The following is a 52920-nucleotide window of genomic DNA, read 5'->3' as shown; positions in this document are numbered from 1 at the left end:
GCGTGAACAAGGGCAGCGCCTATGACGCCTGGGCGGCGGCCAATGCGGCGCGCTACGGCTTCACCGTGCAGACCTACGACACGCAGACCGATGCGGTGCAGGCTGTGATCTCCGGCCGCGCCTATGCCAATCTCGGCGGCAACACCGTGGTGCGCTACGCCGCGACCCGCGCGCCGCAATTCGTCGCCGACTTCGTGATGACGGATACCCGCGCGCATTGGTCCGCGCCGCTGCCGATGGCCGCCACGGCGCTGCGCGTGCAGTTGGAGAACGCGCTGGAATGCATGAAGAAGGACGGCACCATCGCCCGCCTGTCGCAGCAGTGGTTCGGCGTGGCCCCGGCGGCGGATGATGCGGAGAACACCGTGTTCCCCGGCACCGGCGTGCCCGGCCTGGCCGGCTACGACGCCACGCCGCGCGAGCCGAGCTGCTGATTTTCCGACCTTGGATGGCTTGAGTCCATGACGGGTTGGGAGGCCTTTGCCTTCAACTTCCTCAACCCCCGGATCGCCGCGGAATACGCGCCGGCGATCATCGCGGGGTTGGGGGTCACCATCCTGCTGGCGGTGCTCATCATCGCCAGCGGACTCGTGCTCGGCCTGGCGCTGGCGGTGCTGCGGGCCTTCGCCATCAGGCCGCTGAACTGGGCCATCATCTTCGTGGTGGATGTGTTCCGGGCGCTGCCGCCGCTGGTCATCATCGTGCTGATCTATTTCGGCCTGCCCGCCGCGGGGCTTTCCATGTCCGGCTTCTGGGCCACCTGGCTGGCGCTCACCCTGGTACTGATGGCCTTCTCCGAGGAGATCTTCTGGGCCGGCATTTCGGCCGTGCCGCAGGGGCAGTGGGAGGCAGGGCGCGCCATGGGGCTGCATTTCCTGCCGACACTGCGGCTGATCGTGTTGCCGCAGGCGGTGCGCATCGCCATCCCGCCGCTGGTCAACCGCACCATCGCCATCACCAAGGGCACGGCGCTGGGCAGCGTCGTCGCGGTTTCCGAAATCCTCGGCGCGGCGCAATCCGGCATGGCCTTCTCCGGCAATCCGACGCCGCTGACGCTCGGGGCACTGGCCTATATCGTGCTGTTCATCCCGGTGGTGATGGCCGGCCGCTGGATCGAGACCCGATTCGCGTGGCGCCGATGAGCGATTTCGTCCAGGCCTTCCTCAACGCCGAGATCGCCCTCGCCTCCTCCCACCTGCTGTGGATCGGGCTGGTGCAGACCATGCTGCTGGCGCTGATGACGGTGCCGCTCGGCATGGTCGCAGGGCTGCTGATGGCGGTGCTGTCGACACGGAAGACTCGCTGGGTGCGCTGGCCGCTGGTCGCCTTCATCGACTTCTTCCGCGCCATCCCGCCGCTGGTGCTGCTGATCTTCCTCTATGCCGCCTTGCCCTTTGGCGGCATCGACCTCGGCGCCTGGGGCTCCGTGGCGCTCGCCTTCCTGCTGAACACGGGCGCCTATTACGCCGAGATCCTGCGCGCGGGGATCGAGAGCGTGCCGAAGGGCCAGCCGGAGGCAGCACGCGCGCTGGGCCTGCGGCCCTGGCAGGTGTGGATTTTCGTGGTGCTGCCGCAGGCGGTGCGCAACGTGCTGCCCGACCTGATCAGCAACACATTGGAGGTGGTGAAGCTGACCTCCATCGCCAGCGTCGTCGCGGTGCCCGAACTGCTGTACCAGGCCCGCCAGGCACAGAGCATCACCTACAATGCCACGCCGATCATGGTCGCGGCGGTGATCTACTTCCTGCTGCTCTGGCCCTGCGTGCGGCTGCTGTCGCGGCTGGAGAACCGGCAGATCGCCGGGCGCCGGTAGCGCCCGCCGGTATCAGTTCAGCGCGGCCAGCCTGCTGCGCAGCCGCGCCACCTCATCAGGCGACAGTTGCGCGCAGAGCCGGCTGACCACCTCCGGCAGGTCCTTCGCCTCCTCCGTCGCCTTGCGCAGCATGACACCCGCGGTCGGGCCGAACATGACGGCCAGTTCCTTCGTCAGCCGCGCGGCGACGGTGACGGGAAGCTGGTAGCCGGGCGCCGGCGCTGCCTGTGGTGCCGCCGCCAGCGGCAGGATACGCGTCGCCTCCTCCTCCGCCTGCAAGGCGAGGCGCAGGGCGGCGGCGAATTCGGTGGCGGAGGCGAAGCGCCGCGCCACATCCTTCTCAAGGCCACGCCGCAGCACCAGGCCCAGGGCGCTGCCTTCCAGCGGACCCAGCTTGGCCGGCTCCGCCCCGCCCAGCCGCACCAGCGTGTCCGTGATGCCCGACCCGCCGAAGGGGGTGCGGCCGAGCAGGATCTGGTAGAGCACGGCGGCGATGGAGAAGAGATCGGTGCGATGGTCCACCGCCTTGCCCAGCGCCTGTTCCGGGGACATGTAGCTGGGTGACCCCACAAGCCCGCCGACCAGGGTCATCGTCGAATCGCCGAGCCGGGCGATGCCGAAATCGGTGATCTTCACCGCGCCGCGCGGCGTGACCATGATATTGCCCGGCTTGATGTCCCGGTGGACCACGCCCACCGCATGCGCCGCGGCCAGGCCTTCCAGCACCTGCAGAAGCAGCCAGGACAGGTCCGGCAAACCCGCCTGCCGTTCGGCCGGCGGCTGACGCATCAGGGTGGACAGGGTGACGCCCGGCACGAACTCCATGACGATGTAGGGAACCTTATCGTCATCGGAGAAATCATAGACGCTGACGATGGCCGGATGCGCGCATTGCGCGGCGGCGCGGACCTCGGTGCGGAAGCGCTCCAGGAACTCCGCGCGCCCATCCGGACCGGCGAGGTCCATGTTGATGACCTTCACCGCCACCATGCGGTCGATCAGCGGGTCCACCGCCAGATAGACCTTGCCCATGGCGCCCGCGCCAAGTTCCTCGATCGGCTGGTAGCGCCCGAAGGCGGTCGGGAGGGGCGGGTCTTGCATGATCGCACTCATGCATCGAGCATCTTCATGGCTTCTTCCAGGCTGCGCCGCATCCTTTGAAAGGCGCGACCCAGCGCCCCGGTTTCATTGCAACCCGCCAATACGAGGTTCTCCTCCACGGGTCGGCCAGGGCCGGCTGCGGTGGCGACGCGGACGATAGGTCCGATCGGATTAAGGATCACGAACCGCGGCAGTAGGTTCAGGACCAGGAACAAGCCAGCAAGCATCGCCAGCAGCTCCGCGAGGACGGAAGCCCGTCGCCGCTTCAAGCGCCACAGCCAGGGCTATCGCGCAGGGACCCGCAGGCGCCGGCTAAATCCGGCGTTCAGGCGGCCTCCGGCAGCCCACCCGCCGCCACGACGATGCGCAGATGGTGGTCGACATCGCCGAACAGCCCGGCGAGCATGGTCAGGCGCTTGAAGTAGTGGCCGGCCTTGTATTCGTCGGTCACGGCGATGCCGCCATGCAGCTGGATGGCGTCCTTGCCGAGCTGGTCGGCATTCTTCGCCACCAGCGCTTTGGCGGCGGAAAGTGCCACGCGGCGGGCGGTGGGGTCGGCTTCCTGCACCATCATCGCCGCATACATTGCCATGCTGCGCGCCTGTTCGGTGGCGACCAGCATGTCCGCGGCGCGGTGCTGCAACGCCTGGAAATTGCCGATCGGCTGGCCGAACTGGCTGCGCTGCTTCAGGTAGTCCACCGTCAGGTCGCGCAGCACGTCCATGGCGCCCAGCGCCTCCGCGCAGATCGCCGCCTGGGCCTCGTCCACCACCTGTTCGATCAGCGGCAGCGCGGCGCCTTCCGGGCCGAGCAGGGCCTCGGCGGGGACGGAGACATTCTCCATCACCACCTCCGCCGCGCGCAGCCCATCCTGCGTCGCATAGCCCCGGCGGGTGACGCCGGGGGTGGTGGGGTCGAGCAGGAACAGGCTGATGCCATCCCGGTCGCGCCGGCCGCCGGCCGTGCGGGCGGAGACGATCAGGCGATCCGCGCTGTCGCCATGCAGCACCACGCCCTTGGCACCGTTCAGCACATAGCCATCGCCGTCGCGGGTCGCGGAGGTGGCGACGTCGAACAGGTCGTGCCGGGCCTGGCGTTCCTGATGCGCGAAGGCGAGCGTGAGGCTGCCCTCGGCGATCGCCGGGATCAGCGCGGCACGCTGTTCGGCGCTGCCGGCGCGCTTCAACAGCCCGCCGCCGAGCACCACCGTGGCGAGATAGGGTTCCACCACCAGCCCGCGGCCGAACTGCTCGCAGACCAGCATGGTCTCCACCGGCCCGCCGCCGAAGCCGCCGTCTTCTTCCGCGAAGGGCAGGCCGAGCAGCCCCATTTCGGCGAATTTCTGCCAATTGGCCTCGTCATAGCCGCGCGGCTCCGCGCGATAGGTCTTGCGCTGCTCGAAGTCGTCATAGGCATCCGCGACAAGGCGGCGGATGCTGTCGGAGAGCATGCGCTGCTCGTCGGTCAGGTCGAAATCCATGCAGCCCTCACACCCATTCCATCTGTCCCGTGGCGCCGCGCCTTCGCGCGGCGAGGCCGCGAATGCGGCCCGCGGCCCCTGCCGCGCTCTTCAAAGGCCGAGAAAGGCCTTGGCAATGATGTTCCGCTGGATCTCGTTGGAACCGCCGTAGATCGAAACCTTGCGGTAGTTGAAGAACAGCGGTGCCGCCGCATCCGCCCAGTCCGGGCCGACGCTCGGCAGGTTCAGCCCCTCCTCGTCGCGATCCGGGCGCGGCATGGCATAGGGGCCGGCGACATCGACCAGCAATTGCGTCGAGGCCTGCTGGATCTCGCTGCCCTTGATCTTGAGGATGGAGGAGGAGGGGTCCGGCTTGTCGCTGGCCTTGCCGCGCTGCGCGGCGACGACGCGCATCTGCGTGATCTCCAGCGCCTTCAGCTCGATCTCGGACCAGGCGAGGCGGCGGCGGAAATCGGGGTCGTCCCAGACCGTCCCCTCCCCCGCCAGCGTCTCCCGCGCCAGGCGCTTCACGCGCGCCAGGCGTTCCTTGGTCATGCCGATGCGGGCGATGCCGATGCGTTCGTTGGAAAGAAGGAACTTCGCGTAGTCCCAGCCCTTGTTCAGCTCGCCGACCAGGTTCTCGGCGGGCACGCGGACCTCGTCGAAAAAGACCTCGTTCACCTCATGCCCGCCATCGATGGTGATGATCGGGCGCAGGGTGATGCCGGGGGTCTTCATGTCGATCAGGATGAAGGAAATGCCGGCCTGCTTCTTCACGCTGCTGTCCGTGCGCACCAGGCAGAAGATCCAGTCGGCATACTGGCCGAGCGTGGTCCAGGTCTTCTGGCCGTTGATGATGAATTCGTCACCCTCCCGCCGCGCCGTCGTCTTCAGCGAGGCGAGGTCGGAGCCAGCGCCCGGTTCGGAAAAACCCTGCGCCCACCAGATGTCGAGATTGGCGGTGGAGGGGAGGAATCGCTGCTTCTGCGCCTCCGACCCGAAGGTGGCGATGACGGGGCCGACCATGTTGACGTTGAAGCCGAGCGGCTGCGGCACGGCGGCGGCCTGCAATTCCTCGACATAGATGTAGCGCTGCACCGGCGTCCAATCCTGGCCGCCCCACTGCACGGGCCAGTTCGGCGTGGCCAGGCCCTTGGCATGCAGGATGCGCTGGCTGGTCACATAGTCCTCGCGGGCCAGGGCGCGGCCCTCGCTGACCTTGCGACGGATAGAGATCGGGATTTCGCTGCGGAAGAATTTGCGCAGCTCATCGCGGAAGGCGATTTCGTCGGGCGTGTAGCGGAGGTCCATGTGCCGATTCCTATCCCCGTGCCGCTTCTTCGTCGCGCAAGGCGCTGGCCAACAACTTGCCCGCCGCGCTGCGCGGCAGGACATCCCGGAATTCCAAAGCCGCGGGCATCTCATGCTTGCCGACGCGGTCGGCCAGAAATGCGCGCAATTCCTCCAACGTGAAGGGGGCCGCGCCCGGCTTCAACGCACAGAACGCCTTGGCCGCCTGGCCGCGATAGGCATCCGGCACGCCGATCACCACGCATTCGGCCACCGCCGGATGTTCGTAGATGGCCTGTTCGATCGCCGCCGGATAGACGTTGAAGCCGCCGGACAGGATCATGTTCTTGCGGCGATCGACCAGGGTGAAATACCCCTGGGCATCCATCCAGCCGGTATCACCCGTCAGGAACCAGCCCTCCGCGAAGGCGGCCGCATTGTCATCGGGGCGGTTCCAGTAGCCGGAGAAGACGTTGGGGCCGCGGATGGTGATCTCGCCGATCTCGCCCACAGGCATTTCCCGGCTGGGATCGTCCAGCGCGACGATGCGCATTTCGATGCCCGGCAGCGGCAGGCCGATGATGCCGGCGCGCACCGGGCCATGCGGCGGAATGCGCGTGCCGGCCGGGCAGGTTTCCGTCATGCCCCAGCCGCCGCCGATCCGCAGCTTCAGGATGCGCTCGACTCGCTGCTGCACCTCCTGCGGCATCGGCGCGCCGCCGCTGCTGCACTGGCGCAGGCTGGAGAGGTCGCGCTGCTCGATCCCCGGAACGCCCGCAATGCCGATCCACATGGTCGGCACGCCGGAGAAGGTGGTGATGCGCAGCCGCTCCACATCCTCCACCCACTGTGCCGCATCGAAGCGCACGCGCAGATGGCACAGCGCGCCCTGCGCCAGTTGGCGCAGCAGCACGGCGGTGAGGGCAAAAATGTGGAACAGCGGCAGCAGCACCAGCACGCGCGCCGTGCCCTCCGGCAGATCGGTGTGGTCGCGCCAGGACTTGTAGATGGCGACGGCGGCGGTCAGGTTGCCATGCGTCAGCATCGCGCCCTTCGGCGTGCCGGTGGTGCCGCCGGTGTATTGCAGCAAGGCGAGGTCGTCGGGAGAAACCGCCGGCCATTCGTCGGGCGGCTCCGCTTCCGGGATGACGGCGAAATCACAGGCCGCGTCCTCCCCGCCCCACCGCGCCTCGGGCGCCAGCAGCACGTCGCGCACCGCGACTTCCGCGCGCAGCCATGCGGCGTTGGCGACCAGCGCCGGAAAGCCCGTGGTGATGAGCAGCTTGGCGCCGGAATCATGCGCCTTGTGCGCCAACTCCCGCTTCGCATCCAGGGCGGAGAAATGCACCACCCGCGCGCCGATGCGCAAAGCGGCGAAGAAGCAGAGGGGATGCCAGGGCGTGTTGGGCAGATACAGCGCGATGCAATCCCCCGGCCGGATGCCGCGCGCCAGCAATCCGGCGGCGATGCGGTCGGACAGCGCGCGCATCTGCCTGTAGCTCAGCACATGGCCGCGATATTCCAGCGCCGGCCTGTCGGTGAAGCGCTCCGCCACCTCGTCGAGCAATCCCGGCAGGGTGCCGCGCCGGATCGGCGCGTCCCAGCGGCATTCCGGCGGGTAGGACGCCTCCCAGGGGTGCATCTCAGTCGGCCTTCAGACTCGCAAAACCACGGCCTTCGGCGGCCAGCCGCCCGAGCAGGTCGGCGGGCAACAGCGTGTCGTCGCCCGTCGCTTCGGCGAAGGCCGCGAGCCGCGCCACCACATGCAGCAGGCCGACGGAATCCGCATAGTGCATCGGGCCGCCGCGCCAGGCGGGCCAGTTGTAGCCATGCAGCCAGACCACATCGATGTCGCCCGGCCGGGCGGCGATGCCTTCCTCCAGGATGCGCGCGCCCTCGTTCACCATCGGCAGCACCAGGCGGTCCAGGATCTCTTCCTGGCCAATCTCGCGCTGCTCGACACCTTCCTGCGCCGCGACGCGCCGGATCAGCGCGGTGACCTCGGGATCGACAACACCCGTCCGGCTGCCTTCGGGATAGAGGTAATAACCCTTGCGGGTCTTCTGGCCGAGGCGCTCCGCCTCCACCAGCGCATCGGCAACAGGCGCGCGCTTGCCCGTCGCGCGGCGGATGCGCCAGCCGATGTCGAGGCCGGCGAGATCGGCCATGGCAAAGGGCCCCATCCGGAAACCGAAATCGGTCAGCGCCTTGTCCACCTGCTCCGGCGTCGCCCCTTCCAGCAGCAGCCGCTCCGCCTGCTGGGTGCGACGGGCCAGCATGCGGTTGCCGACGAAGCCATGGCAGACGCCCACCACCACCGGCACTTTTGCAAGCTTGCGGCCGATCTCCGTGGCGGTGGCCAGGGCCTCGGGCGAGGTGTGCTTCGCGCGCACCACTTCCAGCAGCTTCATGACATTGGCCGGGGAGAAGAAGTGCATCCCCAGCACGTCCTGCGGCCGCGACGTCGCGGCGGCCATCTCGTCGATGTCGAGATAGGAGGTGTTGCTGGCCAGGATCGTCCCCGGCTTCGTCACCCGGTCGAGATGGCCGAAAATCTGCTTCTTGAGGCCCATCTCCTCGAAGACGGCTTCCACCACCAGGTCGGCATCGGCGGTGGCATCCAGCCCCACGGCACCGTCGATCAGCGCCAGCCGCGCGTCGCGCGTCTCCGCGCTCAGGCTGCCGCGCTTCACACTGCTGTCGTAGGTTCCGCGGATGCGCTCCATGCCACGGGCCAGCGCCGCCTCATCCGTCTCGATCACGCGGACGGGGATGCCCGCATTGGCGAAGCACATGGCGATGCCCGCGCCCATGGTGCCGCTGCCGAGCACCGCCGCGCGCGCCACCGGCCGCGGCTGCGTGCCCTTCGGCAGGCCGGCAATCCGGGCCGCCTCCCGTTCCGCGAAGAAGACATGGCGCAGCGCCTTGCTGCGCGGGTCGTCCAGCAGGCGCAGGAAGGCGGCGCGTTCGAAGGCCACCGCCTCCGCGAAGGGTTTCTCAAACGCCGCGCGGACGCAGGCGATGCAGTCGGCGATCTGCGGTTCGGTCGCGGCGCGCTTGGCCAGCGCGGCGGCTTCCTTCTCGAAGGCGTCGCGGTCGCCGAGGCCCTCATCGCGCGCCGAAACCGGCTGCGGCTTCGGCCGTGCCGCAAAGCCCCGCGCCGCCTGCACCAGGTCGCCCAGCACCACCGTATCGGCCAGCCCTGCGGCCACCGCCGCATCGGCGTCCAGCGGCTCCCCCGCCACCATCAGCCGCAACGCCGCAGCAGCCCCCATCAGCCGTGGCGCCCGCTGCGTGCCGCCGGAGCCCGGCAGCAGGCCCAGCTTCACCTCCGGCAGGCCCAGCTTTGCCTTCGGCCCCAGCACCCGCCAGGAGCACGCCATCGCCACTTCCAGCCCGCCGCCCAGCGCCGCCGCATGGATCGCCGCCACCACCGGCTTGGCCGCGCCATCCAGCGCCGCCACCAGCTCCGCCAAAGTGGGGGAGGCCGGCGGCTTGCCGAATTCGGAGATATCGGCCCCGGCGATGAAGGTGCGGCCCTCGGCGGCGATCACCAGGCCGGCGACGGCGGGATCCGCCTCCGCCCGCCGCACCGCGTCGAACAGCCCGGCGCGCAAAGCGGCCGACAGCGCATTGACCGGGGGGTTCGACAGCGTCGCCACCGCGATGCCGTCCACAACCTCATACCGCACCGGTTCCGCCATGCGCCTGCTCCCTCGATTGGCCAATCCTGTCCGCCATCCCCGCACCATGGTCAAGGCTCGGCTCGGGCGGCAGGATGGATGGCCAAAGGGAGACCCGGAATGTCGCTGCCCCCATTGCTGCAAACCCGCCTGCGCCTGCCCGCCATCGGCGCCCCGCTGTTCATCGTCTCGACGCCGGAACTCGTGATCGCGCAGTGCCGGGCCGGGATCGTCGGCAGCATCCCCTCCCTGAACGCCCGGCCGAAGGAAGCGCTGGACCCGATGCTGGCCGGCATCAGCGCGGCGCTGACCGAGGCCGATGCCCCCTTCGCGGTGAACCTGATCGTCCATGCCTCCAACGACCGGGTGGAGCATGACCTGGAGGTCTGCGCGCGGCATCGCGTGCCGATCATCATCACCTCGCTCCGCCCGCCCCAGGCGGTGGTGGACAAGGTGCATGGCTGGGGCGGGCTGGTGTTCCACGACGTCACCAACCTGCGCCATGCCCAGAAGGCGATCGAGGCCGGGGTGGATGGGCTGATCCTGGTGGCCGCCGGCGCCGGCGGCCATGCCGGCACGCTGTCGCCATTTGCCCTGGTGGCGGAGGTCCGACGCATCTTCGGCGGCACGCTGATCCTGTCCGGGTCGATCACCAACGGCGCGCAGATCCTGGCGGCGCAGGCGATGGGGGCGGACCTGGCCTATATGGGCACCCGCTTCATCGCCTCCGCCGAGGCCCAGGCGGCGGAGGGCTACAAGCGGATGATCCTGGAAGGCCAGGCGGCCGACATCCTCTACACGCCCTTCTTCACCGGCATTCCCGGCAACTACCTGAAGCCCAGCATCTCAGCGGCCGGGCTGGACCCGGAGGCACTGCCGGCGGTGGACAAGACCAGCGCCAATTTCGGCACCACCCGGGTCAAGCCCTGGAAGGATGTCTGGGGCGCCGGCCAGGGCATCGGCAGCATCACCGATGCGCCGCCGGCCGCCGAGATCGTGGCGCGGCTGCGCGCGGAATACGAAGCTGCCCGCGCGGCATTGACCCCCTCGGCACCCGGCGCCTAGCCTCCCCGCCTTCGCCGCAAGAGCGACAATGGAGGAGACGATGATGCATCGCCGCAGCCTGTTCCAGGCCGGGGCCGGGATGGCCATGGCCGGCCTCGCCGGACCCGCGATCGCCCAGCCCGCCCGCACCGCCACGCTGCGCTTCGTGCCGCAGGCCAACCTGACCGCGCTGGACCCGATCTGGACCAGCGCGATCGTCACGCAGATGCATGGCTACCACGTCTTCGACACGCTCTACGCCATGGATGCCCGGCTGCGGCCGCAGCCGCAGATGGCGGAGGGGCATGAGGTTTCGGCCGATGGCCGCACCTGGCGCATCAAGCTGCGGGAGGGGCTGAAATTCCACGATGGCTCGCCCGTGCGCGCCGCCGATTGCGCCGCATCGCTGGCCCGCTGGTCGAAGCGCGACCCCTTCGGCCAGATCCTGGCGGCCTCGGTCGACACTTGGCGCGGGGCGGATGACCGCACGCTGGAAATCCGTCTGAAGCGCCCCTTCCCGCTGCTGCTGGAGGCGCTGGCCAAGCCCGACGCCAATGTGCCCTTCATCATGCCGGAACGCCTGGCGACCACCGACGCCAATACACAGGTGTCGGAGGTGATGGGCAGCGGCCCCTATCGCTTCGTCGCCAATGAATTCGTCTCCGGCAGCCGCGTCGTCTATGCGAAGAACGAGGCCTATGTGCCGCGCCAGGAAGCGGCGAGCGGTGCGGCCGGCGGCAAGACCGCCCATTTCCCGCGCGTCGAATGGCATATCCTGCCGGACCCGGCGACGGCCGCCGCCGCCCTGCAGGCCGGCGAGGTGGACTGGCTGGACCAGCCGCTATCCGACCTGATCCCGACGCTCGTGCGCAACCGCAATATCGAGGTCGGCGTGCTGAATGAGGCCGGCATCCTCTCCATCATGCGGCTCAACCACCTGCAGGCACCCTTCAACAATCCGAAGGTGCGACAGGCCGTGGCGCTGGCGGTGAACCAGGAGGACTACATGCGCTCGACGCTCGGCGACGACCGCAGCGTCTGGCGCACCTGCCGCAGCCTGTTCCCCTGCGGCACCCCCTATGGCGTCGAGGATCTGTCGGAGTTGAACGCGCCGCCGCGCAACCTGGATCGCGCGCGCACCGCGCTCCAGGCGAGTGGCTACAATGGGGAGAAGGTGGTCATCATCAGCCCCACCGACTTCCCGCTGATCGGCCCGCATGGCCATGTGACGGCGGATGCGCTGCGGCGGATCGGTTTCAATGTGGAACTGTTGGAGACCGATTGGGGCACCGTGGTGCAGCGCCGCGTGCGGCAGGAACCGGTGGAGCGCGGCGGCTGGAGCATCTTCCACACCTATGGCTCCTCGCTCGCCTATCTCAACCCGGCGGTGTCGTCGCTGGTGAAGGGGCCGGGGGCGAATGGCTGGTTCGGCTGGTATGACAGCGCGAGGGCGCAGGAGCTGGTGCAGAACTGGCTCGATGCGCCGGATGCGGAACGGCAGCAGGCGCTGGCGAATGAGCTGAACAAGCTGGCGCAGGACGATGTGGCGACCATCCCGCTCGGCCAGTTCAACATCCGCAGCGCCTGGCGGAAGACCATCACGGGGCATCTGAAGGGCAGCATGCCTTATCCCTGGGGCGTGCGGCCGGTGTGAGAAAGATCTCACCCGGCTTGTCCTTCAACGGGATTTCCCTCGCGAAGGACGGCGGCTCCCTCTCCCCCCGACGGGGGGTTTGACGCATGCGTCAAAGACGGGGTGAGGGGGGCAACGGAGGCGTGAGGGCCGCATTGCGACGCGCTTTGCTTTATTTGGCTGCCGGAACGGGTCGCGAAGCCCCCCTCACCCAACCTTCGACGCATGCGTCAAACCCCCTGTCAGGGGGAGAGGGCTTTTCGCTGCACTTACGCCGCCGGCATCGCCTGGCTGAGCCGGCCGCCCAGGCGCAGCGGCTCGATGCGCTTGGCCAGGCCCGTCGCGTCGTCCGTTTCCACGAAGACGCCGCAGACCGTCGCCACGCCCTCGGCCGGCGCCAGCTTCTCGCCCGGCACCTTCTTCCAGAAGCGTAGCGCAGCGCCGCCCTTCTGCATGCCGATGACGCTGTCGTAATCGCCGCACATGCCGGCATCGGTCATGTAGCCGGTGCCGCCGACCAGGATCTGGTGGTCGGCGCTCGGCGTGTGGGTATGGGTTCCCACCACCAGCGAGACCTTGCCGTCGAAGCTGTGGCCCATGGCCAGTTTTTCCGAACTCGCCTCGGCATGGAAATCCACCAGGATCGCCTGCACCGTGCCGCCCGCGCCCATGCGATGCGATGCCAGGGCGGCCTGGACGCCGCGGAACGGGTCGTCCAGTGCATCCATGAACAGCCGCCCCATGGCCTGCACCACCAGCGCCTTCCGCCCATCCGGCAGGACGGCGACGAAGGCCCCCTTTCCCGGCGTGCCCGGCGGATAGTTCAACGGCCGGATCAGCCGGGGTTCCGTCTCGATATAGGAGAAGATCTCCTTGCGGTCCCAGGCGTGGTTGCCCAGCGTCAGCACATCGGCGCCGGCGGTGAACAGGGCGCGCGCCATTTCGGGGGCCAGGCCGAAGCCGTGGCTGGCGTTTTCCGCATTCACCACCACCAGGTCCAGCGTCAGGCGCTGGCGCAGTTCGGGGATGGCGGCTCCGGCGGCGTCGCGGCCGCTGCGGCCGACGAGGTCGCCGAGGAACAGGATTCTCAAACCGCGCGGGCTCCGCAGAAGATGACGCCGCCTTCCGTCGCGATGGCGGCCAGGGGAGCGTCGTCCACGCCCACGGGCACTTCGTCAACCTCCTGGCAGGCATAGGCGACGCCCACCGCCGTCGCGCCGGGCAGCGCGGCCAGCGTCCGGTCGTAATAGCCGCCGCCATAGCCGAGCCGGTGGCCGGCACGGTCGAAGGCCAGAAGCGGCACCAGCAGCCAGTCCGGCGTCAGCGGCGGTGCCTCCGGCCCCGGCTGGCTGGTGCCCATCGGCCCGCGCGCCAGGGCCTCGCCGGGCTGCCAGGCGCGGAAATGCAGGGGGTTGCCGCGCCGGGGGGTCACCGGCAGGGCGATGCGGTGGCCCTTCTCATGCAAGGCGTGCAGCAGCGGGCGGATGTCGATCTCGGCGCCCATCGGCCAGAATCCGGCGACGATGGCGCCGGGCGGCGGGGGGGCATCGCGCAGTAGGTGGGCGGCCAGCGCCGCGCCGAGAGTGGGATCGCAGGCGGCACGGCGGGCGAGTGCGGCCTTGCGGGCCTCGGCCTTGAGGCCTGCGAGGAGGTCGGGGCAGAGCATCATGGGGCGGTGGGCGCGCGGAGGGCGAGGCCCCCCTCACCCCGACCCTCTCCCCCCGTTGGGTGGAGAGGGGGAAGCAAGGCGGCCCGCACAAGACACCAGGATGGGGCGCAACCTGCGGCGCGCCTGCGCGCCGAGGCCGTGAATGCGGCCCGCGCCCAGACCGTCCGACGCCCCGAGCGCAACAGCCCACTGCGCGAAGGCAAGCGCGCGGAGCGCGCGCCCGCCGTCTGAGGGCATGAAATAAGCTGCGGAGCCACCATGGCCGTGGGCTTGATAACCCTCCTGAGACCTGCTGGTGCAGGTGGGAACCAGATACCCGGACCACGGTCCGGACAGCGCCAGCCCCCGGAGGATGCTCATTGGCCCCGGGGGTTAAAGTGCCTCACCAACCGGGCAGCCCCGCAGGGCCACACTTAAGGTCGGTCGAGGGTCTGGGCAATGCCCTCGATCCGGTCGGCGATGCGCGCCAGGCGCTCCGCCAGCTTCGGATCGGGCTGCGGGGTCGCCATGTTCTGGCCGGCGCGGGCCTGGGAAAGAGCGACCTTCAGGTCGTGCACCTCATCCGCCAGCAGCAGCGCCCCCAGCAGCAGCAGCCGGCTTTCGCCGAACTGGCCGCCCATCGCCTTGATGGAATTGACCCTTTTATCCACCTCGGCGGCCAGCGAGACGAGATGCGCCTCCTGCCCATCCTCGCAGGATACGGGGTGGCTGTAGCCGCCGACGCGGACAGTGACCTGACCCATCTACTGATCCTCTCCGAGCGCCGCGCGCAGGCGCGCAATCGTCTCGTCCAGCCGGTCCGCGATGGCGGCCACCGCGGCGCGCGGCACCCCTTCGCCAGGCGCCGCCACCACGCGCGGCTGGGCCGCGGCTTCCGCCAGGCGTTCGACCGCCTGCTCCAGCCGCGCAAGGGCATGGCTGGTCGGGTCGCCCGTCTCCACGCGTGTGCCTGACACCCGAAACCCCCAAAGCCGCAAAAGCCATCTTCGCCCAACGGCGGCCACTGCGCCACATGCGCCTTGTCGCCACCGGTTCCGGCATGCTGCAACGCTTTGCATGCACGGCGCGGCGGGTCAACGGTGAGCAAGGAGTCTGCGAGCGGCCTGCCGCGCGCGGTGATCCTCCGCGGCGCGGCGGAGCTGGTGGCGCTGCGGGCGCTGGTTCCCCCGGGCAGCGCGCTACTGCTCTCCGCCCCCGGCGCGGCGGGCTTCCTGGGCCCTCGCCCCTGGCGGGCGATGGTGGCGGCCGCGCCCGGATTCGCCGATGCGCTGTGCTGCGGCGATGCGGCCGGCGACGCATTGGCGGCACTGCGGGCCGGATGCCGGCGACTTGTCCTCGACAATGCATGCCCCGGCTACCACATGGTGGAGGGAGCGGCGGCGGAGATCGGCGCCATTTTGCTGCCCGCCCGCCCCCCGGCCTTGGACCTCGCGGGACTCGACCTGCGGCGCGCCGACGCTTTCGCGAAACTGAACGCCTGGCTGGCAGGCTCCAACACGCCTGCCGCATGACACCGGGCAATCCCTGCGCTAAACGCAGGCATCCATTGCCGCCCGCCGAGAGGACTCGAAAAAATGCGCCTGACGCCAAAGGTCCAGGAAATCCTGTCCTGGTATGAGAGCGACAATCCCGGGACCAAGGCGAACCTCGCCCGCATCCTGATGGCCGGCAAGCTGGGCGGCACCGGCCGCATGGTGATCCTGCCGGTCGACCAGGGTTTCGAGCATGGCCCGGCCCGCAGCTTCGCGCCGAACCCCGCCGCCTACGACCCGCGCTACCTGTTCGAACTGGCGCTGGAGGCCGGGCTGAACGCCTATGCAGCCCCGCTCGGCATGATCGAGGCCGGCGCCGCGCATTATGCCGGCACCATTCCGACCATCCTGAAGATGAACAGCAGCAACAGCTTGTCCACCACCAAGGACCAGGGTGTCACCGCCAGCGTCGGCGATGCGCTGCGCCTCGGCTGCTCGGCCATCGGCTTCACCATCTACCCCGGCTCCGAATACCAGTTCGAGATGATCGAGGAGCTGCGCGAGCTGGCCGAGGAGGCCAAGTCGGTCGGTCTCGCCGTGGTGGTGTGGAGCTATCCGCGCGGCCCGATGCTGGACAAGGTGGGTGAGACGGCGCTCGATATCTGCGCCTATGCCGCGCATATGGCGGCGCTGATCGGCGCGCATATCATCAAGGTGAAGCCGCCGACCTCCGCCATCAGCCTGGATGCCGCGAAGAAGACCTACCAGGCGAGCCCGGTCGAGGACGACGCCACGGCCCGCTTCAAGCACATCGTGAACGCCTGCTTCGGCGGCCGTCGCCTGGTGGTGTTCTCCGGCGGCGAGGCCAAGGGCACGGAGGCGATCCTCGACGAGGTCCGCGCCATCCACGCCGCCGGCGGCAACGGCTCCATCATGGGCCGCAACGCCTTCCAGCGTTCCAAGGAAGACGCGCTGGCCCTGCTGGCCGCGATCATCAACGTCTACAAGCACTGATACCGACGGCCCTGTCGCGTAGCCGCTCCGGGCCGCCCTCATACGCCGGGCGGAAACCTCCGGTTTCCTTGGCTTCGCCGCACTTGCGGCGGCGGCCATTCGGCCGCTCGGACCGGTCAAGAGACCGGTCCGCAGGTATAAGTCCTTGAAGGCGCGGGGCTTCGGCCCCGCAACAGGTGAACAGCCAGGTCCGGAAGGGCCTGGCTGTTTGCGTTTCGGGTAGGTCAGCGCCCCAGGTGTCAGCGCGGGGGCGCCAGGCTCATCATGTAGGTGGCCAGGTTCTCCTGCTCCTCCGCCGACATGGTGAAGGGCGGCATGCTGGCGTGTGGCCGTTGCAGGAAGGCGAGGATGGCCTCCCGGCTCGGGCGGGCCTGCGCCAGCAAGACGAAGCTGGGCGTGGCGCTGCGGCGCGTGGGCTGCGCGGTCTCAGCGACGTCGTGGCAGCCGCCGCAGCGGTTGTCGGCGGTCCAGCGGCCACGGGCCGCTTCCGTATGTCCACCGCGCAGATTGTTGTAGGCGAGGATGCTGATCGCCAGCGCCGCGACGACGAGGCCGGCGATCAGGCCGACGCGCCGCGACCGGCGCTCGGCCGGTGTTGCCGTGGACATGCGAAATCCTCCTGACGCCCGGGCGACCCGCCGCCGCTCGGAACGTTCCCGGAATTTGCGCCACGGCCCCGGCCGCTTCCCTGATCTGCATCAATCCCGCCCCGCCTGTCGGCGGCCACGGGCGGCGCCCCTACCCCACCGCCAGCATCCCATTCGCCTGCGCCGCCGCCAGCGCCGTCATATTGACGATGCCGCGCGCGGTGACGCTCGGCACCAGCACATGGATGGGCTTCGCCATGCCCAGCAGCATCGGGCCGACCTGAAGCCCCTCGCCGGCTGCCTTCAGCAGGTTGAAGCTGATATTCGCGGCATCCAGCGTCGGCATCACCAGCAGGTTGGCGGCGTCCGTCAGCGGGCTGTCGGCCACCGCCCGGTCGCGGATCGCCTGCACCAGCGCGGCATCGGCATGCATCTCGCCATCCACCTCGAAATCCGGCGCCACCTCCCGCAGCAGGCGCAGCGCATCGCGCATCTTGCGGGCGGAGGGCGCGCCGGAGGCGCCGAAGCTGGAATGCGACAGCAGCGCGGCCTTGGGCGTCAGGCCGAAGGCGCGGATCTGCTCGGCCGCCAGCAGCGTCATGTCGACGATCTGCGCCGCCGTCGGGTCCACGGTCAGATGCGTGTCGACGAAGAACAGGTGGCCGTTCGGCACGATCAGGGCGGAAAGTGCATAGACCCGGCCCACCCCCTCCCGCTTGCCGATCACGTCATAGGCGTGGTGCCAGTGGCGGAACCAGTCGCCGGTGCCGCCGCAGAGGCAGGCATCCGCCAGCCCCGCTTCCAGCAGCAGCGCGGCGGCGACGGTGGGACGGTTGCCGACGCGGCGCCCGGCGGCATCGGGCGGAATGCCCTTGCGGCCGACCTTGGCCTTGTAGAGTTCCACCAGCGGCCCGAAGACCTCGGCATCCTGCGCCGGGTCCAGCACCCGCACGGATTGGGAAAAATCCATGCGCAGGCCCATGGCGGCGGATTTGGCGGCGATGACATCGCGACGGCCGATCAGGATCGGCTCCGCCAGCCCGTCATCCAGCACCGTCTGCACGGCGCGCAACACCCGCTCATCCTCCCCATCGGCATAGACGACGCGGGAGGGGCGCTTGCGCGCGGCCTCGAAGACCGGGCGCATCAGGTTGCCGGAGCGGAAGACGAAGCGCTCCAGCTCCTGCCGGTACTTTGGCATGTCGGTGATGGGGCGGCGGGCGACGCCGGATTCCATCGCGGCCTTCGCCACGGCCGGGGCGATTTCCAGGATCAGCCGGGGGTCGAAGGGCTTTGGGATGATGTATTCGGGGCCGAAAGTGGGCGCCGTGCCGCCATAGGCGGCGGCGACCACCTCGCTCGCCTCCATCCGCGCCAAGGCGGCGATGGCATCCGCCGCCGCGACCTTCATTTCCTCGTTGATCGTGGTGGCGCCGACATCCAGCGCGCCCCGGAAGATGAAGGGGAAGCAGAGGACGTTGTTGACCTGGTTTGGATAGTCGGTCCGGCCGGTGGCGACGATGGCATCCGGCCGCACCGCGCGCACGGCCTCCGGCAGGATTTCCGGCTCCGGATTGGCCAAGGCGAAGACCAGCGGCTTCGGCGCCAGCAGCGGCAGCCATTCCGCCTTGAGGATGCGCGGCGCGGACAGGCCGAGGAAGACATCGGCGCCGGCCAGCACCTCCTCCAGCTTCCGGGCGTTCGTATCCTGCGCATAGGCGGCCTTGAAGGGATCCGTATTGGGACGCCCCTGCCAGACGACGCCGTCGATGTCGCAGATGGTGACGTTTTCCCGCCGCAGCCCCATGGCCACCAGCAGGTCGAGGCAGGCGATCGCCGCGGCGCCGCCGCCGGTATTCACCACCCGCACATCCTCCAGCCGCTTGCCTTGCAGCAGCAGGCCGTTGCGGACGGCGGCGGCGACGATGATGGCCGTGCCATGCTGGTCGTCGTGGAAGACCGGGATGTCCATCCGCGCCCGCAATGTCCGCTCGATGGCGAAGCATTCGGGGGCCTTGATGTCCTCCAGGTTGATCGCGCCGAAGCTGGGGCCGAGCGCGGCCACGCATTCGATGAACTTGTCGGGGTCGCGCTGGTCGATCTCCAGGTCGATGGAATCGATGCCGGCGAACTTCTTGAAAAGGACCGCCTTGCCTTCCATCACCGGCTTCGAGGCCAGCGCCCCGATGGCGCCGAGGCCGAGCACGGCCGTGCCATTGGTGATGACCGCCACCATGTTGCCGCGCGCCGTATAGTCCCAGGCCGCGTCGGGGTTCTTGGCGATTTCCTCGCAGGCCGCGGCGACGCCGGGGGAATAGGCCAGGCCGAGGTCGCGCTGCGTCGCCATGCGCTTGGTCGGCTCCACGCTGAGCTTTCCGGGGCGCGGCAGCCGGTGATAGTCCAGGGCTGCCTTGCGAAAATCCTCGTCCATTGCCACCTCCGGCACCTGCTATAGGCGATATCGCGCCGCGCCGCGACCCGTGGCGGTTGCGCTGGCCGCGCGCGGCGGCGCGGTGCTAGGCTTTCTGCGGGACAAGGGTTTCGGGTGATGATGAAGGCCGGCAAGGACGTGCTGTGGAGCCTCGACCTGTTCGGCAAGAGCAGTTCGGCACCGGAGCAGACTATTGCGCCGCTCAGCATCACGGTGGGCAACGCGACGGTCAGGCTACCGACCGCCGAGCAGGAGGGGGCCTATCTGCGCTATGGTCGCCCGGTGCTGCAGATCCTGGCCCAGGAGCAGCGGCAGCAGGCCCGTATGAGCCTGGTTCGGGACGTGCTGGCGGCAGGGGACCCGAACTTCGATTATGACGTGCTGCGCACCGCTTTGGCGGAGCTGGAACGGCGCGGCGCCCTGGAACTGGCGGAGCGTGACACGCGCGGCGGCGACCATCTCTACGGCCTGACCAGGGCCGGCCAGATCCTGGCCGGCTGAGCGGGGCGGATCGACCATGGCCGCCGACCCCCTGTCGCCGGCCACCGCGCGCCGGCTGGACCGGCTGTGCAACGCCCCGGTCTGGTTGGCCATCATCGCGCTGCTGGCGCTGGTCTTCGCCCTGCCCTGGACCCAGGCGCACCTGGAAGCACGTGGCTGGCCGCCCGAGACCATCCTGTGGCGCTACCTGGTGGTGGCAACCATCGGCGGCGTGGTGGGCTTTGCCGAACTCGTCTCCCGCTACCGCGACGAGCCCTGGCTGGTCGCCAAGAGTCCGCCCGGCATGACCTTCATCGGCGCCAATGCCTTGGCCGCCGTGACGGCGTTGTTCCTGCTGGAGAACTACCGGGAAGCACTGTCCGCGCCCACGGATGGCGTGACGCGCACGCTGCTCGCGGGCTTCGGCGCCATGGTGGTGCTGCGCTCCAAGCTGCTGACGCTTCGCCAGCCGGGCGGCACGGATGTGGAGGTGGGGCCGGCCTTCGTGGTGGATTCGCTGCTCGCGGCCGTGAACCGCGATGTGGACCGTCGGCGTGCGGAACGGCGCATCGCCTTGGTCAATGGCCTGGCCCGGCGCTTCGCCCCGCATCCCTTTGCCAAGGCCGCGCCACATCTCAAGGCCGCGCTGCTGGCCTTCCAGACCATGGATGCGGCGGAACGCAAGCGGTTGTCCGATACCATCGAGGCGATGCTGAAGGACCAGACGCTGGTCGCCCTGTCGAACGACGTGAAATACGCGATGATCGGCTACGACTTCCTCACCGCCTTTGGCGAAGAGACGCTCAACTGCACCTTCGACGAGCTGGAGCGCTCCATCCTCGCCCCGCCTCCAGATCCAACCCGACCTGCCGGATAGGAAGAAATATTTTTTCGGCGCGAACCCTCAAAGCCGAACACCGGCACCGCGAAGTAAACTGGGCCGATTTCCCGGGCCCCAGGTCTTTTTCAAGAAATATCACATCTGTCACATGACCCGCCGGCCAGGGCTGATTTGCCTTGGCCAGGGCCGGTGCCATCTATTGTCCACGACAGGGGAGAGCGGCCGGGGCGGTGGAGGGAAATTCCATCCGCGCCAGGACCCTCATCCTCCGCCGACACAGTATAGCAGGATCACATGTCTTCCCTTCGGGCCCGGCAGGCCCTTCGCTACCGCCCGATCTCCAAGGCTGATCTGGAGATCGTCCATGCCATGGACCTGGATGCAGACCAGGTCGACGACTACCTCGGCCCGCTTTCGGACATCCTGACGACGGTTCGCGGCGGCGCGGCGCATTCGCTGATCGGCATCCAGGCCGAGGGCCGCATGATCGGCTTCTACGTCATCCACCCCGATCCGCGCGACGCCACCTGCTGGTGGCTCGGCTGGTTCATCCTGGCCCGGGCGCATCAGGGCCGCGGCCTGGGTCGCGCCATCCTGGCGCGGATCATGGCAGGGCTCGCCAGCATGCCGGCCTGCCGGCGGGTCAGGCTGATCGTGGTGCCGGGGAATGAGGGCGCCCTGGCGCTGTACCGCAAGATGGGCTTCCGGATGGCGGGCACCCTGCCCGCCACGGGCGACCTGGTGATGGAATGCGCGTTGCGGCCCGGCGGCCCGGCGCCGGCGTATTTCACCCTGGACGCCACCTGCCCGATTCCCGGCCGGCGCGGCCGCATGCGGTTGCGGCCCCGGACAGGGCCGCATGCCGCGCGGGTCATCGGTGTGGAACGTGGCCCGCCGGATTGCATCCTGGGCGGGCGCCCCGCCTTGGAGCCTCCGCCCCTGTGCCTTCACTGAAGCTGGAAATGCCGCGCCTTGGCGCTGGCCACCGGGGGCGATGGAGGATGGTGCGGTCGAGAAGATTCGAACTTCCACGGGGTTGCCCCCACCAGCACCTCAAGCTGGCGCGTCTACCATTCCGCCACGACCGCATATCGGGTAGAGCGCGCCTATAGCCGATGACATCGCACCCGACAACGCCCCTTCCCGCTTCCCTTGAATGGTCCATCGCCCCGGGCCGCTTGCCCTATGCGCCGGCGCTGGAGGCGATGGCCGAACGCGTCGCCGCCATCCGCGCCGGCACGGCGGCGGAGGCCGTGTGGCTGGTGGAGCATGAGCCCACCTACACCGCCGGCACCTCCGCCAGGCCGGAGGATCTGCTGGACCATCGCTTCCCGGCGGTGGCCGCCGGGCGCGGCGGGCAATGGACCTATCACGGCCCCGGCCAGCGCACCGGCTATGTGATGCTGGACCTGACCCGCGAACACGGCAGCGTCCGCGCCCGCGACGTGCGGGATTACGTGCGCGGGTTGGAGGAATGGCTGATCCGCACGCTGGACCGCTTCAACATCAAGGGCGAGCGCCGCAATGGCCGAATCGGCATCTGGGTCGCCGACCGCGCCCGCGGCACGGAGGAGAAGATCGGCGCCATCGGCGTGCGCGTGACCCGCTGGGTGTCCTGGCACGGCGTTTCGCTGAACGTCGACCCGGAGCTGAGCCATTTTGCGGGCATCGTCCCCTGCGGCATCGCCGAGCACGGCGTGACCAGCCTGCACCGGCTGGGCGTGCTGGCGACGATGGAGGACGCCGATGCGGCGCTGATGAGTGCCTGGGGCGAGGTGTTCGGGTAGGCAAGCCACATCATCCAAGGATACCCTTCTTACCTGCGAGCACGGCATAGAGAAGCGACAGGCTAAAATAGCCGAGGCAGGGATGGCGGCGCCGATTCGCCTCATGGGCGAGCTGGCCATAAGAAGCGGAGACGAGGAGGTAGACGACGATGTCGAACATCAGGAGGCCCTTTGAAGTGGGCCTCCTTTCTCTGATGGATGCGCCGGAAAATGACAGGCTGCGCCTCGGACAAAGCGGTGCGCCGGCGCATTTCCGAAAGGCATCCTGCTAATGCGACTGCCATCGCCGGCACGCGTTGCCTTCGGCAAGCTTCTCAATGGCCATCTGGAGGCAGGGACGAGGCCGGCATCCGGCGCACGGGAAGCCTTACCCAAATGGTCGATGGACCGTTTCGCCGAACTAACCGGAATCAGCGATGTCCGAGTTCTATACAACTACCGGAAGGGCCAGACCCTTCCTCCATTCGATCTGGTAACCAGCATGGCCCGCGAGCTGTTCGGGCTGGACGAGACGCACAAGGCGGCGAAAAAGGCATTCCTAGCAGCCTGGAAGCACGCAGAGGCCAATGGCGCCGAACAACCGCCTCAGTTCGCCGCCGATTGGCCGCGTGATAATCCGCAACCCTTCACCGAACTGGCCGAACTGGAGTTGCTGACACCGCAGGCGGACAATGCGGGCGGATATTATCTGCGCGCGCGGCTGGTAGTTGGTGCGCGGGCGGATGAGTCGGTCAAGCCCCCTGTTCTTCTGGCCTTACGCGAGGCTTTCCTCTCGGTGGACGTCCCGGCGAATCTAGTCACCGATGGCTCCCTTGTCGGGGTGCGGGAGGCGCATGAGAATTTGCGAGAGGCACCGGGCGGATTGCGAGTAGTTGGGCCGTTGGCGCGGACGCAGAATGGTAACGAAGCTGGTTATCTTGAAGGTGAAGTGCTTGGCGGTCATCACCTCGCCGTACTGACCAGCACTGCTGATGCAACGGAGGCGGAGACGGAGACGGCAGTAACGGTACGCCTAAGCGTGCCGCGCCGCAGCTTCGTGGTAACGCCGCTAGATGCTGAAGGCAACGCTTCAATCCACGCAGTGGATTCGCCGGCCAAGCAAGCTGTGCTGGATGCCTTGATCTTCTCAGCATTGGAACGTGACCAACTGGGGAGGGCGGTGCTACAGAAGGCAAAGCTCCGAATGCGCCCCAGAACATGAGTTTTTCGCGGGGTTTTATGCGCCGGCTGGCCGCGGTGGCGCACGCCGACACCATTAGCTTCAGCAAACTTGTGCGGATTGCCGGACTGAATCCTAGACGTGATTTTCGCGGTGCCGACCTACGGAATGTGGATTTCGGCCATGACGATCTCTCCGAATATGATTTTACGGATGCCGACCTCAGGCATGCGGATTTTCGCAACGCCCGCGGCCTGAAAAAATCGAAGTTCGATAACGCCAACCTAGCAGGCACCAAATTCCGGGATGTGTGCGAATTCGACATGCATCGCATCAGGGATATGATTTTGGCTGGCCGAGCCCCACCTAGAGAATACGTCGATCTTGCCCTTATTCTTAATCTACACGACACTAATTTGAGCGATCTATCACCATTATCGACGCTTACCAAACTGCAGACACTGGCTCTCAACCGCACCAAGGTGATGGACTTGCTGCCTATCTCAGGGTTAATTAATCTGAGAGGACTTCACCTCAATCGCACAAAAATATCAGAATTATCACCACTCTCATCCCTCGCCAAATTGACGGATTTGCGCTTGAATGACACCGAGGTGGCGGACCTTTCCTCAATATCGAAATTAAATAATCTGAAATCTCTCTTCCTTAATCGCACAAAAGTGGCTGACTTATCGCCACTATCAGGTTTAGCCAGACTTCTGAGACTTGAGCTCAGATCGACTGAAGTTACCGATTTGTCGCCGTTATCGCACCTTACCAATTTGGAGTGGCTCGATCTCAACTGGACTAAAGTACGGGAGCTTTCGCCACTAGCTAATCTCAAGAAGCTAGCGCGTCTGCACCTAAATAGTACTGGCGTTATTGATATTACGCCCCTAATGGGGCTAAGCGGCCTGGCGGCGCTCGATCTAAACGGAACAAAAATCGCCGAGTTACCGCCCCTCGCACCATTAGAAAATTTGCAGCACCTTGATCTCAACAGTACCGGAATCGCCGATTTATCGCCCCTAGCGAAAGTCACAAGCCTACGGGGACTTCATCTTCACCGCACGAACGTTACGGACCTATCGCCACTGTCTGGACTCGTCAATTTGCGGGTCCTCGACATCAACGGAACAACGATTTCCGATCTTTCACCGCTAGCCGGATTAATAAAGCTTAGCGTGCATTGGAATAGCAAGGTCTACCGCATTGCGGACGGAATTCCCCCGCCACTGGCCGGTGTCCAGACCACCAATATGCCACCAGAAGAACTCGAACGAATGCGTGCGTATGGAAAGGGAGCAAATTACTCACGCCCCCTCCTACCCCGCTAAGGCCCGTCCTCCTCCACCTCCCACCCCTGCCCCAGAAACCGGGCCAGGACCGTCGCGTGCTGGTCGTCCGGGTAGGACTCCAGCACCTCGTCTTCCTCATCCAGCACTTCGGTTCCCGCTTCGGTGGTGACGATGACCCGTGTGGCCATCTCACCCTTCATCAGCACCGTTTCGCGCATGGCCGAAAACCCTTATCGCCCGCGGGCGGCGCCGTCCCGGAAATCGCCTTCGCGCCAGCTGCGGTCCTTCTGGCCCGCGGCCGCCGCGGCCGGGCGGCGCACCGGCTGGTCGCCGCCACGGGGTGCGCTCGGCGCGGCGCCGCGCGGGGCGCCCTGCGCCTGGCCGCCGCGACCCTGGCCGCCGCCGCCGCCATTGCGCCCACGGGACGGGCTGTTGCGGCCGCGATTGCCGCCGGAAGGCTTCACGGCATCCGGACGCCCGCCGGTGCGGTGCATCGGCACGCTCACATCCTGGCGCTCATCGGTCGCGGGGATGGAGATGCGGATCAGCTTCTCCACCGCCCACAGCTTCTCGCGCTCATCCGGCGCGCACATGGCGATGGCGATGCCGCTGGCGCCGGCGCGCGCGGTGCGGCCGATGCGGTGGACATAGGCTTCGGGGGTGTCCGGCATGTCGTGCTGGATCACATGCGTCACGCCATCCACATCGATGCCGCGGGCGGCGATGTCGGTGGCGACCAGCACCGGGGCGCGGTTCGACTTGAAGTCGGACAGCGCGCGTTCCCGCTGGCCCTGGCTCTTGTTGCCATGGATGGCGTTGGCGGCGATGCCGTCGGCTTCCAGGTTCTTCACCACGCGGTCGGCGCCGTGCTTGGTGCGGGTGAAGACCAGCACGCGGCCCACGCCCTCGCCCTTCAGCAGCTCGGCCAGCTTGCCGCGCTTGCGGCCCTGCTCGATGACGATCAGCTTCTGGGCCACGCGCTCGGCCGTCGTCGCCACCGGCGCCACCTCGATCCGCACCGGATCGCGCAGGATCTCGGCGGACAGCTTGGCGACCTCGGCCGGCATGGTGGCGGAGAAGAACATGGTGTGCCGCTTGGCCGGCAGCTTCGGCAGGATTCTCCGAATTGCGGGCCAGAAGCCCTTGTCCAGCATCTGGTCGGCCTCATCCAGCACCAGGGCGTTCACCATGTCGAGGCGCGCGGAGCCCTCATCCAGGTGGTCCTGAAGCCGGCCCGGCGTCGCCACCAGGATGTCGATGCCATTCGCCAGCGCCCGCCGCTGCGCGCCATGCGGCACGCCGCCGAAGATCACGGAGACGGTCAGGCCGAGGTGGCGGCCGTAGATCTTGAGGTTGTCGGCAATCTGGCTGGCCAGTTCGCGGGTCGGGGAAAGGATCAGCGCGCGGCAGCCACCGCGCGGCGGGCGGCCCTTGGATTCGGCGAGGAGATGCAGCAGCGGCAGGCCGAAGGCGGCCGTCTTGCCGGTGCCGGTCTGGGCGATGCCCAGGATGTCGCGGCCGGCCATGGCATGCGGAATCGCATCGCGCTGGATCGGGGTGGGGGTGGTGTAGCCTTCCTGTTCCAGCGCCTGAAGGATGCGCGGGTCGAGGCCGAGTTCACTGAAGCTCATGAAACTATTCGAGTCCGGTCATGCCGCCCGGCGATATATCGCGGGCGGTGGGTGGCGGTGGGCCAACCCGCGTGCCGGGGCCGGTCCGATGTTGTCCGCAAAGCCGCGCCCTGTTCGGGCGAAGGCAGCGCCCCGGTCCGGGCCTCCAGGCGCCCGGTCCCCCTTTCGGAGTGACGGCGCCGGGCCCGCTCACGCGGCCGGGGCGCGGCGGGCAAACACCCGCCGACCCGCGCCTCTTAGGACAGAATCGCTAACCCGACAAGAATTTTTGGCGGTGCAGCATGAAACACCGGCTCAGCCATCCGCGAGGCGCTCGAAATCCAGCGTCTCGGGCGCGGCGCCGGGCGTTTCCGTCACCCGCGCCACCCGCGCCAGCAGCGGCCCGCGATGGCAGGCGGCGATCAGACGGCGCACGGAGTCGGTGGGGCCGGCCACCAGGGCCTGCACGCTGCCATCCGGCCGGTTGCGCACCCAGCCCGCCACACCGAATCGGCGGGCCTGCCGCCGCATCCAGTCCCGGTAGCCCACGCCCTGCACCCGGCCCTCGATGGCCAGCAGCAGCGCCAAGGTCATGCCAGGGCCAGCAGCCTGGCGGCCAGCGCCACATCGGCCGCCGCCGATTCGCGCCGCGCGGCGGCTTCCGCATCCTGGCCCCAGCGCCCCTCCTGGAAACATTCCTCCAGGGTGGAAAGGCGATGCGCCTCCGCCGGGGTCACCAGCCCCGCCGCCATGGCCAGGCCGAGCACCAGGCTGCCCAGCGCCGGCACCGCGACGCCAAGGGCCGACAATTCGATCAGGCCCTTGGCCGCCACCGCGCGGCGCAGCGCCGAAAGGGCCTGCGGCGGCTGGGTGATGGGCATGATTCCGGCGGTGACGCGCAGCGCCGCGTCCAGGTCCCGCGCCGCCCAGGCGAGCCAGGGGTCCCAGCCGGCCGCCTGCAATTCGGCGAGGCGACCATGTTCGGCGCGGTAGCACAGAAGCTCGGTCTCGCCGTAGCGAGCGATGGCGTCGACCGTGCCCTCCCGGGCCAGGGCGATACGCTCCATGGCCGTGCCGACGATGCGGGTCAGCGGCACGTCGTCCGGCCGCATCTCGCCATCCTTGGCGCCACCCGCGCGCTGCCATTCCTCCGCCAGCGCCTCCGCCAGGGGGCGGGAAGCGACGCGGATGGGGCCGCCGCCGGGCAGGCGCATCGGGCGGCCGTCGAGCAGGATGGCGAAGCCATCCTCCCCTTCCGCCACCCGCGCTTCGTTCCAGAAGCGCTTCACGGCGCGACCGTGCTCAGCGGTTGCGGGACACCGCGGCGGAGCGGGTGTTGGCGGCCGGGCGGCGGCGGGCCGGCGTGGTGGCGGCGGGCGCGGCACGCTCCGGGCAGGCGGTGACGCTGACCGGGTTCAGCACGTTCCGCTCCATCGAGATCTCGGCGAGCGTGCTGGCATTGCTCTGCGCCATCGCGGCCTGGAACAGGGGCGTGATGTTCTGGCAGAAGCGCGAGCCCTGGCGGATGCCGTCCTGCGACTGCTCATTGGCCAGGGTCGTGATGTAGCCATCCAGAGCGCGCTGGCCCTGGGCGCCGGCGGTGCGGCGATAATGGGCGCGGATGGTGTTGTAGGCACCGCCGAGCTCGCCCCGGAACTTGGTGACGAAGGCGTTGTAGTCGCCATCGCGCTGGCAGGTGATGGCGGCGACCATCAACTGGCTCTGCAGGGCGCGCAATTCGAAGGCGGTGCGCTCGCTCGGCTGGGCGCAAGCCTGGGCGAGGGCTGGTCCGCCGATGGCAACGGCGGCACCGGCGAGGAGGAGGCGGACGGTCAGGTTGCGGCGCATGGCGTGGGAGTCTCCCCTGGGGACGCCTTCCCTGCCGCATCAGCCCGGGCCGCGCAAACACTGTTGCGTCAGCCGATCCTGCGGCGGAGCCCCCCGGCCCCCTTGGCATCCCATGGATGCATGCCTTTACAGCATCCCTGGGCAAATGCCAGCACCATTACGCGCGGTGCATCTTCACAAGATTCCAATCAGGTAGAGGATGATGATGATCGGGATTGGTAACCCGACCAGCCACAACAGAATGCCCTTCATATGCCCCTCGCTCCTTCAAGGTGTCCGGGGCATGAACGCGATGTCAGGCGGTTCGTTTCCTTTGTTGAAAGCGCGCCAGCCCGGCCAGGCGCCGGTCCAGGAAGGCGATGGTGGCCGGGTGGCCTTCCTCCTCGTCCTGCATCCAGAAGGCCAGGGTCGCGCCATACACCCCCGCCAGCGTTGCCCGCCGCGTGTACCAGGAGAAGTCGGCGGAGGTGTCGCCCGCCGCGCCCCAGATCGAATCGGCGGTGCGCGCGACCGTCCGCAGGGCGCTGCCGAGGTTCCAGGGCAGCGACTGCTGGGCCAAAGCGCGCCGCACCGCCTCCCGATGCGGGGCGGCCTGTTCCAGGCGGATCAGGATCAGCCGGCGAATACGGGCCGGAATCTTCCGGGACAGCAGGTCTTCCTCGGCAGCCCGCGCTTCCATCTCGCGATCCGCGAGGTCGAGCCAGGCCTCGATCGCCTCGGCCGGCCCACGCGGGAACAGCCAGTCCTGCTCCAGCGGGTCCCGGCCGAGATCCGCCAGGCCGGCGGAGAGGGCCGCGCGGGTCCAGCCGAGCGCGGGCACATGCGGCAGGGTGGCGCGGATCGCCTGGTCCCGTTCCTCGCTGCGTTCGATCATGCGGTGGCCTCCTCGGCACGGCGCTCGGCCTGGGCGGCCCCAGCCTGGGCAGCGCGGTGCAGTTCCTCGTTGAAGCCGAAGCGGGACAGGTCGGTCATCCGCATCGGATAGAGCACGCCGTTCAGATGGTCCGTCTCGTGCTGAATGACACGGGCGGGCAGGCCGGCGGCCTCGCCCTCCACCAGCCGTCCCTCCACATCCAGGCCGCGGAAGCGGATGCGGGCAGCGCGCGGCACCTCCCCACGCAGGCCGGGGATGGAAAGGCAGCCCTCCCAGCCCTCCTCCACCTCCTCCCCCACCGCTTCGATCTCGGGGTTGATGAGGGCGAGGATATTGCCGGCGCCGCCGCGCCAGACGAACAGCCGCAGCCCGACATGCACCTGCGGCGCCGCCAGGCCGAGGCCGGAGGCATCCTCCATCGTCTCCGCCATGTCGGCGATCAGTCGCCGGATTTCGGGCGCGGTCGGGTCCTCCACCTGCAAGGCGGGCCGGGTCAGGACGGGGTGGCCCATGCGGGCGATCTTCAGAATGGCCATGTCGCGGGGAATCCGATGCGTCACCCACAAGGTAATGCGTGCGTGGCGGTGCGGGAGGGTCTTTCGCTCAAGGCGAATCGCGTGCTAAGAGAGCCATCTCGCGTCGGAGGTTCGGGGCCTTGTCCTTCGGGACTGCCCCTGGACCCGCCGACGCGCATCCGCGTTTCGCTTATCCTACCATTCCGAACCAGGAGGTTCCATCGCGTGCAGGTCGTCGTCCGCGACAATAACATCGACCAGGCCCTGAAGGCGCTGAAGAAGAAACTTCAGCGTGAGGGTGTGTTCCGTGAAATGAAGCTCCGCCGCCATTACGAAAAGCCGTCCGAACGCCGCGCGCGTGAGGCTGCGGAGGCTGTCCGCCGCGCCCGCAAGGTGGAGCGCAAGCGGCTTGAGCGGGAAGGCTTCTAAAGCCTCTCCCGATTGCCCGCCCCTCCCCGGCGGGATGCTGCGATCAGCGAGCCGAAATACCGCGGTGCGGGGCCAAGCCCCGTAGCCCGCGGTTTCGTGCGTCTTCACCTTTCCGCGCCAAGCGCGTCTACTGCGCACTCCTGACAGGGGATTGGGCGATGGATGGGGTGATGGACCGGGAACAGGCGCTTATGGCGCGCGCCCGGCGGGTGCTGCCGGCGGGTGGCTTCGGCAATTTTCCGGCGGATGTGATCCTGGAACGCGGCTCTGGCGGCCGGGTCTGGGATGTCGCCGGGCGCGAATATGTGGATTTCCTGCTCGGCTCCGGCCCGATGTTCATCGGCCACTGCCACCCGGAAGTGACCGAGGCGGTGCAGGAGCAACTCGGCCGCGGCACCACCTTCTTCGCCAATAACGAGCATGGCATCGCCCTGGCCGAGGCGATCGTCGAGGCCGTGCCCTGCGCCGAACAACTGCGATTCGTCGGCTCCGGCACCGAGGCCGACCTCTATGCCATGCGCCTCGCCCGCGCCTTCCGCCGCCGTGACAAGATCCTGAAGTTCGAGGGCGGCTATCACGGCATGTCCGATTACGGGCTGATGAGCCTGGCGCCGCAGCACCTGGCGAATTTCCCCCAGCCGGTGCCCGATTCCGCCGGCATCCCGAAATCCGTCGCCGATGACGTGCTGGTCGCCCCCTTCAACGATCTGGCGGCGGTGACGCGGCTGGTGGAGGCGCAGGGCGAGAGCATCGCCGGCATCATTGTGGAGCCGCTGCAGCGCCTGATCCCGCCCGCCCCGGGCTTTCTCGAAGGGCTGCGCGCGCTCTGCACCAAGCACGGGCTGGTGCTGATCTTCGACGAGGTCGTCACCGGCTTCCGCTTCGCCTATGGCGGCGCCCAGGAACTCTACGGCGTGACGCCGGACCTCTGCACGCTGGGCAAGACCATCGGCGGTGGGTTCCCGCTGGCGGCGGTGGCGGGGCGGGCCGAGATCATGGCGCATTTCGACAAGGCGCTGGTCGGTGATGACGGCTTCCTGATGCAGGTCGGCACGCTGTCCGGCAATCCGGTGGCTGCCGTCGCCGGGCTGAAGACGCTGGAAATCCTGCGCCGGCCCGGCACCTATGAGGCCGTCTTCGCCACCGGCCGCGCGATCATGGCGGGGCTTTCGGCGCAGATCGCCAAGGCCGGCATCCCGGCCCAGATCGTCGGCGAGCCGACCCTGTTCGACGTGGTCTATACCGATGGCGCCGTGCGGGACTACCGCGCCACGCTGCGCGCCGACCGGGCCATGCAGGCACATGCGAACCGCACCCTGCGGGCCGGCGGCATCCTGAAGGGCGACAGCAAGTACTACGTCTCGACGGCGCATGAGGCGCGGGACGTGGAGCAGACGCTGGAGGCTTTTGCGCGCGCCATGGCGACGCTGCCCAGCTAGATCAAAACCAGCCGAGCGCGGCGGCCAGGCTGCGCAGCGACAGCAGCATGATGACGCCGCCGACCAGCAGCATCAGCGCCCTGGCAGGCAGGTGGCGGGCGATGAGGGCGGCGAAGGGGGCGGCCAGCACGCCGCCCACGACCAGCCCGAGGATCGCCTGCCAAAGTTCCAGCCCGATGGCCGCGAAGAAGGTGACGGTCACCGCGAAGGTCACGAAGAACTCGGCGGCGTTGGTGGAGCCGATCGCCATGCGCGGCACATCGCCGCGCCCGATCAGGGTGGAGGTGACCAGCGGCCCCCAGCCGCCGCCGCCGGCCGCATCCAGGAAGCCTCCGGTCAGCCCGAGCAGCGTCACGCGCCCGCCCGGCTGCGCCTCCCGCGGCCGGAGCGCCCGCCACAGGATCAGCCCGCCCATCAGCAGCAGATAGGCGCTGACCAGCGGCCGGATGATGTGCATCGGCAGGAAGGAGGCGACCAGCGCGCCGGCGATGCCGCCCGCCATGCCCGGCAGCGCCAGCCGCGCCACCAGCCGGGGCTGCACATTGCCCAGTCGCCAATGGGCGAGGCCGGAGACGCCCGTGGTGAAGACCTCCGCCGCATGGATGCTGGCGCTGGCCACGGCCGGATGCGTGCCGAAGGAGATCAGAACGCTGGTCGCCGTCAGGCCATAGGCCATGCCGATGGCGCCATCGATCATCTGGGCGGCGAAGCCAACCGCGACGAAGACCAGGAACTCGTCCATGCAGAACCCCCTTGGCCCTCCCGTGGAGTCCGGCAGGGCGACGGGCGCTTCCCCCAGCGACCCGGCCGTGATCCGGCCGGGTATACGATGCGGAGGCTAGACTACTTCTGCAGGCTCTGCACGATCTGCTGCGTCACCTTCTTGGCGTCGCCGAACAGCATCATGGTGTTGGGGCGGAAGAACAACTCGTTCTCCACGCCGGCATAGCCGCTCGCCATGCCGCGCTTGACGAAGAACACGGTCTTGGCGCGTTCCACATCCAGGATCGGCATGCCGTAGATGGCGGAGCTCTTGTCGGTCTTCGCCGCCGGGTTGGTCACGTCGTTGGCGCCGATGACATAGGCCACGTCGGCATCGGCGAATTCGGCGTTGATTTCTTCCAGCTCATGCACCTCGTCATAGGGCACGTTCGCCTCGGCCAGCAGCACGTTCATATGGCCGGGCATGCGGCCCGCGACGGGGTGGATGGCGTAGGAGATCTCGGCGCCTTCCTTCTTCAGCAGGTCGGCCATCTCGCGCACCACCTGCTGCGCCTGCGCCACCGCCATGCCGTAGCCCGGCACGATGATGATCTTCTGGGCATTCTTCATGATGTAGGCGGCGTCTTCCGGGCTGCCGGCCTTCACCGGCGCACGGTCCGCATTGCCCGCACCCGGGCCGGCCGCGGCGCCCGAATCACTGCCAAAGCCGCCCAGCAGCACGTTGATGATGCTGCGGTTCATGCCCTTGCACATGATGTAGGACAGGATCGCGCCCGAGGCACCAACCAGCGCGCCGGTGACGATCAGCAGCAGGTTGCCGATGGTGAAGCCGATGCCCGCCGCCGCCCAGCCGGAATAGCTGTTCAGCATGGACACCACGACCGGCATGTCCGCCCCGCCGATCGGGATGATGAGAAGAAAGCCGAGCGCGAAGGACAGCAGCGCAATCAGCCAGAACAGGATCGGCGATCCGGTCGCGACGAAGGCGATCACCAGCACCAGCAGCAGCGCGCCCAGCGCCGCGTTCAGCATGTGCTGGCCCTTGAAGATGATCGGCGCGCCGGACATGCGCCCATCGAGCTTCGCGAAGGCGATCACGGACCCGCTGAAGGTGATGGCGCCAATGGCGAGGCCCAGCGACATCTCGACCAGGGACGCGGCCTTGATGTTGCCCGCATAGCCGATGCCGAAGCTTTCCGGCGAGTAGAAGGCCGCCGCCGCCACGAAGACCGCCGCCATGCCCACCAGGCTATGGAAGGCCGCGACCAGCTGCGGCAGGGACGTCATCTGGATGCGCTGCGCCAGCAGCGTGCCGATGGTGCCGCCGATGGCGAGCCCCGCCAGCACCAGCACGATGCCGCCCGCGCCCATGCCCGGCCGCAGCAGGGTCGCGATGATCGCGATGCCCATGCCGATCATGCCGTACAGGTTGCCCTGGCGGCTGGTCTCGGGGTTGGAGAGGCCGCGCAGCGCCATGATGAACAGGACGGAGGCGACGAGATAGGCCAGGGTCGAGAGGGTCTGTCCCATGGCTCAGCTGCCCTTCTTCTTGAACATGGACAGCATCCGGCGCGTCACCAGGAACCCGCCAAAGATGTTCACGGAGGCCAGCGTCACGCCGATGAAGCCGAAGATCTGCGCGGCCAGGCTCTCGGCCAGGCCGGTGGCGAGGATGGCGCCCACCACGATGACGGAGGAGATGGCGTTCGTCACACCCATCAGCGGTGAATGCAGCGCCGGAGTCACGTTCCACACCACGTAGTAGCCGACGAAGCAGGCCATCAAAAAGATGGTCAGCATCAGCAGGAAGGGCTCGGCCGCGGCGGCGAGGGGGGCGGCGGTTTCCGCCAACTGGCGCGCATGCTCGGCGAGCAGCGCGGCGCGGTCGGAGAGGGAGGCCGCCTCATTGGCGATCTGTTGCGGGTTCATGGCGCGATCTCCTCAGGCTGCCGGGAGCGAGGCGTGAACCACGGCACCGCCGCGGGTCAGCTGCACGCCCTTCACGATGTCATCGTCCTCCGCCAGCACCGGCTTCTTCGCTTCCTTGTCCCAGAAGGTGGTCAGGAAGGTCAGCAGGTTGCGCGCATAGAGCGCAGAGGAGGCGCCGGAAATCCGGCCCGGCCAGTTGCGGTAGCCCAGAATCTTCACCCCGTTGCTGGTCACGCTCATCTCGCCCGGGACCGTCGCGGCGCAGTTGCCACCGGCCTCGGCGGCGAGGTCGACGATGATGCTGCCCGGCTTCATGGAGGCGACCATCGCCTCATTCACCAGGATCGGCGCCTTGCGGCCCTGCACCAGCGCCGTGCAGACAACGATGTCCTGCTTGGCGATATGGGTGGCCACCACCTCGGCCTGCTTGGCGTAGAATTCGGCGGAGAGCTGCTTGGCATAGCCGCCCGCGGTCTGGGCCGCCTTGCTCTCCTCATCCTCGTAGCCGACGAAGGTGGCGCCGAGGGACTTGATCTCCTCCTTCGCCGCCGGCCGCACATCGGTGGCGGAAACCCGCCCGCCGAGGCGGCGCGCGGTGGCGATGGCCTGCAGGCCGGCGACGCCCGCGCCCATGACGAAGACATTGGCGGCGGGGATGGTGCCGGCGGCCGTCATCAGCATGGGGAAGCCGCGATCGAAGGCGGTCGCCGCCTCCACCACCGCACGATAGCCGGCGAGATTGGCCTGGGAGGAGAGCACATCCATCGACTGCGCGCGGGTGATGCGCGGCAACAGTTCCATGGAACAGGCCTCGATGCCGAGCTGGGCGTAGGTGTCCGCCATGGCGCGCGTCGCGCCCAGCGTGCCGATCAGAATGGCGCCGCGCGGGATCATGGCGAGTTCATCGACCTCACCTTCCCCGGTGCCGAGCGGGGCACGGACCTTCAGCACCAGCCCGGCATTGGCCAGGGCGCTGGCCACATCAGGAGCGATCTCCGCCCCGGATTCGGCATAGAGGCTGTCCGGAAAGCCGGAGGTGAGACCAGCGCCGGTCTCGACGGCGACCGTACAGCCCAGGGCGATCAGCTTCTTCGCCGTCTCCGGCGTCGCGGCCACCCGAGTCTCCGCCCCACGCCGTTCGCGCAATACCGCAACGCGCATCAAAACGATCCCCCCGTTCCGCACCGACCATATTCAGCCAAAGACGTCGCCATATGAAGGTGTGTTGCAAGTCTTGCAAGGATGCCATTCCGCGTCGGGGTCGATCGTCCGGCCTTTCCCCCGAGCTTCGACAGGGCCATGTTGCTTCCATGCTCCTGCGCGACCTGCCCGATGGCTCCCTGCTGGCGATCAGCCAGCCCATGCATGCCCTGGTCTCGGGCCAGATCGCCCGCGCCTGGGGCGCGCCCGGCTTCGCCGCGCTCGACCCCTTCGAGGACGTGGCCACCGCCTGCGCCCAGCACGACGTGGCCTGGATGGGGTGGGAGGCGGCGCCGACGCTGGACCCGGAAACCGGCCTGCCGCATGTCTTCCGCGCCGTCGGCGCCCGCAGCCACGCGCCGATGTGGGCGGAGGGTGTCGCCCGCGCGCTGGTGGCCTGGGGGCCCTGGGTGGCCCTGCTGGTCAGCCGCCATGGCAGCCTGATCTATGGCAGCTATGCCGACCGCCATCAGCTCGACCAGGCCGATGCCGATGCGGCCGAGACCTATCTGCGCGAACAGGCCGTGGTGCAGCAGGACCTCGCGCATCACCTGGGCGCGACGCCGGCCCAGGTGGAGACCGCCGGGGCGCTGGTCGCGGTGACGGATGCGCTGAGCCTCGCGGTCTGTGGCGGGGTGGAGACCGTGGGCGGGGTCGGCAGTGCGCCGATGGCCGATGGCAGCCGGGTGAAGCTCACGCTGACCGAGCAGGCCGGCGTGCTGGCCATCGCCCCCTGGCCCTTCCGCCTGGCCGAGGTGACCCTGGAATGGCGCGCCCGCCGCCTTCCGGCCGGCGCCCGCTGGACGGATGAGGCGGCGATGCGCGCCGACCTGGCCGCAGCCTCGGTGCAGGCGGTCTCGGCGCGGCTGGTGCCGGGCTGAGGCAGCGCCCCGCCGGGGTCTAGATCTGCAGGATCTTGTCCCCCAGCACCTGCCAGCCCGCCGGCTCCCGAATCATCCCCAGCGGATCGTAATGGCCGTAGAAGCGGCCCAGGCCGCGGCGCTTCAGCACCTCGACGAAGATGCGCGTTGCCGGCCCCTCGGCCTTGCCGCCGCCCCCCAGGCTGGCGCCGATGACCTGTTCCCGGTAGGCGCGCCAGTGGATCGCCATCGCCGTCATCAGGCAGGTGTTCGTCGCCGACATCTTGATGCCGGCCTTCATCGCCGCCGCCGCGACGCCGACCGGCAGCGAGGCCCCCGGCACGAAGGCGAAGGCCGCCTGCCCGCCGCGGATGGTGAGTTTCAGCGTCTTCATGGCAACAACCACCTTCAGCCAGTCGGAGATGGTCACCGTCTGCCTGTAGCTGTGCGCCATGAGGCCGAGATGCTTCAGATGCCAGAGCGTGGAGTAGGAGGCGTTGCCATGCATCGCCACGTCCACGACATTCACCCCGCCGGTCCCGACGGAGGCCCCCATGCCGATCAGGCTCAGCGCCGTGGCTCCCATCCCCTTCCAGGCCCGGTCGCCGAGGTAAAGCTCGGTCAGCGCGCTCCAGACAGGCTCGTCATGCCCGTTGGCGATGAACATCGGATTGGGGATGGCGGGGGTGCAGCCGGGCGTGATGAGGCCGGCGAAGATGTTGAGGCCGCCGGCAATCCCGGTCCCGGCGCTGATCCCGAACTTGCCGTCGATGATCGAGCCGATCATGTCGGCAATCAGCAGCGCGTATCCCGTGCCGTCGGTGCCCCCTATGGCGCCGATCTCGGTCGCCTTGGATCGGTAGAACGCCTTGACCCCGGCGGCTGCCGCCTCGCTGTTTGATTTCGACATCGCCGCGCGCCCTGCAAAGGGGTCGCATAGAATGGCGAAACAGGGTCTGCAACAAGGCCGCCTACAGCCTCTCACCCGATTGTCAGGCCTGCCGGCAGACGAGTTCCGCATTGACCGCACCCCGCCTGCCGGGCTGAGTGCGCGCCTGAACACGTGGAGTCTCCCCCTTGCCCCTGCCATTCCCAACCCGTCGCCAGCTTCTGGGCGCCGCCGCGGCGCTTCCCCTCGTGCCCCTGGCCACGCCCGCCCTGGCCCAGGGCAATTGGCCGCAGCGGCCGGTTCGAATCGTCGTCCCCTTCGCGCCCGGCGGCGCCGTGGACATCACGGCACGCCTGCTGGCGGAGCGGCTTCAGCCGATCCTCGGCCAGACCATCACGGTGGACAATCGCGGTGGCGCCGGCGGCAATATCGGCGGCGACGTCGTCGCGAAGGCGCCGAAGGATGGCTATACCGTGCTGCTCGGCACCGCGACGATCCTGGCGGCCAACAAGTTCCTGTTCCGCCGCTCCATGCCCTTCGATCCGATCCGCGACCTGACGCCGGTGACGCGCGTGACCACGGGCACAGTGCTGCTGGTGGTGAATGCGGAGCGGCCCTGGCGCAGCTTCGCGGATCTGGTCGCCGCGGCGAAGCGCGAACGCGGGGCCGTCACCATGGGCTCCTCCGGCGCCGGCACGGTCAGCCACCTGACGCTCGCGCGGATCAACGCGGCGGCGGGCATGGAGATCACCCATGTGCCCTATCGTGGCGGCGGCCCCGCCATCGCCGACCTGCTGGCCGGCAACATCGACATGATGTTCGACGTGATCCCGGCGCTGATGCCGCATGTGCGGGAAGGCCGCTTCCGGGCGCTCGCCGTGGGCTCCGCCGACCGCGTGACCTATGTGCCGGAGCTGCGCGAGATCCCGAGCATGAAGGAGCTGTTCCCGAACCAGGGCATCGACATGCAAAGCTGGTACGCGGTGAACGCGCCGGCCGGCACGCCGGAGCCCGTGGTCGCCCGCCTGCATGAGGCGTTGGTGCAGATCGCGCGGTCCGACGACTTCAAGGCGCGGATGGAGCCGCTGGGCTTCACGCCCGTCTGGGACGAAAGCCCGGCAGCCTACGGCACCTATCTGCGGGCGCAGGAGGAGTTCTGGAAGGGGCTGGTCGAGGCGTCGGGCGCGACGCTGGACTGAAGCTGCCTGATCCCTCTCCCCCGTTCGGGGGAGAGGGACTGCATCAATGCACCAGCATCGGCTCCATGTCGTGCTGGCGGATCGCCGCGGCGGCAAGGTCGGCATTGGGCGCGGCGCCGATCGGCGTGCCATCCGCGGCATGGATCGAGAAAGCCAGCGCTCCGTTCATCACCACCGGGCGCAGATAGGCCACGGCATCCGCGCCGAGCCGCGCGAAATCCAGGTTGGACAGGCTGCGCAGCGTCATCGGGCTCAACACCACCGGGCCGGCCTCGGCGCCACCATCGAAATCGGACATCGTCTTCTCCTTCCGGCACCGCCTGTTCCAGGCCGGTGCCTGACCTAACGCGTGAAAGCCGTCAGCTTTCCTTCAGTCTTCCTTCGGCCGCCTGCCCCACCACGGGGCGCTGCGGGCCGTTGCCACGGGTGGCGATCTGGATTGTCTTCACCCGCACCTCGGGCAGCGGACGTTGCAGGTCGACATGCAGCAGGCCGTTATCCAGCCAGGCGCCTTCCACCTCGATGCCTTCCGCAAGCACGAAGGCCCGCTGGAATTGCCGCGCGGCGATGCCGCGATGCAGGAAGATGCGGCCCTCGGAATCATCGCGCTGCCGCCCGCGGATCACCAACTGGTTGTCTTCCTGCGTGATCTGCAGGTCGTCCATGGAAAAGCCGGCGACCGCCAGGGTGATGCGCAGCCGCGTCTCGGCGGTCTGCTCGATATTATAGGGCGGGTAGCCATCGGCACTTTTCTGCACCCGGTCGAGCATCTGTTCGAGATGGTCGAAGCCGAGGAACAAAGGCGAGCCGAACAGGGATGGTCGTGACATTCGATCAGTTGCCTCCTCGCTCAGGAGCGAAGCCTTGGTGTCGCGGGGCCCAAAGGCACCCCGCCTTCCCAATTTTGGCGCCATGGGCGGCCGTTGCAAGGGGGGCAAGGCGGGGCTACCTCTGCCGGCCCTGCCCGCCCCTGACAGCCCGCCATGCGTGGGCAAGCGATCGAGATGACCTCCGCACCCGAACTTCTGCCCATCCTCTTCGTCCCCGATCCCCGGCTGCGCGCCAAGGCCAGGCCGGTGGCGGCGGGGGATGCGCGCATCCCGGACCTCTCGGCCCGCATGCTGGCCACCATGTACAAGGCCCCCGGCATCGGCCTGGCGGCGCCGCAGGTGGGGGAGATGCTGCGCCTGGTGGTGCTCGACCTGCACGAGAACGACGTGCCGGCGCCGATGGTGCTGGTGAACCCGGAAATCGTCGCGGAGAGCAACGAGCAGGCGGTGCGGGAGGAAGGCTGCCTCTCCCTGCCCGGCCAATATGCCGATGTCACGCGCCCGGCCCGGGTGAAGGTGCGCTACCTGGACCTGAACGGCGCGAAGAAGGAGATCGAGGGCGATGGCTTGCTGGCCGCCTGCCTTCAGCATGAGATCGACCATCTGGATGGCGTGCTCTTCGTCGACCACATCTCGGCGCTGAAGCGCAACATGCTGCTGCGCAAGCTGGCCAAGGAGTTGAAGCTGAAGGCGCAGGACAAGGAGTGAGCCGCAAGCTCCGCCTTGCCTTCATGGGCAGCCCCGATTTTTCGGTCCCGGCCCTGCGGGCGCTGCATGCGGCGGGGCATGACATCGCCTGCGTCTATGCCCAGCCGCCGAAGCCGGCCGGGCGTGGCCAGAAGGAAACCCCCTGCCCGGTGCATCGCGCAGCGCTGGAACTCGGCCTGCCGGTCCGCACGCCGGCGCGGGTGAAGCGGGATGTGGCGGAACATGCGGCCTTTGCGGCGCTCGACCTCGATGTCGCGGTGGTCGCGGCCTATGGGCTGATCCTGCCGCCGGCGATGCTGGCGGCGCCGAAGCGCGGCTGCCTGAACATCCATGCCTCCCTGCTGCCGCGCTGGCGCGGGGCGGGGCCGATCCAGGCGGCGATCCTGGCCGGGGATGCGGAATCCGGCGTGACCATCATGCAGATGGAGGAAGGGCTGGACACCGGCCCGATGCTGCTGGCCGAGGCCACCCCGATCGGCCCGCGCACCACCACGCCCGAACTGCATGACGCACTGTCGGAAATCGGCGCGCGGCTGGTCCTGCGCGCCCTGGACGAAGACCCGCCGGCAACGCCGCAGCCGGAAGACGGCGTGACCTATGCGCCGAAGCTCGCCAAGGCGGATGGGCGGCTGGACTGGACCCAGCCCGCCGCGGCGCTGGACCGCCGCATCCGCGCCCTCACCCCCTGGCCCGGCTGCTACTTCCAGGTGGGCGAGGAGGTTTTGCGGCTGCATGCGGCGGAGCCGGTGGCCGGCGCAGGCGCCCCCGGCACCTTGCTGGCGCCAGATGTCGTGGCCTGTGGCGAAGGCGCCCTGCGCCTGCTGCGCCTGCAACGCCCCGGCCGCGCGGCGATGCCGGCCGAGGCCATGCTGCGCGGCTACAGCCTGCCCGCCCGACTCGCATAGACATGCCGCGCTACGCGCTGCTGCTGGAATATGACGGCACGCATTTCTGCGGCTGGCAGCGCCAGAACGCCCTGCCCAGCGTGCAGAAACTGCTGGAGGAGGCCGCGGCGCCGCTGAACCATGGCGTGCTGCCCGTCGCCACCGCCTCTGGCCGCACCGATGCCGGCGTGCATGCGGAAGGCGCCGTGGCGGATATCGAGCTGGCGCTGGACCTGCCGCCGGAGCGGGTGCGGGATGCCATCAATTTCCGGACCCAGCCGCATCCCGTCGTGGTGCTGGCGGCCGCCCGCGTGGCGCCGGACTGGTCCGCGCGCTTCGACTGCCTCGGCCGGGGCTATCGCTACCGCATCCTCAACCGCCCGGCGCGGCCGGCGATGGAGGCGGCGAAGCTGTGGCATGTGAAGCGCCGGCTGGATGCCGATGCGATGCACGAGGCAGCCCAGATGCTGCTCGGCCGGCACGATTTCTCAGCCTATCGCGCCGCCGCCTGCCAGGCGAAGTCGCCCGTGCGCACGCTGGACCGGCTGGATGTGGTGCGGCTGGGGGAGGAGGTGCATGTGATCGCGGAAGCCCGCAGCTTCCTGCACCATCAGGTCCGCAACCTGGTCGGCACGCTGTATGAGGTCGGCCAGGGCCGCCGCCCTGTCACCTGGCCGCGCCAGGTGCTGGAGGGTCTGGACCGCGCCAAGGCCGGGCAGACAGCGCCGCCCGACGGGCTGATTTTTCGGTTTGCGCGCTATGACCCGGCGCCGGCCTGGGTCTGAGGCGCGCCGCGGCCGTTGCGGTCCGTGTGAATTGAACTGGAGGAGGGGAAGGGATTCGAACCCTCGATAGGGTTTAACCCCTATAACGGTTTAGCAAACCGTCGCCTTCAGCCACTCGGCCACCCCTCCTCAGGGTGTGAAGTTGCACGACGTATGCCGGGTGTTCATAGCGGGACGGAACCGGGGGGGCAAGCGCGCCCGCCCCGGTTCCTTCATCGTCAGGACAGCGGGATCTCGAAGCCGCGCTGGACGGCCGGGCGCGCCATCATGCGCTCATACCAGGCGGCGACATGGGGCAGGTCGTCGAAGGGGACCTCATGACGCTCATGCCGCCAGGCCCAGCCCAGGATCGCGAAATCGGCGATGCTGGGCTCGCCTTCGGTCGCCACGAAGTCGCGGCCGGCCAGGCGGCGGTCCAGCACGCCGTACAGGCGCTTGGTCTCGTTGTGGTAGCGCGCAAAACCGTAGTCGCGGGCGGGGCCTTCCGGCTGCATCAGGAAGTGGTGCACCTGGCCGGGCATCGGGCCGAAGCCGCCCATTTGCCACATCAGCCATTCCGTCACGGCGACCTTGCCGCGCGTGTCCTTCGGCAGGAATTTCCCAGTCTTTTCCGCCAGGTACAGAAGAATGGCGCCCGATTCGAAGACGCTGATCGGCTGCCCGTCCGGCCCGTCCGGGTCGGTGATCGCCGGAATGCGGTTGTTCGGGGAGATCTTCAGGAAGGCCGGCTCGAACTGCTCGTTCTTCGAGATGTTCACCGTATGGACGGCGTAGGGCAGCCCCATCTCCTCCAGCGCCACGGAGATCTTGCGGCCGTTGGGGGTGTTCCAGGTGTAGAGGTCGATCATGCGATACGTCTCCTTGCTGGAAGGTTTGATCCCACGCCCCGCGGCCGGCGAAAAGCCCGGTCCTGTGACAGCGGTGGCGCTTGACCCGGTGGCGGCTGGTTTGCGAGCCTGACCGCTGTGCAGCACCTGTCCCCCGTCGGCCCGTTACCCTCCGGTGCCCGAGACGACGACACGCTCTGGGCGGTGATCGCCACGGCGGGGCGCAAATCCCGCGTGGCCAATATCTACCGCAACCGGATGGCGGCGCTGGAGGACCGGGCCTGGCGGGCGCAGCAGGTCGCGGCCTATGAGGATTTCCTGCGGCGCTCGAAGCAGCCGGTGCCGCATTACAGCGTGGCGCCGATTCGCCGCACCGACCTGCCCAAGGCCTGGACCCCCCTGCCCGCTCTGGGATTCCTGCGGGGGCAGTTCATCTGACCCGCCGCTGACCGGTATGGTTGCAGGGTCACGAGGCGTTCAGGCGGCTGCAACAGCCGGCAGGGTCATCGGTTGAATCCCCACCGGCGCGCGGCGATGCGCGCGCCCGAATGGGAGACAAGCGACATGACAATCAAGCTGAAGCCCCTGGCCGAGCAGGTCATCGTCATCACCGGCGCCACCTCCGGCATCGGCCTCACCACCGCCTGCAGGGCCGCGGCGCGCGGTGCCGCCGTGGTGCTCGCGGCGCGGAACGAGGCGGCGCTGGCGGAGATCTGCGCCGGCATCCGCGAGGGCGGCGGCCGCTGCGCCACCGTCGTCGCCGATGTGGGGGTGCGGGAGGATGTGGATCGCATCGCGGAGGTTGCGCGGCGTGAATTCGGCGGCTTCGACACCTGGGTGAACAATGCCGGCATCGGCGTCTATGCGACGCTGGAGGAAATGACGCCGGAGGATCACCACCGCATCTTCCAGACCAATTACTGGGGCGTCGTGCATGGCTCCCTGGTGGCCTTGAAGGAACTGAAAGGCCGCGGTGGGGCGCTGATCAATATCGGCTCCATCTCCTCCGACATGCCGTCTCCGCTGCTGGGCGCCTATACCGCCACCAAGCATGCGGTGAAGGGATTCACCGACAGCCTGCGGATGGAGATGCTGCATGAGGATGCGCCGGTCGCCATCACGCTGATCCAACCCTCCGGCATCGACACGCCCTTCGGCGAGCATGCGAAGAACTATATGGACGAGGCCAGCCAGGTGCCGCCGCCGGTCTATGCGCCGGAGGTTGTGGCGCGGGCCGTGCTGCATGCGGCGGAACACCCGACGCGCAACCGCATCGTCGGCGGCTGGGGCCGCGGCATGGTGGCCGCCGCGCGGATGGTGCCGAGCCTGACCGACCGGATCTTCACCTACAGCTACTACAAGACCGCGAAGCAGCCGGGCCGGCCGCCGCGCGATACGCCGGACAACCTGCACAGCGCGGGCGAGGACGGGGATCGCTACGGCGACCAGGGGCACCAGTTCAGCCATAGCCTGTACAACAAGGCGCTGCGGAATCCGGGCACGGCGCTGGGCGTGCTGGCGGCGGGTGTCGCGGCGGTGAGCGTGCTGACGCGGCCGCAGTATTATCGGGGCTGAGACGCCTCGGCCGTTGAAGGCGGAGGAGGATCGGCAGGACCGGCGATCCTCCGCCATTGACCCTGGATGACGGGCTGGGGATGAAGGACTGGCCCGGCGCCACGGATGGACCGCCTTCATGCCTCTCGACTTCGAGACCTGCGATGTCTTCACCACCACCCGCCACGGCGGCAACCCGCTGGCGGTGGTCTACGGCGCGGCGGCGCTGGAGACGCGCGCGATGCAGGCCATCGCGCGCGAATTCAACCTGAGCGAGACGGTCTTCGTGCTCGCCGCCGAGGCTGCCACGGCCCGCGCGCGCATCCGCATCTTCACCACGCTGCGCGAACTGCCCTTCGCCGGCCATCCCAATGTCGGCACCGCCGTGCTGCTGGCCCGCCGCCTCGGCCTGGAAGGCGACCGGCTGGAGATCGACCAGCCCGCCGGCCTGGTCGTCGCACGGCTCGGCCGGAATGCGGCAGGCGAGGTGCGCGCCGCGGAGATCACCGCCCCCGCGCCCTTCACTTTGATCGAGGCGCTGCCCGCCGAGGCCATGGCGGCCTGCGCCGGCCTGCCCGGGCTGGTCGGCATGCCGGTGCTCGCCAGTTGCGGCACGCCCTTCGCCCTGGCGGAGGTGGCGGATGCCGCGCTGCTGGCAGCCGCCGCGCCGGAGGCCGCCGCCTTCCGCGCGCATCTGCCGGCGGAGCGGGCGGTGGGGCTGCTGCTCTACACCCGCCTCGGCCCCGATCGCTGGCGCGCCCGCATGTTCGCACCCCTGTCCGGCGTGGCGGAGGACCCGGCAACCGGCAGCGCGAATGTCGCGCTGGCCGGGCTGCTGTTGCACCGGGACGGCGCGGCGGCGATGGCGATGGAGGTGGAGCAGGGCATCGAGATGGGCCGGCCCAGCCTTCTGAGACTGGCGGCCCAGATCACGCCGCAGCTTGGCATCCGGGTCAGTGTCGGCGGCGATGTGGTTCGGGTCAGTGAGGGGCGTCTCATCCTCTGAGGCGCCAGCACGACGTCATTCGCATGTCGAACTCTCCGGAACGTGATCGGAGACCTATGCAGGGCCTCCACAGGCGTTACGCTGCGCCTGGCCGGGTGGATGCAGCGGATGCTGGGCTTCCCGCTTTCTTCATCATCGCCGCGCCACCCTGCCACACGGCCCCAAAGAAGAACCCGGAGACCGCCCATGCTGCCCCGCCGCCTCGCCGCGATCCTGGCGATGTCCGCCCTGCCCGCGCTCGCTTTCGCGCAGGACTTCAACCGTCCCCCCTCCTTCGGCACCGTCAACCTCAGCGCCAATTTCGCGCCGGACCCGACCACGGTGAACGTCACCGCCGGCGGCACGCTGCCGGCGGAGCGGCTGGGCGGGGCGCAATGCGTCGGCTCCATCGCCAATGCGCCGGATGTGCGGCTGAACTACCGCGCCGGCCAGGGCCTGCCGCTGTACCTCTCGGCCACGTCGCGCAGCGATGTCACCCTGGTGGTGAACCTTCCGGACGGGACATGGGCCTGCAATGACGACTTCCAGGGCACCAATCCCGGCCTGATCTTCCGCCGCCCGCAATCCGGCCAGTACGACATCTGGATCGGCCATTACGACCGCGGGTCGCGCGTGCCGGCGCAGCTTCGGATTTCGGAAGTGCCGCCGAACTGAGGCTGGCTTCCGCGCCACCCACCCCACATGCCGGGCTTCCCCAGGACGAGGCCCGGCACCTTTGGACGAACTGAACTTCCACCGCATCCTGCACCGCGCCGGCACCATCCTGGATGTCGGCGCGCATGACGGGCTGCTGACCCTGCCGCTCTCGCGCCTGCACGGCGCGCGGGTTCTGGCCTTCGAACCCCTTCCCAGCGCCTTTGACCGGCTGGAGGCGGCGGTGCGCGCCGAATACGGCACCATCCCACCCAATATCGCCCTGCACGCCAAGGCGCTGGGCGCGGCGCCCGGCACGCTGACGCTCTCGGTCCCCGTCCTGGACGGCGTGGCGCAGGAACAATGGGCCTCCACCGCCAAGGATTATTCCCATTTTGCCTCCGTCACCGTGACCCGGCATGAGGTGGCGGTGGTGACCATCGACTCCCTCGGTCTGACGGACCTGAACCACATCAAGCTGGATGCCGAGGGCTTCGAGCAGGAGGTGCTGGAAGGCGCCCGCGCCACCCTCACCCGCTGCCGCCCGGTGCTGAGCCTGGAGGTGGAGGAACGCCACCGCCCCGGCAGCACACGGGACGTGCCGGAGCTGCTGGCGGGCCTCGGCTACGAGACCTGGTTCCTGCTGGACGGCGCCTGGCATCCGCATGCGGCGTTCGACGCGGCGACGATGCAGCTCGCCTCCCCGGACCCGGCGGTCTTCGCGGCCAGCGAGCCCTATGTCTTCACCTTCTTCGCCTGGCCGGCGGAACGGTCAGGCGAAATCCGGGCGGCCCTGGCCGGCTGAGGCGCTACTCCGCCGCGATCGCCGGCGCCTCCAGCAGCTTCGGCGGCGCCGCCAAAGCCGGTTGCGGCTGGCGCGGCAAGGCGGGCAGCCAGAGCACATCCTCGATATCGCTCGCCCCGCTGGCCAGCATCGCGAGGCGATCGAAGCCGAGCGCGATGCCGGAGGCCGGCGGCATTCCGGCCTCCAGCGCCGCCAGGAAGTCCTCATCCACGTCCCAGCCCTCCTCGCCCGTCTCGGCGCGGCGCTGGGCGACGTCGCGTTCGAAGCGGGCGCGCTGTTCCACCGGGTCGGTCAGCTCCTCGAAGGCATTGGCCAGTTCCAGGCCGGCCGCGAACAGCTCGAACCGCAGCGCCACCCGGCCATCCCGCGGATCGCGCCGGGCGAGCGCCGCCTGGGGGGCCGGCCAGTGGGTGAGGAAGGTGGCGCGGCCCTGGCCGATGGCGGGCTCGACGTAGCGCATCATCAGGCGGAAGAAGCCGTCCTCCCAGCCATCGCTCTCCGGCACATGCAGCCCGACCTTCGCCGCATGGGCGCGCAGCTTCGCGGCATCCCCCTCCCCGGTCGCGGCATCGACGGTGCCGAGGATATCCATGCCGCGGCAATGGCGGCTGAAGGCCTCGGCCATGGTCAGGCGTTCGAAGGGCAGCGAGAGGTCCGCCATCGCCTCCCCATGTCCCACCGGGCCGGGGCAGATGGAGCGCAGCAGCAGCTCCGTCTCCTCCATCAGCCCGGCAAGGTCGAGGCCGGGGGCATACCATTCCAGCATGGTGAATTCCGGCGCGTGGCGCGGGCTCGCCTCCCCATTGCGCCAGACCCGGGCGAGCTCGAAGACCTTGCCCGCCCCGCCGACCAGCAGCCGCTTCAAGGCCAGCTCCGGCGAGGTGCGCAGCCACAGGGTGCTGTCCTGGCCGATGCCGAGATGCGGGCGGTATTCGGTGGCGAAGCCGCGCAGATGCACCTCCATCCCCGGCGCCGGCACCAGGCAGGGGGTCTCGACCTCCAGATAGCCACGGCTGGTGAAGAAGTGGCGGGTGGCGGCAGTCAGCTCGGCGCGGCGGCGCAGGAAGGGCAGGCGCGCGGCCAGTCTCTCGCGGCTCCAGGCGCGGCGTGGGGATTCGGCGGGCATCGACGCGGGTCTCCCTGCTGGCGGCGCCCCTTGTTGCGGCGCTCGGGTTGGGGTTTAGGACCCCGACAATGCCCGATCCCGCCCCCGCCCGAAACCTTCAAGCGTCCCATCGCACCCTGCGGGATGCCTCCGCTTTGGCCGAGGCGGGGCTGCTGCCGCCGGGCACCGAGCTGGCGGGGCTGGAGGCGGTGGCGGCGCGCTATGCCATCGCGGTGACGCCCGCCATGGCGGCGCTGATCGACCCCGCCGACCCGCGCGACCCCATCGCCGCGCAATACATACCCGACCCGGCGGAGCTGCGCACCGCGCCGCATGAGATCGAGGACCCCACCGCCGATGCGCCCTTCACCCCGGTGCCCGGGGTGGTGCATCGCTACCCCGATCGCGCGCTGCTGAAGCCGCTGCTGGCCTGCCCCGTCTATTGCCGCTTCTGCTTCCGGCGGGAGGTGGTGGGGCCGGATGGCGGGCTGCTTTCGACCGGGCAGTTGGAGGCGGCCCTCGCCTGGTTCGAACGGACTCCGGCGGTGCGGGAGGTGATCCTGACCGGCGGCGACCCGCTGATGCTGAGCCCGCGTCGCCTTTCCTGGCTGCTGGAACGGCTTGCGGCCATTCCCCACGTCGAAATCCTGCGGATTCACAGCCGCGTTCCGGTGGCCGATCCGGGGCGGGTGACGGCGGCGCTGGCGGCGGCGCTGACCTTGGAGAAGCCGCTGTTTCTGTGCGTGCATGCCAATCACGCGCGCGAATTCACGATGGAGGCCATGGCCGCGCTGCAGCGGCTGACCGGGGCGGGCGTGGTGCTGCTGGGGCAGAGCGTGCTGCTGCGGGGGGTGAATGATTCGGCGGAGGCGCTGGAGGGGCTTTTCCGGGCGATGCTGCGGGGGCGGGTGAAACCGTACTACCTGCACCAGTTGGACCCGGCGCCCGGGACGGCGCGTTTTACGGTGCCGGCGGAGGAAGGGCGGGCGCTTCTGGCCGCGCTGCGCTTCCGCGTGACGGGGCTGGCCTGGCCGACCTACGTGCAAGAACGGCCGAATGGCGGGGGGAAGGCGGTGGTGGGGCCGGTGTGGGAGGATGTAGTTTAGCTCTACACGCGATCAATTTTCTTCAACAACTTGGATCGCACCAACAATTTTGCAGACAGCATTGCGATAGCATGGAGAGTTCGCCGGCAAAACTGAAACGATTGGCATACCTTCAGCGGTGGCAACACCCACGGCGTCCCAGTCAGAATTTCCATATGGTTCAAAATGAAGATTACCGCCCAGAGCATCAGCTAATTGAGCAGCCTGTGCAGTATACAAAAGCTTGCGTCTTATTTTAAATTTTACATACTGCTCTATCGCGGCCGCTTCATCCGCATACATATCCTCAAACTCATGCCAGACCGCAATTGGCACTCGGATTTCTCCCCGCTCAAGCATTTTTCCAAGGACCGAAATTGCGCGGTTATTTTTTGTTTCGGCAAAAAACAACAAGAAACGGCTGTCCGCAACAAAATACGATTCAGCAGCGGAGGTCGAGTGGGCGCGCCCGTTACTCTTCTTCGGCATCGTCGTATCGTGCCAAAGAAGCAAAATTAAAATAGGCAGATTGGTACTTAGGCTTAAGTCCGGTTAGGCGATACAGGTCGATCGGAGCAAGCGCCCCATCGCGCAAGGCAGCTCCAAAGACCTTAGCAAAACTGAAGCCGAAGCGCGCGAGCTTTACCTTATGCTGCGGCGTCGGACCACCGCCCCCACCCCCCGTTTCTGTGTCTGGGTCACCGGAAACGTTGATACCTGTCAGCCATCGCCTATGGGTGCCAGCAGACACATACTGAAGTTCTTCAAGCCGAATGACTGAGGCTTGTTGGCTAATCTTCAGCCTCTTTGCAACGCGGGCAATGTCGACACGCGATGGATTTGGATCAAGCCGCAACTCAGTGACAACTCGGGAAACTAGGGATTTTGGCGCCAGCAGCGCCGCTGCAAATTTATTGCAAATAATTTCCGTATCATTTTTTCGTATAAAAGGATCAGACACCCCCGACGCACCGATTGTTACGTGCGCCAACTCATGCGCGAGCGTGAATAGGCGCCGTCCGGCAGTTTGAGCCATCGTGTTGACGCAGATAATAGGAGCAGGAGGATCAGCAAGACAGAAGCCGCTTCCATCAACTGATGGAAAAGACCGATGAAGAATAAAAATGCCATGCCGCTCGATCTCAAAACGACATAAACGATAAAATTCAAGTGCATCTTTACAATCATATTGACGCTGATCGCTCAGTCGAAGAAATCGTCGAAAGCGCGCAGCTGTTTGCTCGAGGGTGCCAGGATCAAGACGCGAGGCCGGTAACGGATTTGAAGAATGACCAAAGGCTACCGCACGACGCTGGATGGCTCGCGCCTGCTCAATTGCTTCGAGTGTTTGGCGCTCGAACACACCAGGAGTAGGATTGGTCGAGCGAAAATCAGGTAGCTGATAAGATAGAGGAAGGGGTGCTCTCATCATAAGGGCGAATGGCGGTACGGACAGCTCGCGCGCCGCCTTCTCCAGAAAGCCAGCGGTTGCCTTTTCGCGGGCCTCGAAGCGATTCAGCAAGGAGGACTCTTTGATGCCTAAGCGACTGGCGAGGTCACTCAGAGTGAGCCTACGCGCCAGTAGCGCGGCCTCGAGCGCTGGCCTACTTAGCTCAACTGCCACCCAATTCCCCCCGGAGTCGACATGACGTTCGGTGATTTTGCCTCACTTGTCCAGTTTGGTGCAGCGCTGCATACAGGCTCAGCCCTGGCGCAAGTCATCACTGACTTAGGTTTGGCACCTGACAAGCAAAGATTAAAAAGAATTGAAGGCTGGGTAGAAAAACACAAAGACGAAGACATCGACATCGGCGACATAAAAGATAGAATAGAGTCCTTGTATTCAAGCATTGATATATTTGAGAAGCAATTTTCTTCAGAATATATTTCCGTTCTTTTAATAAATATCACATTTGCTTGTCTATTAATAATATTTCTGATAACAATAACCTTCTCTTATTCGTCTTCGATTGATATTTTTACAGCATCTGTTTTGACTTTTGTCTCTATTCTTCCTGGTCCCTGTGGCTCGATCTACTTCGCGTGGAGATGTAGAAGCGCCGCCGCCCCGATTCGACACAGAATCAAGTTGCTCGAGGGTCGCTTTCTCAGGCGATGACTAGCGCGCCTTGCCCCGCCCGCCCCGGCGTTGTATCCGCGCCCCCTCAATTCCCCACCGCTCATTCAGGACGACGCAAGCCATGGCGAAGATGCAGGCCAACCAGATGCGCGCCGGCATGGTCATCGAGTTCGAGGGCCAGCGCTACACCATCATCCGCCAGAACATCATGATCCCGGGCAAGGGCAACGCGATCATCCAGGTGGACATGCGGAACATCAAGACCGGCGCCAAGAAGGACCAGCGCTGGCGCACGGCGGACACGGTCGAGCGGCTGATGACCGAGGACAAGGAGTTCACCTTCTCCTACGCCGAGGGCGAGATGATCGTCCTGATGGACCCGGAGAACTACGAGCAGACGCAGGTTCCGAAGGAAATCCTCGGCGACCGCCTGCCCTTCCTGGTCGAGAACATGACCGTCGGCGTCCGCCTGATCGAGGGTGAGCCGGTGGCCATGACCCTGCCGGAACAGGTGACCCTGGAAGTGGTGGAGGCCGATCCCGTCGTGAAGGGCCAGACCGCCACCAGCAGCTACAAGCCCGCCATGCTGTCCAACGGCGTGAAGACCATGGTGCCGCCCTTCATCACGGTCGGCGAGAAGATCGTGGTGAAGACGGAAGACGGCAGCTACTACGAGCGCGCTAAAAGCTGACGCTGCGCGTCAGCTTTTAGCTGTATTCGTTTCCCTCAAGCGCCGGGCGCGCGCTCCGCGCGCTTGGCTCGCCGCATAAGCGGCGGCGCCCATTCGGGCGCTCGGCCGGCAGTGCCGGCCGCCTTTAGCCTCGCCGCCGCTCTTTCAGTTCGGAATCCCGCCCATGGCCGTCTCCCCCCGCCTGTCCGCCTCCATGACGGTCCTCCAGGCCGCCATCCAGAAGGCCGCGCGCCGCCTGCTGCGCGACTTCGCCGATGTCGAATCGCTGCAGGTCACCTCCAAGGGCGCCGGCGATTTCGTCAGCCAGGCGGATATCCGCGCCGAACAGACCCTGCGCGAGGAACTGTCCCGCGCCCGTCCCGGCTGGGGCTTCCTGATGGAGGAATCGGGGACTTCGGGTGCCGATGACTGGGAATGGCGCTGGGTCGTCGATCCGCTGGACGGCACCACCAACTTCCTGCACGGCATCCCGCACTGGGCGATCTCGGTCGGCGTGGAAAAGCGCACGGGCGAGAACACCTCCGAGCTCATGGCCGGCTGCATCTACAACCCCGCCGGGAACGAGATGTTCTGGGCCGAGAAGGGCATGGGCGCCTATCTCAACGACAAGCGCCTGCGCGTCTCCGCCCGCCGCGACATGGGCAGCGCGCTGTTCGCCACCGGCATCCCCTTCGCCAAGATCACGCGCAAGGCGGAATTCAGCGCCACCCTGGCGCGGCTGATGCCGCAGGTTGCCGGCGTGCGGCGCTTCGGCGCGGCGGCTCTCGACCTCGGCTGGGTCGCGGCCGGGCGCTATGACGGCTTCTGGGAACTCGGCCTTCAGAAATGGGACATCGCGGCCGGGCTGGTCATCGTGAAGGAGGCCGGCGGCTTCCTCTCCGACCCCGCCGGCGGCGAAACCCATTACGAGACCGGCGATGTCGTCGCCGGCAACCAGGCGCTGCACCCGAAGCTGCGGGAAGTGGTGGCGGAAGGCATCGCCGCCGCCCAGGCCCACCGGGCCGCCAACGCGGGCTGAGGTGGATATCCCCAAAGGATATCATTGAATCACAAGCATAGCGCCGCGCCGGATGATTTCATCCGCGCGGCGTTTGCTTTAGCGTGCCGGCATCATGACTCGCCGGATTCACCTTGCCACGCTACTGCTGCTGTTCGCCCTGCCCGCGCAGGCCGACCAGACGCTGTCCGCGCGGCCGCAAGGCGGCTGGCGGATCGGCTTTGCCCCCGGCCAGGCCGCCCTGACCGAACCCGGCCGCGCGGCGCTGGCCCGCCTCGCCCCGCAACTCGCCGCGACCCCGCATGGCCGCATCACCGTCGAAGCCCAGGCCAGCGGCCCCGCCGACGACGCCTCCGCCGCCCGCCGCATCGCACTGGCCCGCGCCGGCACGGTGCGCGACGCGCTGGTCGCGGCGGGGCTGGAAGCGACGCGCATCGATATCCGCGCCCTCGGCCTTCTGACCCCGCCGGCGGATGCCGCCGACATCCTGCCCCCCGGCGTCGCGCGATCCGGCACCACGAGGTAGACGCATGACCAACCCGACCGTCTTCCTCTGGCGCATGCTCGCCTTCCTCGCCGCGGTCGCGGTGCTGGTCGGGCTGCTGGCCGGCGAACTCGCCACCGCCTTCGCGGCCAACCCGATGCTGAACGGCG

Annotated in this window: 62 protein-coding genes, 2 tRNA genes and 1 other RNA gene (2 of these 65 cut by a window edge); 31 read left to right on the top strand and 34 right to left on the bottom strand. The window is 68.1% G+C overall.

The window, feature by feature from the left end; translation table 11 throughout:
* The 3 genes in view from JJQ90_RS14605 to JJQ90_RS14595 are tightly spaced (at most 27 nt apart) and all read left to right on the top strand, a layout consistent with a single transcriptional unit that may run on beyond the window.
* Positions 1 to 434, top strand: partial view of a transporter substrate-binding domain-containing protein gene (locus tag JJQ90_RS14605; protein ID WP_230410693.1) — the 3' portion only. 373 nt of this gene lie to the left of the window's left edge; only the last 434 of its 807 coding nucleotides appear in the window; the start codon falls outside the window, past its left edge; it ends in the stop codon at positions 432 to 434.
* A 27-nt stretch (positions 435 to 461) separates the two neighbouring features.
* The gene (locus tag JJQ90_RS14600; RefSeq protein WP_216876625.1) at positions 462 to 1142 is read left to right on the top strand and encodes an amino acid ABC transporter permease; all 681 of its coding nucleotides are present in this window, start codon (positions 462 to 464) and stop codon (positions 1140 to 1142) included.
* Positions 1139 to 1813, top strand: a complete 675-nt coding sequence (locus tag JJQ90_RS14595; RefSeq protein ID WP_216876623.1) for an amino acid ABC transporter permease — start codon at positions 1139 to 1141, stop codon at positions 1811 to 1813. Before JJQ90_RS14600 ends, JJQ90_RS14595 begins: the two co-directional genes overlap by 4 nt.
* 12 nt (positions 1814 to 1825) lie before the next feature.
* Here JJQ90_RS14595 and JJQ90_RS14590 read toward each other — a convergent pair whose 3' ends face one another.
* From JJQ90_RS14590 to JJQ90_RS14565, 6 genes are all read right to left on the bottom strand, one after another.
* Positions 1826 to 2914: a serine/threonine-protein kinase gene (locus JJQ90_RS14590; RefSeq protein WP_216876621.1), complete on the bottom strand. Its 1089-nt coding sequence runs from the start codon at positions 2912 to 2914 to the stop codon at positions 1826 to 1828.
* Positions 2915 to 2922: 8 nt separating this feature from the next.
* Complete coding sequence (locus JJQ90_RS14585; protein WP_216876619.1) at positions 2923 to 3141, bottom strand: hypothetical protein; 219 nt, start codon at positions 3139 to 3141, stop codon at positions 2923 to 2925.
* Between the two features lie 98 nt (positions 3142 to 3239).
* Positions 3240 to 4394: an acyl-CoA dehydrogenase family protein gene (locus JJQ90_RS14580; RefSeq protein WP_216876617.1), complete on the bottom strand. Its 1155-nt coding sequence runs from the start codon at positions 4392 to 4394 to the stop codon at positions 3240 to 3242.
* Positions 4395 to 4484: 90 nt separating this feature from the next.
* Positions 4485 to 5684 (bottom strand): acyl-CoA dehydrogenase family protein, encoded by a 1200-nt coding sequence (locus tag JJQ90_RS14575; RefSeq protein ID WP_216876615.1) that lies wholly within the window; start codon positions 5682 to 5684, stop codon positions 4485 to 4487.
* Between the two features lie 10 nt (positions 5685 to 5694).
* Positions 5695 to 7305, bottom strand: coding sequence for an AMP-binding protein (locus JJQ90_RS14570; RefSeq protein WP_216876613.1), 1611 nt, complete (start codon positions 7303 to 7305; stop codon positions 5695 to 5697).
* Position 7306: 1 nt separating this feature from the next.
* Complete coding sequence (locus JJQ90_RS14565) at positions 7307 to 9367, bottom strand: 3-hydroxyacyl-CoA dehydrogenase NAD-binding domain-containing protein (protein ID WP_216876611.1); 2061 nt, start codon at positions 9365 to 9367, stop codon at positions 7307 to 7309.
* A gap of 99 nt (positions 9368 to 9466) precedes the next feature.
* On the opposite strand from JJQ90_RS14565, the gene JJQ90_RS14560 reads away from it, so the two are divergent.
* Both JJQ90_RS14560 and JJQ90_RS14555 read left to right on the top strand, forming a co-directional pair.
* Positions 9467 to 10411: an NAD(P)H-dependent flavin oxidoreductase gene (locus JJQ90_RS14560; protein WP_216876609.1), complete on the top strand. Its 945-nt coding sequence runs from the start codon at positions 9467 to 9469 to the stop codon at positions 10409 to 10411.
* Positions 10412 to 10454: 43 nt separating this feature from the next.
* The gene (locus JJQ90_RS14555; RefSeq protein ID WP_216876607.1) at positions 10455 to 12044 is read left to right on the top strand and encodes an ABC transporter substrate-binding protein; all 1590 of its coding nucleotides are present in this window, start codon (positions 10455 to 10457) and stop codon (positions 12042 to 12044) included.
* Positions 12045 to 12292: 248 nt separating this feature from the next.
* On the opposite strand, the gene JJQ90_RS14550 is transcribed toward JJQ90_RS14555, so the two are convergent.
* From JJQ90_RS14550 to JJQ90_RS14530, 5 genes are all read right to left on the bottom strand, one after another.
* Complete coding sequence (locus tag JJQ90_RS14550; RefSeq protein ID WP_216876605.1) at positions 12293 to 13114, bottom strand: TIGR00282 family metallophosphoesterase; 822 nt, start codon at positions 13112 to 13114, stop codon at positions 12293 to 12295.
* The gene (locus JJQ90_RS14545; RefSeq protein WP_230410692.1) at positions 13111 to 13692 is read right to left on the bottom strand and encodes a 5-formyltetrahydrofolate cyclo-ligase; all 582 of its coding nucleotides are present in this window, start codon (positions 13690 to 13692) and stop codon (positions 13111 to 13113) included. The genes JJQ90_RS14550 and JJQ90_RS14545 overlap by 4 nt, the downstream gene beginning before the upstream one ends.
* 246 nt (positions 13693 to 13938) lie before the next feature.
* A non-coding RNA gene (ssrS, locus tag JJQ90_RS14540) (6S RNA) lies at positions 13939 to 14095 on the bottom strand.
* A 10-nt stretch (positions 14096 to 14105) separates the two neighbouring features.
* The gene (locus JJQ90_RS14535; RefSeq protein WP_216876603.1) at positions 14106 to 14435 is read right to left on the bottom strand and encodes a cell division protein ZapA; all 330 of its coding nucleotides are present in this window, start codon (positions 14433 to 14435) and stop codon (positions 14106 to 14108) included.
* Positions 14436 to 14648, bottom strand: a complete 213-nt coding sequence (locus tag JJQ90_RS14530) for a hypothetical protein (protein ID WP_216876601.1) — start codon at positions 14646 to 14648, stop codon at positions 14436 to 14438.
* 123 nt (positions 14649 to 14771) lie between these two features.
* Here JJQ90_RS14530 and JJQ90_RS14525 point away from each other — a divergent pair, with 123 nt between their 5' ends.
* Together JJQ90_RS14525 and JJQ90_RS14520 are read left to right on the top strand one after the other, a co-directional pair.
* Positions 14772 to 15203 carry a hypothetical protein gene (locus JJQ90_RS14525; protein WP_216876599.1) on the top strand — a complete coding sequence of 144 codons (432 nt, stop codon included), beginning with the start codon at positions 14772 to 14774 and terminating at the stop codon, positions 15201 to 15203.
* 63 nt (positions 15204 to 15266) lie between these two features.
* Positions 15267 to 16178, top strand: coding sequence for a class I fructose-bisphosphate aldolase (locus JJQ90_RS14520; protein ID WP_216876597.1), 912 nt, complete (start codon positions 15267 to 15269; stop codon positions 16176 to 16178).
* A gap of 239 nt (positions 16179 to 16417) precedes the next feature.
* Here JJQ90_RS14520 and JJQ90_RS14515 read toward each other — a convergent pair whose 3' ends face one another.
* Positions 16418 to 16786, bottom strand: coding sequence for a c-type cytochrome (locus JJQ90_RS14515; RefSeq protein WP_216876595.1), 369 nt, complete (start codon positions 16784 to 16786; stop codon positions 16418 to 16420).
* Between the two features lie 130 nt (positions 16787 to 16916).
* Positions 16917 to 19196, bottom strand: a complete 2280-nt coding sequence (locus tag JJQ90_RS14510; protein WP_216876593.1) for an NADP-dependent malic enzyme — start codon at positions 19194 to 19196, stop codon at positions 16917 to 16919.
* A 117-nt stretch (positions 19197 to 19313) separates the two neighbouring features.
* Here JJQ90_RS14510 and JJQ90_RS14505 point away from each other — a divergent pair, with 117 nt between their 5' ends.
* From JJQ90_RS14505 to JJQ90_RS14495, 3 genes are all read left to right on the top strand, one after another.
* Complete coding sequence (locus JJQ90_RS14505; RefSeq protein ID WP_216876591.1) at positions 19314 to 19697, top strand: hypothetical protein; 384 nt, start codon at positions 19314 to 19316, stop codon at positions 19695 to 19697.
* Between the two features lie 16 nt (positions 19698 to 19713).
* Complete coding sequence (locus JJQ90_RS14500) at positions 19714 to 20553, top strand: hypothetical protein (RefSeq protein ID WP_216876589.1); 840 nt, start codon at positions 19714 to 19716, stop codon at positions 20551 to 20553.
* A gap of 258 nt (positions 20554 to 20811) precedes the next feature.
* A complete protein-coding gene (locus JJQ90_RS14495; protein WP_216876587.1) occupies positions 20812 to 21471 on the top strand; it encodes a GNAT family N-acetyltransferase in 660 nt (219 codons plus the stop codon).
* A 48-nt stretch (positions 21472 to 21519) separates the two neighbouring features.
* Here JJQ90_RS14495 and JJQ90_RS14490 read toward each other — a convergent pair.
* Positions 21520 to 21605, bottom strand: a tRNA-Leu gene (locus JJQ90_RS14490).
* Between the two features lie 27 nt (positions 21606 to 21632).
* Between JJQ90_RS14490 and lipB the strand changes: the two genes are divergently transcribed.
* Complete coding sequence (gene lipB, locus JJQ90_RS14485) at positions 21633 to 22304, top strand: lipoyl(octanoyl) transferase LipB (RefSeq protein ID WP_216876585.1); 672 nt, start codon at positions 21633 to 21635, stop codon at positions 22302 to 22304.
* Positions 22305 to 22314: 10 nt separating this feature from the next.
* On the opposite strand, the gene JJQ90_RS14480 is transcribed toward lipB, so the two are convergent.
* On the bottom strand, positions 22315 to 22464 hold the full coding sequence (locus tag JJQ90_RS14480) for a hypothetical protein (RefSeq protein WP_216876583.1): 150 nt from the start codon (positions 22462 to 22464) through the stop codon (positions 22315 to 22317).
* Positions 22465 to 22686: 222 nt separating this feature from the next.
* On the opposite strand from JJQ90_RS14480, the gene JJQ90_RS14475 reads away from it, so the two are divergent.
* Both JJQ90_RS14475 and JJQ90_RS14470 read left to right on the top strand, forming a co-directional pair.
* Positions 22687 to 23505, top strand: coding sequence for a hypothetical protein (locus tag JJQ90_RS14475; protein WP_216876581.1), 819 nt, complete (start codon positions 22687 to 22689; stop codon positions 23503 to 23505).
* Positions 23502 to 24800, top strand: a complete 1299-nt coding sequence (locus tag JJQ90_RS14470) for a leucine-rich repeat domain-containing protein (RefSeq protein ID WP_216876579.1) — start codon at positions 23502 to 23504, stop codon at positions 24798 to 24800. The genes JJQ90_RS14475 and JJQ90_RS14470 overlap by 4 nt, the downstream gene beginning before the upstream one ends.
* Here the strand turns inward: JJQ90_RS14470 and JJQ90_RS14465 are convergent.
* The 7 genes from JJQ90_RS14465 to def (JJQ90_RS14435) form a co-directional block, all read right to left on the bottom strand.
* Positions 24797 to 24979, bottom strand: a complete 183-nt coding sequence (locus tag JJQ90_RS14465) for a hypothetical protein (protein ID WP_216876577.1) — start codon at positions 24977 to 24979, stop codon at positions 24797 to 24799. The genes JJQ90_RS14470 and JJQ90_RS14465 overlap by 4 nt on opposite strands.
* A gap of 12 nt (positions 24980 to 24991) precedes the next feature.
* Entirely contained in the window at positions 24992 to 26392 is a 1401-nt protein-coding gene (locus JJQ90_RS14460; RefSeq protein ID WP_216876575.1) for a DEAD/DEAH box helicase, read from the bottom strand.
* 294 nt (positions 26393 to 26686) lie between these two features.
* Positions 26687 to 26965: an acylphosphatase gene (locus tag JJQ90_RS14455; protein WP_216876573.1), complete on the bottom strand. Its 279-nt coding sequence runs from the start codon at positions 26963 to 26965 to the stop codon at positions 26687 to 26689.
* Positions 26962 to 27660: an ATP12 family chaperone protein gene (locus JJQ90_RS14450; protein ID WP_216876571.1), complete on the bottom strand. Its 699-nt coding sequence runs from the start codon at positions 27658 to 27660 to the stop codon at positions 26962 to 26964. The genes JJQ90_RS14455 and JJQ90_RS14450 overlap by 4 nt, the downstream gene beginning before the upstream one ends.
* A gap of 13 nt (positions 27661 to 27673) precedes the next feature.
* The gene (locus JJQ90_RS14445; RefSeq protein WP_216876569.1) at positions 27674 to 28219 is read right to left on the bottom strand and encodes a hypothetical protein; all 546 of its coding nucleotides are present in this window, start codon (positions 28217 to 28219) and stop codon (positions 27674 to 27676) included.
* A gap of 295 nt (positions 28220 to 28514) precedes the next feature.
* The gene (locus JJQ90_RS14440; RefSeq protein WP_216876567.1) at positions 28515 to 29093 is read right to left on the bottom strand and encodes a COQ9 family protein; all 579 of its coding nucleotides are present in this window, start codon (positions 29091 to 29093) and stop codon (positions 28515 to 28517) included.
* Positions 29090 to 29629, bottom strand: a complete 540-nt coding sequence (gene def / locus JJQ90_RS14435) for a peptide deformylase (RefSeq protein WP_216876565.1) — start codon at positions 29627 to 29629, stop codon at positions 29090 to 29092. Before def (JJQ90_RS14435) ends, JJQ90_RS14440 begins: the two co-directional genes overlap by 4 nt.
* A 204-nt stretch (positions 29630 to 29833) precedes the next feature.
* Between def (JJQ90_RS14435) and rpsU the strand changes: the two genes are divergently transcribed.
* Positions 29834 to 30037 carry a 30S ribosomal protein S21 gene (gene rpsU, locus JJQ90_RS14430; RefSeq protein ID WP_007006360.1) on the top strand — a complete coding sequence of 68 codons (204 nt, stop codon included), beginning with the start codon at positions 29834 to 29836 and terminating at the stop codon, positions 30035 to 30037.
* Positions 30038 to 30195: 158 nt separating this feature from the next.
* A complete protein-coding gene (locus JJQ90_RS14425) occupies positions 30196 to 31476 on the top strand; it encodes an aspartate aminotransferase family protein (protein ID WP_216876563.1) in 1281 nt (426 codons plus the stop codon).
* Position 31477: 1 nt separating this feature from the next.
* Here the strand turns inward: JJQ90_RS14425 and JJQ90_RS14420 are convergent, their stop codons facing one another.
* The 4 genes from JJQ90_RS14420 to JJQ90_RS14405 form a co-directional block, all read right to left on the bottom strand.
* A complete protein-coding gene (locus JJQ90_RS14420; protein WP_216876561.1) occupies positions 31478 to 32218 on the bottom strand; it encodes a sulfite exporter TauE/SafE family protein in 741 nt (246 codons plus the stop codon).
* A gap of 101 nt (positions 32219 to 32319) precedes the next feature.
* Positions 32320 to 33729, bottom strand: coding sequence for an NAD(P)(+) transhydrogenase (Re/Si-specific) subunit beta (locus JJQ90_RS14415; protein ID WP_216876559.1), 1410 nt, complete (start codon positions 33727 to 33729; stop codon positions 32320 to 32322).
* Between the two features lie 3 nt (positions 33730 to 33732).
* Positions 33733 to 34128: an NAD(P) transhydrogenase subunit alpha gene (locus JJQ90_RS14410; protein ID WP_216876557.1), complete on the bottom strand. Its 396-nt coding sequence runs from the start codon at positions 34126 to 34128 to the stop codon at positions 33733 to 33735.
* A gap of 12 nt (positions 34129 to 34140) precedes the next feature.
* Positions 34141 to 35289 (bottom strand): Re/Si-specific NAD(P)(+) transhydrogenase subunit alpha, encoded by a 1149-nt coding sequence (locus tag JJQ90_RS14405; protein ID WP_216876555.1) that lies wholly within the window; start codon positions 35287 to 35289, stop codon positions 34141 to 34143.
* A gap of 149 nt (positions 35290 to 35438) precedes the next feature.
* Between JJQ90_RS14405 and JJQ90_RS14400 the strand changes: the two genes are divergently transcribed.
* On the top strand, positions 35439 to 36209 hold the full coding sequence (locus JJQ90_RS14400) for a DUF3891 family protein (protein ID WP_216876553.1): 771 nt from the start codon (positions 35439 to 35441) through the stop codon (positions 36207 to 36209).
* A 19-nt stretch (positions 36210 to 36228) separates the two neighbouring features.
* Here JJQ90_RS14400 and JJQ90_RS14395 read toward each other — a convergent pair whose 3' ends face one another.
* On the bottom strand, positions 36229 to 37098 hold the full coding sequence (locus JJQ90_RS14395) for a hypothetical protein (RefSeq protein WP_216876551.1): 870 nt from the start codon (positions 37096 to 37098) through the stop codon (positions 36229 to 36231).
* Positions 37099 to 37265: 167 nt separating this feature from the next.
* Between JJQ90_RS14395 and JJQ90_RS14390 the strand changes: the two genes are divergently transcribed.
* Positions 37266 to 38276 (top strand): Bug family tripartite tricarboxylate transporter substrate binding protein, encoded by a 1011-nt coding sequence (locus JJQ90_RS14390; protein WP_230410691.1) that lies wholly within the window; start codon positions 37266 to 37268, stop codon positions 38274 to 38276.
* 43 nt (positions 38277 to 38319) lie between these two features.
* Here the strand turns inward: JJQ90_RS14390 and JJQ90_RS14385 are convergent, their stop codons facing one another.
* Entirely contained in the window at positions 38320 to 38574 is a 255-nt protein-coding gene (locus JJQ90_RS14385; protein ID WP_230410690.1) for a DUF1150 family protein, read from the bottom strand.
* A 61-nt stretch (positions 38575 to 38635) separates the two neighbouring features.
* Complete coding sequence (locus JJQ90_RS14380) at positions 38636 to 39106, bottom strand: Hsp20 family protein (protein ID WP_216876549.1); 471 nt, start codon at positions 39104 to 39106, stop codon at positions 38636 to 38638.
* 153 nt (positions 39107 to 39259) lie between these two features.
* Between JJQ90_RS14380 and def (JJQ90_RS14375) the strand changes: the two genes are divergently transcribed.
* The 3 genes from def (JJQ90_RS14375) to truA are packed head-to-tail and all read left to right on the top strand — an operon-like array spanning position 39260 to position 41483.
* Positions 39260 to 39814: a peptide deformylase gene (def, locus tag JJQ90_RS14375; protein WP_230410689.1), complete on the top strand. Its 555-nt coding sequence runs from the start codon at positions 39260 to 39262 to the stop codon at positions 39812 to 39814.
* 23 nt (positions 39815 to 39837) lie between these two features.
* Positions 39838 to 40719: a methionyl-tRNA formyltransferase gene (gene fmt, locus JJQ90_RS14370; protein WP_216877290.1), complete on the top strand. Its 882-nt coding sequence runs from the start codon at positions 39838 to 39840 to the stop codon at positions 40717 to 40719.
* 2 nt (positions 40720 to 40721) lie between these two features.
* On the top strand, positions 40722 to 41483 hold the full coding sequence (truA, locus tag JJQ90_RS14365) for a tRNA pseudouridine(38-40) synthase TruA (RefSeq protein ID WP_216876547.1): 762 nt from the start codon (positions 40722 to 40724) through the stop codon (positions 41481 to 41483).
* 37 nt (positions 41484 to 41520) lie between these two features.
* Here the strand turns inward: truA and JJQ90_RS14360 are convergent.
* Both JJQ90_RS14360 and JJQ90_RS14355 read right to left on the bottom strand, forming a co-directional pair.
* Positions 41521 to 41612: transfer RNA gene (locus JJQ90_RS14360), tRNA-Ser, on the bottom strand.
* 89 nt (positions 41613 to 41701) lie between these two features.
* Positions 41702 to 42331 carry a glutathione S-transferase family protein gene (locus JJQ90_RS14355; RefSeq protein WP_216876545.1) on the bottom strand — a complete coding sequence of 210 codons (630 nt, stop codon included), beginning with the start codon at positions 42329 to 42331 and terminating at the stop codon, positions 41702 to 41704.
* Between the two features lie 108 nt (positions 42332 to 42439).
* Here JJQ90_RS14355 and JJQ90_RS14350 point away from each other — a divergent pair, with 108 nt between their 5' ends.
* From JJQ90_RS14350 to JJQ90_RS14330, 5 genes are all read left to right on the top strand, one after another.
* On the top strand, positions 42440 to 42748 hold the full coding sequence (locus tag JJQ90_RS14350; protein ID WP_377099167.1) for a hypothetical protein: 309 nt from the start codon (positions 42440 to 42442) through the stop codon (positions 42746 to 42748).
* Positions 42749 to 42874: 126 nt separating this feature from the next.
* Positions 42875 to 43885, top strand: a complete 1011-nt coding sequence (locus JJQ90_RS14345) for an SDR family oxidoreductase (RefSeq protein ID WP_216876543.1) — start codon at positions 42875 to 42877, stop codon at positions 43883 to 43885.
* A 118-nt stretch (positions 43886 to 44003) separates the two neighbouring features.
* A complete protein-coding gene (locus JJQ90_RS14340; RefSeq protein WP_216876541.1) occupies positions 44004 to 44870 on the top strand; it encodes a PhzF family phenazine biosynthesis protein in 867 nt (288 codons plus the stop codon).
* Between the two features lie 186 nt (positions 44871 to 45056).
* Positions 45057 to 45524, top strand: coding sequence for a peptidase S1 (locus JJQ90_RS14335; RefSeq protein WP_216876539.1), 468 nt, complete (start codon positions 45057 to 45059; stop codon positions 45522 to 45524).
* 61 nt (positions 45525 to 45585) lie between these two features.
* The gene (locus JJQ90_RS14330; RefSeq protein WP_216876537.1) at positions 45586 to 46308 is read left to right on the top strand and encodes an FkbM family methyltransferase; all 723 of its coding nucleotides are present in this window, start codon (positions 45586 to 45588) and stop codon (positions 46306 to 46308) included.
* Positions 46309 to 46312: 4 nt separating this feature from the next.
* Here JJQ90_RS14330 and epmA read toward each other — a convergent pair whose 3' ends face one another.
* Positions 46313 to 47434: an EF-P lysine aminoacylase EpmA gene (gene epmA, locus JJQ90_RS14325; protein WP_216876535.1), complete on the bottom strand. Its 1122-nt coding sequence runs from the start codon at positions 47432 to 47434 to the stop codon at positions 46313 to 46315.
* Between the two features lie 68 nt (positions 47435 to 47502).
* Here epmA and JJQ90_RS14320 point away from each other — a divergent pair, with 68 nt between their 5' ends.
* The gene (locus JJQ90_RS14320; protein ID WP_216876533.1) at positions 47503 to 48519 is read left to right on the top strand and encodes a lysine-2,3-aminomutase-like protein; all 1017 of its coding nucleotides are present in this window, start codon (positions 47503 to 47505) and stop codon (positions 48517 to 48519) included.
* A gap of 12 nt (positions 48520 to 48531) precedes the next feature.
* Here JJQ90_RS14320 and JJQ90_RS14315 read toward each other — a convergent pair whose 3' ends face one another.
* Positions 48532 to 48987, bottom strand: coding sequence for a hypothetical protein (locus tag JJQ90_RS14315; protein ID WP_216876531.1), 456 nt, complete (start codon positions 48985 to 48987; stop codon positions 48532 to 48534).
* Positions 48971 to 50020, bottom strand: a complete 1050-nt coding sequence (locus JJQ90_RS14310; RefSeq protein WP_216876530.1) for an ImmA/IrrE family metallo-endopeptidase — start codon at positions 50018 to 50020, stop codon at positions 48971 to 48973. The genes JJQ90_RS14315 and JJQ90_RS14310 overlap by 17 nt, the downstream gene beginning before the upstream one ends.
* 123 nt (positions 50021 to 50143) lie before the next feature.
* Here JJQ90_RS14310 and JJQ90_RS14305 point away from each other — a divergent pair, with 123 nt between their 5' ends.
* The 5 genes from JJQ90_RS14305 to JJQ90_RS14285 all read left to right on the top strand — a co-directional run.
* Positions 50144 to 50617, top strand: coding sequence for a hypothetical protein (locus JJQ90_RS14305; protein WP_216876528.1), 474 nt, complete (start codon positions 50144 to 50146; stop codon positions 50615 to 50617).
* Positions 50618 to 50699: 82 nt separating this feature from the next.
* Positions 50700 to 51269: an elongation factor P gene (gene efp, locus JJQ90_RS14300; RefSeq protein ID WP_216876526.1), complete on the top strand. Its 570-nt coding sequence runs from the start codon at positions 50700 to 50702 to the stop codon at positions 51267 to 51269.
* 163 nt (positions 51270 to 51432) lie between these two features.
* Positions 51433 to 52287, top strand: coding sequence for an inositol monophosphatase family protein (locus JJQ90_RS14295; RefSeq protein ID WP_216876524.1), 855 nt, complete (start codon positions 51433 to 51435; stop codon positions 52285 to 52287).
* Positions 52288 to 52381: 94 nt separating this feature from the next.
* Positions 52382 to 52792 (top strand): OmpA family protein, encoded by a 411-nt coding sequence (locus JJQ90_RS14290; RefSeq protein ID WP_216876522.1) that lies wholly within the window; start codon positions 52382 to 52384, stop codon positions 52790 to 52792.
* Positions 52793 to 52796: 4 nt separating this feature from the next.
* Positions 52797 to 52920, top strand: the beginning of a protein-coding gene (locus tag JJQ90_RS14285; protein WP_216876520.1) for a flagellar motor protein MotA. Its footprint extends 1016 nt past the window's final position; 124 of the gene's 1140 nt are visible here — the first part of the coding sequence; the start codon lies at positions 52797 to 52799; the stop codon falls past the right edge of the window.

This window comes from Falsiroseomonas oleicola, assembly GCF_019029495.1.
Classification (GTDB): domain Bacteria; phylum Pseudomonadota; class Alphaproteobacteria; order Acetobacterales; family Acetobacteraceae; genus Falsiroseomonas; species Falsiroseomonas oleicola.
Note: the sequence above shows the minus strand (reverse complement) of the source record. Positions and strands in the feature narration are given on the sequence as shown.

Excerpts from the sequence above, each read along its gene's own strand:
- def (WP_230410689.1), top strand. The coding sequence starts at position 39,260 with ATGCGTGGGCAAGCGATCGAGATGACCTCCGCACCCGAACTTCTGCCC.
- efp (WP_216876526.1), top strand. The coding sequence starts at position 50,700 with ATGGCGAAGATGCAGGCCAACCAGATGCGCGCCGGCATGGTCATCGAG.
- JJQ90_RS14480 (WP_216876583.1), bottom strand. The coding sequence starts at position 22,464 with ATGTTCGACATCGTCGTCTACCTCCTCGTCTCCGCTTCTTATGGCCAG.
- JJQ90_RS14440 (WP_216876567.1), bottom strand. The coding sequence starts at position 29,093 with ATGATCGAACGCAGCGAGGAACGGGACCAGGCGATCCGCGCCACCCTG.
- JJQ90_RS14315 (WP_216876531.1), bottom strand. The coding sequence starts at position 48,987 with ATGCCGAAGAAGAGTAACGGGCGCGCCCACTCGACCTCCGCTGCTGAA.
- JJQ90_RS14385 (WP_230410690.1), bottom strand. The coding sequence starts at position 38,574 with ATGTCCGATTTCGATGGTGGCGCCGAGGCCGGCCCGGTGGTGTTGAGC.
- JJQ90_RS14560 (WP_216876609.1), top strand. The coding sequence starts at position 9,467 with ATGTCGCTGCCCCCATTGCTGCAAACCCGCCTGCGCCTGCCCGCCATC.
- JJQ90_RS14510 (WP_216876593.1), bottom strand. The coding sequence starts at position 19,196 with ATGGACGAGGATTTTCGCAAGGCAGCCCTGGACTATCACCGGCTGCCG.
- JJQ90_RS14600 (WP_216876625.1), top strand. The coding sequence starts at position 462 with ATGACGGGTTGGGAGGCCTTTGCCTTCAACTTCCTCAACCCCCGGATC.
- JJQ90_RS14565 (WP_216876611.1), bottom strand. The coding sequence starts at position 9,367 with ATGGCGGAACCGGTGCGGTATGAGGTTGTGGACGGCATCGCGGTGGCG.
- JJQ90_RS14495 (WP_216876587.1), top strand. The coding sequence starts at position 20,812 with ATGTCTTCCCTTCGGGCCCGGCAGGCCCTTCGCTACCGCCCGATCTCC.
- JJQ90_RS14585 (WP_216876619.1), bottom strand. The coding sequence starts at position 3,141 with ATGCTTGCTGGCTTGTTCCTGGTCCTGAACCTACTGCCGCGGTTCGTG.
- JJQ90_RS14455 (WP_216876573.1), bottom strand. The coding sequence starts at position 26,965 with ATGACCTTGGCGCTGCTGCTGGCCATCGAGGGCCGGGTGCAGGGCGTG.
- JJQ90_RS14520 (WP_216876597.1), top strand. The coding sequence starts at position 15,267 with ATGCGCCTGACGCCAAAGGTCCAGGAAATCCTGTCCTGGTATGAGAGC.
- JJQ90_RS14555 (WP_216876607.1), top strand. The coding sequence starts at position 10,455 with ATGCATCGCCGCAGCCTGTTCCAGGCCGGGGCCGGGATGGCCATGGCC.
- JJQ90_RS14340 (WP_216876541.1), top strand. The coding sequence starts at position 44,004 with ATGCCTCTCGACTTCGAGACCTGCGATGTCTTCACCACCACCCGCCAC.
- JJQ90_RS14475 (WP_216876581.1), top strand. The coding sequence starts at position 22,687 with ATGGACCGTTTCGCCGAACTAACCGGAATCAGCGATGTCCGAGTTCTA.
- JJQ90_RS14595 (WP_216876623.1), top strand. The coding sequence starts at position 1,139 with ATGAGCGATTTCGTCCAGGCCTTCCTCAACGCCGAGATCGCCCTCGCC.
- JJQ90_RS14465 (WP_216876577.1), bottom strand. The coding sequence starts at position 24,979 with ATGCGCGAAACGGTGCTGATGAAGGGTGAGATGGCCACACGGGTCATC.
- JJQ90_RS14410 (WP_216876557.1), bottom strand. The coding sequence starts at position 34,128 with ATGAACCCGCAACAGATCGCCAATGAGGCGGCCTCCCTCTCCGACCGC.
- epmA (WP_216876535.1), bottom strand. The coding sequence starts at position 47,434 with ATGCCCGCCGAATCCCCACGCCGCGCCTGGAGCCGCGAGAGACTGGCC.
- JJQ90_RS14445 (WP_216876569.1), bottom strand. The coding sequence starts at position 28,219 with ATGCGCCGCAACCTGACCGTCCGCCTCCTCCTCGCCGGTGCCGCCGTT.
- JJQ90_RS14335 (WP_216876539.1), top strand. The coding sequence starts at position 45,057 with ATGCTGCCCCGCCGCCTCGCCGCGATCCTGGCGATGTCCGCCCTGCCC.
- JJQ90_RS14500 (WP_216876589.1), top strand. The coding sequence starts at position 19,714 with ATGGCCGCCGACCCCCTGTCGCCGGCCACCGCGCGCCGGCTGGACCGG.
- JJQ90_RS14505 (WP_216876591.1), top strand. The coding sequence starts at position 19,314 with ATGATGAAGGCCGGCAAGGACGTGCTGTGGAGCCTCGACCTGTTCGGC.
- JJQ90_RS14425 (WP_216876563.1), top strand. The coding sequence starts at position 30,196 with ATGGATGGGGTGATGGACCGGGAACAGGCGCTTATGGCGCGCGCCCGG.
- JJQ90_RS14575 (WP_216876615.1), bottom strand. The coding sequence starts at position 5,684 with ATGGACCTCCGCTACACGCCCGACGAAATCGCCTTCCGCGATGAGCTG.
- JJQ90_RS14570 (WP_216876613.1), bottom strand. The coding sequence starts at position 7,305 with ATGCACCCCTGGGAGGCGTCCTACCCGCCGGAATGCCGCTGGGACGCG.
- JJQ90_RS14470 (WP_216876579.1), top strand. The coding sequence starts at position 23,502 with ATGAGTTTTTCGCGGGGTTTTATGCGCCGGCTGGCCGCGGTGGCGCAC.
- JJQ90_RS14415 (WP_216876559.1), bottom strand. The coding sequence starts at position 33,729 with ATGGGACAGACCCTCTCGACCCTGGCCTATCTCGTCGCCTCCGTCCTG.
- JJQ90_RS14580 (WP_216876617.1), bottom strand. The coding sequence starts at position 4,394 with ATGGATTTCGACCTGACCGACGAGCAGCGCATGCTCTCCGACAGCATC.
- JJQ90_RS14405 (WP_216876555.1), bottom strand. The coding sequence starts at position 35,289 with ATGCGCGTTGCGGTATTGCGCGAACGGCGTGGGGCGGAGACTCGGGTG.
- JJQ90_RS14400 (WP_216876553.1), top strand. The coding sequence starts at position 35,439 with ATGCTCCTGCGCGACCTGCCCGATGGCTCCCTGCTGGCGATCAGCCAG.
- JJQ90_RS14355 (WP_216876545.1), bottom strand. The coding sequence starts at position 42,331 with ATGATCGACCTCTACACCTGGAACACCCCCAACGGCCGCAAGATCTCC.
- JJQ90_RS14545 (WP_230410692.1), bottom strand. The coding sequence starts at position 13,692 with ATGATGCTCTGCCCCGACCTCCTCGCAGGCCTCAAGGCCGAGGCCCGC.
- JJQ90_RS14290 (WP_216876522.1), top strand. The coding sequence starts at position 52,382 with ATGACTCGCCGGATTCACCTTGCCACGCTACTGCTGCTGTTCGCCCTG.
- JJQ90_RS14380 (WP_216876549.1), bottom strand. The coding sequence starts at position 39,106 with ATGTCACGACCATCCCTGTTCGGCTCGCCTTTGTTCCTCGGCTTCGAC.
- fmt (WP_216877290.1), top strand. The coding sequence starts at position 39,838 with ATGGGCAGCCCCGATTTTTCGGTCCCGGCCCTGCGGGCGCTGCATGCG.
- JJQ90_RS14295 (WP_216876524.1), top strand. The coding sequence starts at position 51,433 with ATGGCCGTCTCCCCCCGCCTGTCCGCCTCCATGACGGTCCTCCAGGCC.
- JJQ90_RS14515 (WP_216876595.1), bottom strand. The coding sequence starts at position 16,786 with ATGTCCACGGCAACACCGGCCGAGCGCCGGTCGCGGCGCGTCGGCCTG.
- JJQ90_RS14420 (WP_216876561.1), bottom strand. The coding sequence starts at position 32,218 with ATGGACGAGTTCCTGGTCTTCGTCGCGGTTGGCTTCGCCGCCCAGATG.
- JJQ90_RS14590 (WP_216876621.1), bottom strand. The coding sequence starts at position 2,914 with ATGCAAGACCCGCCCCTCCCGACCGCCTTCGGGCGCTACCAGCCGATC.
- lipB (WP_216876585.1), top strand. The coding sequence starts at position 21,633 with ATGACATCGCACCCGACAACGCCCCTTCCCGCTTCCCTTGAATGGTCC.
- truA (WP_216876547.1), top strand. The coding sequence starts at position 40,722 with ATGCCGCGCTACGCGCTGCTGCTGGAATATGACGGCACGCATTTCTGC.
- JJQ90_RS14395 (WP_216876551.1), bottom strand. The coding sequence starts at position 37,098 with ATGTCGAAATCAAACAGCGAGGCGGCAGCCGCCGGGGTCAAGGCGTTC.
- JJQ90_RS14305 (WP_216876528.1), top strand. The coding sequence starts at position 50,144 with ATGACGTTCGGTGATTTTGCCTCACTTGTCCAGTTTGGTGCAGCGCTG.
- JJQ90_RS14320 (WP_216876533.1), top strand. The coding sequence starts at position 47,503 with ATGCCCGATCCCGCCCCCGCCCGAAACCTTCAAGCGTCCCATCGCACC.
- JJQ90_RS14345 (WP_216876543.1), top strand. The coding sequence starts at position 42,875 with ATGACAATCAAGCTGAAGCCCCTGGCCGAGCAGGTCATCGTCATCACC.
- JJQ90_RS14535 (WP_216876603.1), bottom strand. The coding sequence starts at position 14,435 with ATGGGTCAGGTCACTGTCCGCGTCGGCGGCTACAGCCACCCCGTATCC.
- JJQ90_RS14460 (WP_216876575.1), bottom strand. The coding sequence starts at position 26,392 with ATGAGCTTCAGTGAACTCGGCCTCGACCCGCGCATCCTTCAGGCGCTG.
- def (WP_216876565.1), bottom strand. The coding sequence starts at position 29,629 with ATGGCCATTCTGAAGATCGCCCGCATGGGCCACCCCGTCCTGACCCGG.